Raw genomic sequence first — 57,671 nt, 5'->3', positions numbered from 1 at the left:
CGTTGCATCAGAACGCTTGACGCATGTTATATTGGGTGGGCTCATAGGGTTCGGTTCAGTTATATTCTGTCATTTTGCTCACCTTGCACAATCACGTTGGGCGAAAAAATAAAATTTAAAACGCAAGCTGAGTTGAGTATTTGCGATTATTGCCTTTAATATCTTCGCTGTATTTTAGCAAGTTTCTTCTGTATTATTTTAAAAATAATCTGCGATACACCCTTACAGGAGGTAAGCATGCGTCGTCTTGTTTCTTCAAATTCTCTCAGTGCTATTTTATTGACTTTATTTATTATTCTTACGTTCTCATCCGTTCTCATCGGCAGAACAAAAAACTCATCTTTAATAAGTAAAGTGAAAAATAAGATTTCATAAATTATATTCTAAAAATAAAAAGGTTTGAAACATGCTGGCTATCGTTGAATCGTATCGTGCAGGTTTACTCACATCGAAATATTGGATACAAAATTTAATTGCCGGATTAATTGTCGGGGTTGTTGCATTACCCTTGGCTATGGCGTTTGCTATTGCTTCTGGTGTTAAACCAGAGCAAGGTCTTTATACCGCAATTATTGCGGCATTAATCGTAGGCATTTTTGGTGGTAGTCGGGTACAAATTGCGGGTCCTACGGGTGCATTCGTTATAATTCTTGCAAATATCACCGCTCAATATGGTATCGATGGTTTGCAGATAGCAACATTATTTGCGGGCTTTATTTTAGTTTTTATGGGCTTCCTCAAATTGGGAGCAGTCATTAAATTTATTCCAGATCCAGTTATTGTCGGGTTTACTGGAGGTATCGGTGTTATTATTTTTGTAGGTGAATGGAACGATTTTTTTGGATTATCTGTACACATCCCTCTTAATGCACCTTTTTATTTAAAGTTATTAGCACTGATTAGAGCATTCCCTAATCTCGATTGGTCAACAGTAGGATTGGCTGGTTTGAGTCTTTTTTTGATACTCATTACCCCCAAATTTTTAAAGCGCGTTCCTGGTCCTTTAATTGCAATGGTTGTAGCTACCGTGTTGCAAACATTGTTCCATTTCAAAAGTGTTGCAACGATTGGCAGTACGTTTGGGGGTATCACGCAAACTTTACCACAGTTTCATTTACCCCAAATCCAATTAGAATATGCCTTTAATTTAATCGGTCCAGCGTTTACTATTGCTTTGCTAGGCGCGATTGAATCCCTTTTGTCTGCAACAGCCGCAGATGGCATGTCAGCCACACGGCATCATTCTAATCAAGAATTGATTGGACAAGGCCTAGCTAATATTTTGTCACCGCTATTTGGTGGATTTGCTGCAACAGGTGCTATTGCACGAACAGCCACAAATATTCGTAATGGTGGCAATAGTCCTATCGCTGCTATTGTTCATTCTATATTTTTAATCTTGGTTATTGTGTTACTTGCGCCTTTTGCATCTAATATCCCACTGTGTACGCTTGCGGCGATTCTTTTTGTTGTTGCATACAATATGAGTGACGTACCTCATTTTATATATATGATAAAGCACGCACCAAGTTATGATCTCCTCGTATTAATTACGACTTTTTTGCTTACTATATTTACCGATTTAGTCGTCGCAGTTAATGTTGGTGTCATTCTTGCAATGTTACTTTTTGTACGTCGCATGGGTCAATTTGTCGCTATTGAGCAGCAGGATCATGAAACACTTAAAAATGAACTATCAGATATTATTTTGCCAAAAAATACCGTTGTATATACTATTCAAGGGCCTTTCTTTTTCGGTGCAGCAGAAAAATTGGAACGGGCTTTTATGATCACCCATTCCGATCCAAAAAATATTATTTTTCGCTTAAAGGATGTACCTTTTATGGATATTACCGGCTTACAAACATTTATTGAAATAATCGAGCAGTTTCACAAACGTCATATTAATGTTTATCTCTGTGAAGCTAAATCTAATGTTAAAAATAAGTTAATGAATATAGGCGTGATGCATTTGATAAAAGGAGAGCGCATTTTTCCTACATTAAAAGATACAATTAAGAAGTTACAAAATTAATGAATTGGATAAATTGGCCAAAGGCACTCAATTCGGGAGCTGAGACCTTTATTTCCATACCAAAATTTCCGGTGATTTACGAACCACTACAGGCGTTTCTCCAGCCGGAATACCTACAATAATTGGTGCAATTGCTGTGACGTCAGAGGGAATATTCAGTTTTGTTTTCCACTCTGGAGTATTCAGTGCTGAAACAGCAAGACCAATGACACAAGTACCAAGTCCTTGAGCACATGCAGTCAGCATTAAGTTTTCAGCTGCTAACCAACAATCAGCCGCTACAAAAGGACCTTGATATTTGCTGTAAATGATAATGAGGGTGCTTGCATTATAAAATGCATGAAATTCAGGATTATTAACCAGTTCTTGCAGATTTTTCATTTGTATTTTGGAAAAATGATGGGCTTCAGTATGAATCAGCGCTTTCACAGTGTCTGACAAGCGATTTAATGTATCCTGATCTTGAATAATCACAAAGGACCACGGTTCTTCATGCATCGCCGTAGGTGCTTGAACTGCAGCATCAAGCAATGAATGAATGAGCGAGGGATCCAGTTTTTGCGGTTTATAATTACGTACGGCGCGACGTTTATAAATTGCTTCAATTTCACTCATTAGGGCCTTTTCTTCCTTAATCTTTTTTGAAGTAGCCATAATTTTCTCCATATAAAACGTGGGGCTTGTGCTGTTTTTTCTAACATCAATAATTCCATTTATGGTTCTTAAATTCTGGTTCATCTTCTTACTTTGTCAAGTTTTTGTCCTCTTTTGAACATAGAACAGAACATTGTGAGTATTTCATGAGTAATCTCTTATCAAACAAATTATTTGATTGTATTATAAATGATTATTTTGTTTATTAATAAGATTGAGAATGGCTTTTAAAGAGTTAATGGAAATTGAACGATTAAAACTGGATAAAATCAAAGAACCGAAACAACGTAGTGAACTTTTTAGAACAATTCAAGAAAAATATATCAACGAAGTTCATAGTCTCGTAGAACAGTTAAATGAAAGCCAAGATGCTCAACTTAGCGAAGTATTAAAGCAAATCAAAGAAACGGACCGGCTCTATCTTGAAATAAAAGGAATTCAAATTACGGCTCATGTCTTATTCAGTCGTCATGGGAAATGCAGTAGTTGGGAACAAAAAAAATTTGGTTTAAGCCCAAATGCTGCTCTCTCTGAAGAGGCTGAAAGAAACATGGAACGAACCAGTCACTCTACTGGTGATTTGTTATTTTATTCTCCAAGTGAGCGCCCCCCCTCAATCGCTGTTTCACCAATGAATCGAGCACTGCAAACAGCTGGATGGGTGATTCCCAGGGAAATTAAAAATGCAACAATTGCTGTTCTGCCTTTTTTGGCGGAAAACAGTAATGCACCTTCGGGTTATGATGTTCGTTCTATGTCAGATATGCGTAAGCTATCTGATCAGATTTCCTTTTGGACATCTCCTATTAAAAAGCTTCTTTTAAAATTGTCCTTATGGATTTATAGTGATCAAGACTTCGCTTTGCTTTATAAAAAGAGAAAGAAGGCTGCTGAAAAAATACAGGAGCATGGTAATAAGATTCTTCTTGAGGAATGTGATGATGTGTACCAAAATTTGGATTACACTGGTGACAAAATAGAAGATACTCAAAATTTTATTGAACATGTAGAGCAGCGAGATTGTTGGTTGTTTGGACATGGAAAAAATTTCAAAGCCTTTTTTCAAACAGTTTTAGGGATTACGCTAGATTTTGATTATGGTGAGACACGCCGTGTTTATAAGATAAAAGATGAGGGCCATAGATCCTCATTATTTGTTCCTCCATATGTGATGATCATTGATCAAAAAACGGGAAAAATAAAAGGAAAATGTACGGGTGTAATTGGCACTTTGCTGCAAAAAGAATATGTCCCTCTATCTAAGGAAGAGACATGTCCTGATGTATCAACGGCGATAACCGGCCTAGGAAAGTCAGTTGTAACGCAAAAATCCCTGAAAGAATGTGCTTTTAACGATTCAACAAATCGTGGGGAGCAACCCGATTCAAAAATACAGCATCAGGAGAGTCAGTCCTTGATAGTGAAAAAGTTCTGATATTGTCGCTTATGGCTTAAGAGTACATTTCTCATCAGATTTATGTAATTATAAAATAATGAAAAAGTCTTTATGAGACACAGCTGAATAAAGGTGGATTTTGGATACCATGTATGATGCGATTATCTTTGATTTTGATGGGGTTATTTTAGACAGCGAACCTATTCATTATGAAGCATGTTGTCATGTACTTAAGCCATTAGGAATAAGCATAAGTTATTCTGACTATACAGAAAAATACTTGGGCTTGTCCGACAAGGATATGTTCCCTAAGCTATTGGACAATGAGGGCTTTAGTAGTTCTGTTGCGGAAACTAAACGTTTGATTCAGCAAAAAACTGAAGCGTACATCAATATTATTAATACTCGCGATCCTTTGCCCCTGATTGTAGATTTTGAGCAATTTATTTTTAAAATTGCTCCCAAAGTAAATAAAATTGCCATTTGTAGTGGATCCAGTCGTGGCGAAATAACTGCCGTACTTTCTAGAGTAAGGCAGGGCAAATTGCGTGCTTATTTTGATGCAATTGTTACAACTGAAGACGTACAGAGTGGGAAGCCATCTCCTGAAGGCTATTTATTAACTGCCAAACTTCTAAATGTTACTCCGGGACGTTGTCTAGTTATCGAGGATACCCTGCATGGGATAAAGGCAGCAAAAGCCGCCGGCATGCAGGTCATTGGGTTGACTACAACCTATGACCGACATCAATTTTTAATTGCAGATCAAGCCATTACAGGTTATAGACAATTATTAGGCAGAGTGTGGTAAGGCATTTTTTGAATCACTCTATTAGTCTATTGATTTGTCAACCAATCTTCGTAGGTTAGAGCAAAACGAAAATGATCACACCATATACCATTAATTTTTAAGTATCTTGGGGAGAACCCTTCCTTAAGAAAACCATTTTTGGTAACTAAATGGATGGATGCAGTATTCGTTGGCTGAATGTTTGCTTCAATTCGGTGCAGTTTTAGTCCTAAGAAAATTTCTTTTAAAACCAGTTTTAATGCGTGACTCATTAAGCCTTGGCCTGCATAAGTTACTGATGCAAAATATCCCATATAGGCGCTTTGGAATACGCCTCGAATAATTTCATTAATGTTGAATACGCCGATAATGTGATCATTCTGATTCAATGCCAAAAAACATCGTTGTTCTTCTTGCTGGAATTTTTGTATGTAGGCTTGAAATTCCTCATGAGTCTGGGGTGTGGTAACAAAAGGGTGGTGAAAGTCTCGGCTTTTCTGCATGGTTAAGAGAAAATTAGCTTCATCATGTTGATTTAATTGGCGTAGATATATCCTATTTTTAGTGTGCATTGGGCTCGGTATTTTGGGAAATATGAAATTTTATCACAGTTCCCATCCAGGGTTTACCCATTAACAACATGGCGGGCTTTTTGCCGGGGACTAAGGGCAATACCTAATTTGAATCACTCTTTTTTTTGGGTTAAGATTGCGCGATATAAATCAGGCTGAAGTTGCCCCGGGTATATTTCTTTGTTTGTCCTATCGCTACCAAATGTTTAAAACACAGGAGCTAAATCAAACAAGTGGCAGATGTTCCTGTATCTGAATTTTGTTTTATCAGTCAACATAAAGCTCATTTGATAAAAGCACTGTGAATTGGTATTGATGCAGATCCTATTTATCAGGCTCATGATTATTTTGGGGTTCAAACAACAAACTTAAAGAAAATGAATTAAGGTAATATGAACAGATTATGCTTGGGGATTGTGCTATTTTTTTTCTTAATCGGGAATACAATGAGTATGGCTATGGACATAGTAACTGTGGAACAACCGGAATACCGTCAGGTTCTAAAGAGTAAGGCCCAAGAAGTTCAGTTTCCTTTAAGTCAGGCAGATAAAGACTTAATCGTTGCCATGAAAAGTAAATTGTATGAGCTAGGTGGGGTTGGTTTGGCGGCTCCCCAGGTTAATTTTCCAAGACGAATCATTGCAGTTTACATTTCTGAAGAAGCGACTTTATTAAGGGATAATGTTAAAAAATTCTATCCTATGCATGTGATGATTAATCCAAACTATGAACCCGTTTCAGGTTCTGTAATGCAGCAAGATTTTGAAGGATGTTACTCTGTTTCCGGCAAATCCGGGAAGGTCCCGCGATATGAGCAAATCACAGTAAGCTATTATGATGAGTCAGGCCAGTTTCATCAGCACATTGAAGAAGGATTTTATGCTCGGGTTTTGCAGCATGAAATTGATCATTTAAACGGCCTTTTAATTCTCGATCGTCTTACTCCAGATTGCATCCAAGGCTCTCTGGAAGAAATGATGGCTTTACGGCGCGAATCCTTGCCCCCAGAAAAAAGAGCTATGTTTGATCAGGCTATGGCTCGCAAAGCAAAAAAATAGATTTGAATTTAAAAGATTAAATTATATTGCATTGTTAGTATGCTCAGCGTTAGCTTTCAATAATTCAGCTAAATTTTGGGCGGCAAGTTGGGCTTTTGCTTGTTCGTATCCGGCTTCGGTAATTTCCTTGTATTTTTTAAAATCCAAAATACCGAACTGATCTACTTTTAAAGTAATACCATAATCTGCCATGGCCATCATTTTCGCAGTATTTTGATGGGAGCTGATGGTTAATAATCGCAACACCAACTCACCTAAATTAATGGGCAATATAGATTCTTTTCCCATGAATTTGTTGTAAAGCAACTTCCAACCTGAAAGAGAATAAGGTATTGGAGTTAATTTGAAGAGGCTACTATTATTATTCACATTCGAAGCAATAATTTTACTACTATGAGAATACTGCCTCATGACATCAGTAGGTATGTTATTCAATACTCCGCCATCAATAAGCAGTCTGTCATTAAATGATACCGGTGGGTAGATAAAGGGTAGGGATATACTGGAGCGAATTGATTCCCATAATCGTCCTCTATCATGAATATATAAATTTTTGCTGATTAAGTCTGTTGAGACACAAAAGTAGTTCAGCCACAAATCTTCGATTTGGCTGTCCTCACCATAGAGTTCGATAAGGCTGTCTGTGGCTCTTCTGCCTGTAGCAATTGCAATATATGGGAAGGTAAAATCAATTTTCGCTCCTTTGATTAAATATTCTCCAACAAATTTTAATAGCTCGCTCGAAGAATATCCCATCGCCAAAACAGCAGCAAGCATTGCTCCCATACTTGTTCCTGCAATATAGTCCACCGGTATTCCTCGCTCTTCTAACAGGCGATAAACACCTATATGCGCAAGACCTCGTGCGCCACCACCGCTGAGTACTAAGGAAATGGTATTGTCAGTAAAGATTCGCATCATGCGAGATATGCCTTCATCTGTATTGCTTCGGACATGAAAATGGCTGTTAACGGCGCGCCTTTCAAGCCAGTTTTTAGTATTTCGAGGTGGGGTTGCCGTTTGATGCATAAGTACTAATACATTTCTTTTAATAAAATTATGTTGCATATTTAATAGGTAATGTTCTACTTCAGATATGTCAGAATCATGTTCTTCTGCAAGTGCTAAATAGGCGAGCGAATCTGCTTGGCGGGCGCAAAATTTAGTCCAGTTGGTTATCGTCTCGTCAGCTAGATAAAAAATGAAAGAGTACTCTTTTTCGATTTGGTTAATCCATAAAATTCCCTCATTACTCATATTCCCATTGTCATCCAGGAGGCCTTGTCTGTTGTCCAGGCAACGGCTGGTTAATAAAAGAATTTTTTCCCCATAAGAGAAACGAAAAATCATTTCTTGCAATTGAAATTCAAGATCTTTTATCGGTCTTATTGGAATTAAAGCGATGGATTTATTACGTGAAGAGGCAGCTTGAATTCCCTGTAGTGAGTCGGTTAATCGTTTAATTGTGAATTGAGTTATTTTATTGAGTAGTTCCGGATATGATCTGCATAATTTTAAAAAATTCTTCTTCGATAATTTTAAGATGATACTGTCGCGCAATGTATAGACATTAGCGGAGCGGGGCAAATCAGATAAAAGCGCCATTTCACCAATGATTGCCCCCTCATGTAATTCGCCCTGAAATGTCACATTCCCTTGGGTATCTGTTACCTGATAGTACAAGCGGCCTTTGATCAGAATGTATAGATCATTCATGTTTTCCCCTTTTTGAATTAAAAGGGAATCAGCAGTTCGAGATTCTATCTCCAAAACACGTGAAAGTTTTGAAAGACATGCCTCGCTCATGGAACAAAATGGTTCATGCTGCTTAATAAATTCAAAAATTTCTTTGGGTGTGAATAGAGGTTTATTCATATATTATTATTAATTGGTGACTTTAATTATCCTTAATTATAGACAGTGTTTTTCATTAAGGTTGTCTTGTAAGAATAAAGCCTTTAAATAATAATTTTTAATTAAAGTCTTTAGTTTTGCCAGGGAAAAGGGACAAGGGGTCCGTGTCACATAATCATCGTAAGTTTGCTGTTGATGAACGAATTGGCATTGATTTGCCTATTGCAGCTCTGACGCTCTGCCTGCTTGAGTCTTATTTGCCGATTACACTTTAAGGAAAACCATTATTTTCCAAAGGTGAACTTGACAAAATTAAATTTTACTTCCTAAAATGCAAGTGGCTAAATTATATTTTGCCTATAGCATATTTAACTAACTCTAAAAGGAATTAAGTAAATGAATAAATTACAATTAACAGGCGTTGCTTTAGCAATTGGTGCTGCTTCTATGTTCGCTATTGCTCCTGCTTTTGCAGCAGATGAAGCTACTACTGGTATGGTAAAATGCCAAGGTGGTAACGCTTGTAAAGGACAAGGCGCTTGCAAAACTGCAGACAATGCTTGTAAAGGCCAAAACGCTTGTAAAGGCAAGGGAATGGCTGAAATGACTAAAGAAGACTGCCAAAAAGCTGGCGGTACTGTTGTTCAATAATTTCAATTGAAATTCTCATTACTCCAGGCATGCATTGCATGCCTGGTTTCATTTTATTCTCGGATTTAATACATGGATAGCCCAAAATATAAAGTGACTCCAAGAATGCCTTTTTTAGGATTTGGACTGGGATTACGACCCGATTATTATGAAGAAATCTTGGCGCAAAAACCTGATTTAGATTGGTTTGAGATACTCACTGAAAATTATATGGTACCGGGCGGAAAGCCTCTTTATTATCTTGACCAAATACGAGCCCATTATCCAATAGTAATGCATGGTGTTTCACTTTCATTGGGAAGTACTGATCCGCTGGATAATAACTATTTAAAGCAGTTAAAGGAACTCGTGACTCGAGTCGAACCAGTATGGGTTTCTGATCATTTATGCTGGACAGGCGTTAACGGAATTAATGCACATGATTTGTTGCCTGTTCCCTATACACGTGAAGCGGTACATCACATTGTATCGCGAATACAGCAAGTGCAAGATTTTTTAGGTCGCCCCATTTTAATTGAAAACGTATCCAGTTATCTTACTTACAAACAATCTGAGATGTCAGAATGGGAATTTATCCTGGAAATTGTAAAGCAAGCGGATTGTTATATCCTATTAGACGTAAATAACATTTATGTTAGTTCCGTAAATCATCAGTTTAATCCAATGGATTATATTTTTGCCATGCCTCCCGAGCGTGTTGCCCAAATCCATTTAGCTGGCCATTCGAATCACGGTGATTACATTATCGATACGCATGATGCACCAGTAATTCAACCTGTCTGGGATCTTTATGCTGCGACATTACAGCGCCTTGGGCCGATATCATCAATGATTGAACGGGATGATAATATGCCTCCTTTTGCAGAGTTGCTAGCCGAAATCAATCATGCGAGACGGATTGCAGAATCAATTTTGGTTGAAGAGGTGCTTGCATGAATGAGCTTTTTCACTTAGAAAATCAATTTCAAAAATTTCTATTATCAGGTCAGGCAGACATTTATGATTCCATTGTCCAAACTGAATTGGTTTCGGTAGATACTCGCTTAGGTATTTATCGTGATGCGTACAAACTTCGACTTATTGAGAGTTTAAGTATTAATTTTCCTGCATTGTATGCTTATTTAGGGACTGAGGAATTTAACAAGCTATCAACTTATTATATTGATGCCCATCCTTCCTCTTATCGTTCAATTCGCTGGTATGGTGATTTATTATCCGATTTTATTAAGCACAATTACTCACAATATCCTTATTTAGCAGAACTTGCTGATTTTGAATGGAAAATGAACTGGGCTTTTGATGCTGCTGATGAACAGGTTGTACGGGTTGAGGATATGGCTGCTATACCTCCTGAAGCGTGGGCAAATTTACAATTTGTGCTTCATCCATCAGTACAAAGAATCAATTATTTATGGAACATAATTCCTCTTTGGCAGGCTTTAATTCATGATCGGGAGCTGCCTGAATTGCAACAAACTCCAGAGTTCACAGCTTGGGTCATATGGCGCGCACCAGAATATAAGATACAATTTTACAGCTTATCTCAAGAAGAGGCTTGGGCTTTGGATAGCTTATCGCAAGGACTATCTTTCGGTGCTCTTTGTGAAGGACTATGTCAATGGATACAACCCGAAGAAGTAGGTATGACGGCCGCTTCTTACCTAAAAGGCTGGATTCAAAATGGTATGATATCTCAATTACTCATTGTTGATTAGCTACTTAGTTCAAAACAGTTAGTTTCTATTGCGAGTTATTCTCTCTCGTAGCATAATATGTGAACATCTTGTATTCCATTGATGTTAAATCGGGGGGAGAAAAAATCAATGTCTATGAGTAAAACTATAATTAGCAAGGAACAATCCACAGCTAATCCCAGCCCCGAAGATAATCTCAATATAGAGTTGCAAGAAAGGATCATTGATAACCCTGCCAAAGGTAATTGTGGTTATTATGCCTTCGCAATAGGCTTAATTAATATTATTCAGCAGGAAGGAACTGGAATAACTTTTGATAAGTGGGTGCAATTGGATCCCTCTATAAAAGATTATTATGATGCCATTTGCAAATTTGATTTTGATAAACCTGATAACAAGTTACTTGAAGTATTGCAAAGAGCTTTAAGATTAATTACTTATAATTTGCAGATCGAAGAATTACGTTGGGCATGTACATCAGCGCAAAAAAAAGACGAATACAGAGCATTAGTAGCAATAAGTACTTATAGAAAATTTGCTGAAATGTATCATGGAACATATTTGGATCCTCGTTTCAACCAATTTGTTTCATCCCCGGCTATTAAAAATGCGCTCAAAAAAATTGATCATTCACGCATTGTAGCGGAGCATGAATCATTAGTGTTGGCACCCTTATTTATATCATTAATTTATGGAGAAGAGGTCGCTCCAGAAACTATTACTCTATCGACTGAACCCAAATTTAACTCTCCCATAATTCTGGCATTACAAAACATTACGCAAGATTCTGTATGGGCAACTCATTTAGAACTGGATTATTTAGCTAATGCATTTGAGGTAAATCTGCATACGCTCGAAAATGGTAGGCAGCGATATGAGTACCAAGACTGGCCTTCCCAACATACAATCACGCTAAATAATCAAAATAATATGCATTGGACTACAAAAGTAACAATGGCTAAATCCCGAAAAGCTTCACCTCAACCTGGCCATTCTTCGGGAGTTGCATCTCTTGATTTAGGCAGCAAAAAAATAAAAGCTTGGGACTCAGATCCTCATGCCAAAAAGCAAACCGAGAAAGAAGAAGATACCGTAACATTAACAATTCAGGATGAACATTCGCAGAAAAAGAAAGTAGCTACTCAAAAGAAAACTGAGCTTGTAAGAGTGGATGTTGAAACCAAACATTATAAAAAACCGGGTAATCACCAAGGGTTTCCCAGCAAACATGCTCTTTTAAGTCAACGTGAAGAGATATCTTTGGAGTTGATTACCTCAAAAGCCGAGCAAAGAGAATTGAATAAATTAATTCGTATAGTCAATAGAGCGGTGGTGGAGTATTGTTCTTACAGCGATGGAATTCTTTTTTCAATTTTTCATAGACACGGAGAATCCGGTAGGAGAAGGGCACGAAAATTTAATGGAGAGTTTTCTAAGTTTAACGATGAGATTTCTAAGGTTAATGGTGAGTTTTCATCCGTTACCGCTCTTACTGAAGCCAAGGAAATGTTAATTGATTATTTAAAGGATGGTAAAAACGGTAGAACTCACCCGCATTCATTCAGGACTATGTTATTGCAGGGATTATTAACAAAAGAATTAAATAAGCACTTAGATTTAAAATATGTTTCTAACAATTACTCCGACCTCTTGGCCGAATTTCAAAAACTATTAATTCCTGATGGGGGTTATCAATATATTAAATAGGCTAATTTAATTCATCGCAACACTCATTAAAATTGTAACCTGGATATAAGAACTCCAGGTTACGTTTCTATTTTTCCATAGTTCGTTTTCGACTCAGTAAAGTAATAATAGGCGGTAGTAAAGAAATGAAAATGATGCTGTAAATTACGATCGAGAAATTTTCTTTTATTAATGGAATTGATCCTAGAAAATAGCCCAAGCTCAACAGACTGAGGATCCATATTAAGGCACTAACCAAATTGTATAGTGAAAAATGAAGAGTGCGCATCGAGCCTATACCTGCAACAAAAGGAGCAAAAGTACGTATGATAGGAAGAAAACGTGCAAAAATTATCGTTTTACCACCGTGCTTTTCATAAAATGCATGAGTTTCTTGTAAGTGTTTTTTATTGAGCAACCAGGAGCTATCAGCGAAAAAAATACGTGGCCCGAGTAAACGGCCAATCATAAAATTGATTTGATTTCCTAAAACTGAGGCAAAAAAGAGCAGAAAAAATAAAATCGAAATATTTAATGGGTTTCCAGCTTGAGCTGCCATACTCCCTGCAGCAAAAAGCAAGGAATCTCCAGGTAAAAAAGGTGTCACTACAAGCCCTGTTTCACAGAAAATTACTGCAAATAAAAGCAAATAGGTCCAAAATCCATATGTTGTAACAATGGTATTTAAATATACATCAATGTGAATTATGTAATCAAAAATAGAGTTTAAATGCATTTTATGTTGAAATTGGATTAAATAAAGTAAATATTCTTACACACTTATTTCTTAATTAATATAAATTTTATAGCTACAGCGTAGCTGCTGTTACTATTCTTTATAAAATAAACCATTACAAGGAGTATGATGAACACTTTATTTCATCTTGCGTTTCCTGTGCATGACCTCGCTTTGGCAAAACAGTTTTATCATTATCAGTTGGGTTTTTCATTAGGACGTGAGTCGGAGCATGCATTGATTTTAGAATTTGGTAACCATCAAATTGTAGCACATAAAATTGATACCATTCTTCCTCCACAAGAAGGCATCTATCCAAGACATTTTGGCTTAATTTTTCTTGAACGACATGAGTTTGATGCTTTTTTGGAACAACTTAAGAAGGAGCACATTCCCTTTGAAATTCCATTGAAAACACGATTTAAAGATACTCGAATTGAACATCAATCTTTTTTCTTGAAAGATCCCAGCAATAATTTATTGGAATTTAAATATTATCAATTCGGTTCAGCTATTTTTGGTGAAAAAGATTATAAAAAAATTGGCGAGTCATCATTTTCAGAAATGAATTAAGAAGAATGATAATTGAAGCCAGGGTGAAGCATACTGCAGAACCCGGGATTAATAATGCCTGGAAATCCCGGGTGCTGCGGCTATTTATTAAGAGGTGTCATCTGAAGGGTAAAACCCGATGAACATTAAACTTCAGCTAAGTTTCCTTTAGTTTCTAACCAGACTTTTCTATCGCTTGCCCGTTTTTTATTTAGCATCATGTCCATAATTGCCTCAGCTCCGACCTCATCATCCATGGTCAATTGAACCAATCGTCTGGTATTAGGATCCATAGTCGTTTCACGAAGTTGTATGGGATTCATTTCACCCAAACCTTTAAACCGTTGAACGTTGGGTTTCGCTCGAGTAGTTTGTGCCAAATGGTTGAGGATGCGATTTTTTTCTTCATCATCCAGTGCATAATAAACATCTTTACCTGCATCAATTCGATACAGTGGTGGCATAGCAACAAATACATGCCCAGCTTGAACCAGTGGTTTAAAGTGGCGTAAAAACAAAGCGCAAATCAACGTAGCAATATGGGCACCATCTGAGTCTGCATCTGCGAGAATGCATAACTTACCATAACGAAGCCCGCTTAGGTCCGAAGAGCCGGGGTCTACTCCTATTGCTACGGAAATATCATGAATTTCCTGAGATGCCAAGACTTGTGACGAATCTACTTCCCAGGAATTAAGAATCTTTCCACGCAACGGTAAAATTGCCTGAAAATCTTTATTACGTGCTTGTTTTGCTGAGCCACCCGCGGAATCACCTTCTACTAAAAATAATTCAGCCTGGCTGAGATCAGTAAGCAAACAATCAGCCAATTTACCTGGGAGGGCGGGGCCTTGACTTACTCGTTTGCGTGCTACTTGTTTTGCTTGTCTTAAACGTTTTTGTGCGCGCTCAATTGCCAAAGAAGCAATCGCCTCACCTTGATTTCGGTGTTGATTGAGCCAAAGTGCAAAAGCGTCTTTAATTACATTACTGACAAAAGCAGAAATCTGGCGGGAACTTAAGCGTTCTTTGGTTTGTCCCGCAAATTGTGGTTCTTTCATTTTCACCGATAATACATATTGGCAGGGTTCCCACAGGTCATCAGCGGTAAGTTTTATTCCTCTAGGTAGTAGATTTCTTAGCTCACAAAATTCTGCCATAGCATCAAATAAGCCGGAGCGTAGGCCATTTACATGGGTACCTCCTTGAATTGTTGGAATTAAATTTACATAACTTTCACTAAAACCACTATTTGAGCCATTAGACCAAACTAATGCCCAATCAACAGTTGCTTCATCGCTTTTGAACTCGCCTATAAATGGCTCTTCAGGCAAATAATCTCCATCAGGCAATGATTGATTTAAATAATCAATAAGACCCTGTTCATAACACCAATGCAATTCCTCATTAGTTGCTTTATTTATAAACGTCATAGACAAGCCCGTGCAGAGTACTGCTTTTGCTCTCAGCACATGGGTTAAATGTTTTACGGAGATACGTGTGGTATCAAAATATTTTGGATTGGGCCAAAAGCGGATAATTGTACCGGTGTCTCTTTTTTTAGTGAGGCCTGTTTCATTTAATTCGCATAATTTATCGCCATTGGCAAAAGACATTTTGTACACAATCCCATTGCGCTTGATGGTCACATCAAGGCGGTCAGAAAGAGCATTGACCACCGAAACTCCCACTCCATGCAATCCACCTGAAAAGCTGTAATTTTTATCAGAAAATTTGCCTCCGGCATGGAGTCGAGTCATAATCACTTCAACGCCACTTAAGCCTAATTGTGGATGTAAATCCACAGGCATGCCGCGACCATCATCCTCTACTTCAATAGAGCCATCTTCATGAAGCGTGACGCGGATATGGCTTGCAAAGCCCGCAAGTACCTCATCCACACTGTTATCAATCACTTCTTGAGCCAAGTGGTTCGGACGCGTCGTATCGGTATACATGCCAGGGCGACGTTGAACGGGTTCAAGTCCACTTAAGACTTCAATAGCTTGGGCAGTATAGTTTTCTGACATGGGTATTTCTCAAATAAAAGTTAGGTTTATTTTACCATATATTATGATACAGTAGACGAAAGACGAATAGTTCCTTTGTAAATCTATATAAAGATCACCTGTTCTGCAAGCTGGATGTTGTTAGTGACGCTTGGATTGAGGGACCCTTAATCTGGGAAATGAGTAAAGATGATTTTCTGGATCAGGCTTTGACATACTGCCATTAAATTAAGGGAAAAACTGTCGTTCATGCCAAGGCGGGAACCCATTTTTAACAAGGCAGATGGCAATTGAAGAATAGATTCCGCCTTGGCAGGAATGACAAGAATCCTTAACTTAATGGAATTCATGCTTTGACCAGGCCAGGTTAAATAGAAAACATATGCAAAAAAACAGTGCTGAAATTCACCAATTATCTGTAGCCTTTCAACATCACCATAAGACGGTGTCTGCTTTGGATGAAGTCAGCTTTAATTTATATCCTGGTGAAACCCTGGTTTTATTAGGCGAATCAGGTTGTGGCAAATCCCTCACCTCTCTGGCTTTAATGCGCTTGTTACCTAAATCCGGTGTTTATGGTATTGACAGTTTAATCCATGTGGATGGACAAGATATTTTGGATTTACCAGAGCAAATGATGCGACAATTGAGAGGTCGCAAATTGGCCATGATTTTTCAAGAGCCAATGACTGCACTGAATCCAGTAATGACAATAGGAGAGCAGTTAACAGAAGCCTTGGCAAAATGTAACTCGTTTACTGCCCAAGAATTGCAAGACGCATTATTATCCTTGCTTTATGAGGTGGAAATGCCTCAGCCAGAAATTAAAATCCATCAATATCCGCATCAATTGTCCGGTGGACAGAAACAGCGGGTGGTTATTGCCATGGCGCTGGCTTGTAAACCTGATATTTTAATTGCCGATGAACCAACAACCGCTCTGGATGTTACAATCCAGGCCCAAATCCTTACTTTATTAAAAAAAGTACAAAGAATTCATCAAATGAGTTTATTGCTCATTACTCATGATCTAGGAGTAGTGAGAGCCATGGCATCACGCGTCTGTGTAATGTATGCAGGACAAGTGGTAGCGCAATCCTCTGTAGAAGATTTTTTTTCGCGAGTAAAACAACATCCATATGTACAGCAGTTATTGGCATCTATACCTTCTTTGGCAAAACGTGAGGAGCGCTTATCAGTAATTCGTGGATTAGTGCCTGCTTTAGATGAAATGCCTTCGGGTTGTCGTTTCCATCCTCGTTGTATTTACGCATTTGAACGTTGCTCAATAGAGGAGCCGCGATTGCAAGAACAAGATGGCCAATTGGTACGATGTCATCTATACCCTGGCATCGAAGAATTACCGCCTTTGCAAAAAAACAAAATAGTTTGGGATGTTGCGGTTACGGAGGCAAAAACAATACTCACGGTGAATGATTTATCCGTTGGTTTTATCCAGAAAAAAGGACTATTCAGTCGCCATAGAGTTTTATTAAAAGCAGTAGATGGACTGTCATTTCGTTTATTGCAAGGAAAAACATTGGCTTTAGTGGGTGAATCAGGATGTGGTAAAACCACGGCTAGTCGTGCCTTATTACGATTATTACCCATTTGTGGCGGTGAAGTACACTATAAAGAACAGGATGTATTGGCATTAAAAGGGCGCTCATTAAGAGAATACCGAAAAAAAGTACAAATTATTTTCCAGGATCCTTTTTCTTCTATGAATCCGCGCATGACAGTAGGTGAAATAATCGCTGAGGGAATGCATGCCCAAGGAATGAAGCGCTCGGTAATTAGTGCTCGGCAAAAAGAGCTATTGAATCAGGTTAATTTGCCCAGCAGTAGCTTGCAGCGTTATCCACATCAATTTTCCGGTGGGCAAAGACAAAGAATTTGTATCGCTCGCGCTTTAGCTACAGGTCCAGATATCTTGATTTGTGATGAACCAACCAGTGCTTTGGATGTTTCTGTGCAAGCACAAATCCTCAATTTATTAAAAGAGTTACAACAAGAAACAGGCATTTCTTATTTATTTATTACCCATAATATGGGGGTGGTTTCTTATATCGCTGATGAAGTGTTAGTCATGAAGAATGGAGTCGGTGTCGAGTTTGGGAGTTGTGAATCCCTTTTTAAATGTCCTCAAGAAGCGTATACACAACAGCTTTTGAATGCTGTTTTGGATGTTTTTTAATCACCTATCTAAGTCAGTAATGTTCTTCTTTCATATTTTATTGATTAAAAATGTGATATATTTGCGCACTATATGGATAATAAAGTCTTAGTATTTATTATTTGGGGGACATGGTTGCATGAGAATCACTCTGGGCGAATATATCTTTGATAATATCGAGAATTTTACTGCTTATTTAGAAACCACATATGAACAAGATAAGTTGATTTCTGGCGAAGTCAATTTATCTTTAGGGTGTGATGCATTGACCCAAGAAGATTTTAATCAGTTGGTTGATTTTCTTTTAAAACCAGAGCGTACAAAACGTTACAAATTTGAAATTACTCCCCCTAAGTATCAAGTATCCTTTGATAATGCATATCTTATCAATAAACGACAAAAGTTTTCTTTCGAATTCCAACAACAAGTAACAGAGCTCTCTAACTCAGCAATTCTTGTTCATCCTCATGCGACTAGAATACGAAAAGCTAAAAAGAATTGGGTTGAGGGTATAAAAAGTCCTAGCATGGGGCTACAGCTTCAATATCAAATGCCAACGCAGCATGAAGCTCCGCATCAACAAATTAAAGCAACCCAGCGAAAGCGCAAAAACAATGAGCAACCATATCAACACCCGGAGCAAGGAACTCCTTTGACGCAAATTCCTGAGTATGTTGAAGAAAATGCGCGCAATATTGTTGGTTCTTACCGCCAATTCCGTCTCTTGAAAAAAGATTCTAAAAGCAGGGAGGTTTATAGGGAAGAGTTTAAAAATTTATGGAGTGAAAATACCTCAGCGGAACAACGCCAAGCGGCCTTTATTTTGTTCTTGTCTGTCGCGACAGAAGATAATCCACCAAAACTGAAGAGGATAATAAGCTTACTCCAGGCGATTCCTTTAGGTGACCTTAATTATCAAGGTCTGGCGCAAGTGTTAATTCATACAGGAGCTGATGGTGTTTTACTTTTATTGCAACAGATGAAGGTATTACATGATAAGGAATTTTTTAAAGACTTTGATAAGTTATTTCTGGATAAACCTGAAAACTATCTTGCGTTAATGTCTCGCCAAGGTTTGGCAAATCTTCAAAAGTTGAGTGAACTAAGCAACGAACAAAAAATATGGTGGGTTAAATTAGTTTCTCAACATAAAGCAACAGGTGCTCGCCCTGAGTTTAATGATTTATTTGAAGCTTATGATTATTTTTTAAAGGAGCTGGAGAATAAGAGTCTGAAGTTACCTTTCTCCTGTACTTTAGAACATATCGGTCTCATGAAGCCCACACTAGATCGCTTACTGTTCATCATAAATAACAGCAGTGATCCTGAGGAGCAACTTACTTATTTAGATAGGTTAGATCTTGATGGGGCCTATCATGCCAGTCGTTATAACAATTATAAGCTGGTATCAAGGCAAATGAATTTAAGACCTAATGCAGATGAAGAGGTTCCTGATTATTCAACCCCTGAAACGCCGAAGGATGTAAGTGTCTGGTTAAGCCGTTTCGACCTTCCATATGAGGAAGTTGTCACTCGTTTTTATCGTTTTATTGGTGTGCAGGAGTGGGCCTTTAGTCTGGATGTATATCAAAAGATTGAACGAGAAATTAGTAACAATAAAAATCTGAGCGTTCAGAATAAAGTATTATTGCTTAGTATCGCTGCATTGACGACTACGGGACAGCAGGCATGTACTAAATCAAAAGATCCTTATACCCGCTTTAAAAGTTTGCTTGACAAATTTACGGCAATAGCCAATCACTTTAATGAGGACATGAGTGCTCAATTATTAACTGTACTTACTGTTGTTTTAGGGGAACTAGGGAATTACAGTTGGGAGTTAATGCCTGCCGCTGATGAGCTGAATAGGCTTATTGATATTCTATCACTCACACTAAAAACCGAAGAGCCACTATTAGAACAAGCACAGCATGATTTTCATGAAGCAAGTGTCCTTGCTTTAAAACTTATGAAGAAATATGGTGACGCCGCCTCATCTGTTATTAATAATTATGAACGACGCTTGGGTATAGAACAGACACATACCGCCGCCATCCAAAAGTTTTCTTTTTCTGCGCTGCTTGAGCATTTAGCTGCTCCTTCTAAATTAGATACATTTTTATCTGGACTTTTTCACGATCAACCCGAGCGTTTGTCTCAGTTTGTCGTACTCCTCTCTTTATTAAGTGATGACGTACCGAAAATGACACGAGATGGTGAAGACGATAGTGAGTTTGAAGCAAAAATAAAAACATTGGCAAAAGCCCTGCATGCTATGCAGGCTGAGCATAGAAGCCAGTTATTAGCAATTCTCACTGATATCAATATAGAAGTGTCTTATCGCTTGCCATCTCTTGAGCAGCTGATAAAAGTCGTTAATTCAGTGACCGAGGCAGAAGAGAAATTAAATAGGTTGCCTCATGTTGAACATCAAAATGCGGATGTTCTTGCAATTGTTCGTAGTGAATTGCCTGAGGTAAAAATAGGGGACGATGCAGTTAGCGAACAAGTAATTAACCTTTTTAGCATGATGGAACAAATTTATGAGGATTGGCAACTACAATCAAAATTTGAAGCTTTTCCAGAAAAGCTAACAGGATATTTGGAGTCCTGGATAGGTTCTCATCAAATTGTACTGTGGTATTTGAGACAACGGCCCATTAATGCTCGAAGAGTTTTCGAGGTTTTGGCTGACGAAGAGCAAGAAGCAAAGAATGTGTTAAACAGTAGGTGGTTTTTTTGGACTTTATCTGGATTTCCAGAAGAAAGAAAACAAATGGATGAGGTTTTGGGCAATGAATTTTTTACGCAGAAATCCTTTGTTGCAGTACTGAGATCTAGAATTGAAACCGCTTGCCAATTCAGTTTAAGAGCCGCTATCAATGCATTACAAACATCAAATAGAGATTTTGACCGATTTCTATTAAAGCAAATTAAAGAATTAGACACTGATCTCCCTATTGATGAAGCCCTGTTGAAATTGGAGCAACAATTAAACGCAGTGAATGAATTAATTAATTCATTAATTCGCATTAAAAACCAAAATAATGTTGAGTTTCACCGTTCTATTTCATTATTAACAGATTTGATTAAGTCCACAGTACTTGGAACAAATTCTGAAACAGTGGTTCAGATGAGAAATTTACTGGATGTATTAAGCCAAGGAAAAACGTCTTCAGTTGCATCTTCCTTAGCAATTTTATGCAAGATATTAAAAGGAACACCGGATTACTCCTCAGAGCAGCTACAAAAAGCATTGAACGAAGTTACATATCTAACAAAATACCGGGAAATACTTGGGGAAGAGGCTTATGAAGTCCTGTTGCGCTGTTCATTCAGTCATAATCTAACTCAGAAAACATTATTTCCATTAAAAAGTATGATGGAATTAAAACCCTTGGTAGGCGTGGATGATCAGCATGCTGAGGACTTGTTTGATGCTCTAATCAATGGAATAAAAAAAGCAGGTTCAAATCTTGATGAGAAGTTGCTAAAAAAGGTTATTAATAAAACCCTATCGATTATTCAGTCGAAAGCAGAAGTGGGTTCACTGGTACCGTTGCTTACTTTATTGGTGAAAGCATGCACTAAATGTGATAAGGATGAGTTGAATCGTTATTACAACTTAGTCTGTACGTTAGAAAGCACAGCGGATTCTGATTTAAATAATTGGGCAAAAATATTAATTGTGCTTGGTGACCATGCAACTGATGCAAATATTCATCGTTTGCTGGATGTTCAAGCAGGTCTTGAATTAAATCCACTGAATCTACCGGAGCTTGCACAACTATTTGATTATCCACCTTATCCAGAAATGGAATCGTTTATCAATGTGTTAAATGGAGATGTTAAAGATCTTAAGGCTTATGTTGATGAATTTGACAGGGATCCTAAATCTGGACGTGCGCCACAAAAAAATGCATTCGGCATTATTTTAAAAGATAGTGAACAAGTTCTTGATGAGCAATTTGATGCTTCTAATGTTGCACAAGTTATTGCTGATATTAGAAATATTGTTGAAGGAACCGCATTAACTCGTCAAGAACAATATGATTTAGCGCAACAAATTATCTATATCAATGCAATAGGAAGGGACAAACCTTTTACTTTGGCTGTAGGAAATGACCCAACAACGTACCAAATTAAAACATACCAGGATTTGACTAAAGTCAGTCGCGCGGAGTTACGTGAATTATCAGATACACTGATTTCTAAAATAAGAACAGCGCATCTGGATGCTCATGAGAAACTAAAAGCTCAGTTGAGATTGCTTGCCGTGTTACGTGAGCAGTATTCTCGAGCTACAGGAAAATTTGTTGATACCACACAGCTTATTGCCATTTTAATGGCATTAAAAAACCAACGAAGCAATATGCTGGTGGAACTGGATGAAGAGAGCAATTGTAGTGCTAATGCACTACTTGCTGTAATGCAGTGGGTTGAAGCAGATGGTGGGGCTATTGATGTGTGTGCCGTCAACCGAGACATGATGGTCCAGAATTATAAACATGATGAAGATTTTTTTGCTTCTCTAGGAATCGCTTCCAGCTGCGTTGAGGGAAATTCTCTTAAAGGAACGTATCAGGTTGGTGGGATAAATTATTCTACTATAGGTGATATGGCTTCATATCGCTATCGGGCCAGAATCGAAAATGAAGACATGACAGGTTATAAGAATGGTCATCCTGTAGCGAGTAATTTGATCCTTTATGGATCTGATTTCTCGGAATTAGATGAAAAGACTTTATTTAATCTTGCTCTTAAGCGTGAGGGGGATGATGAGGATAGTTCATATACCTGGGTTTATCCTTTAATCAATGAATTTATTAATCAGAGACAATTTAAAATTCTCGACAAAGGCTGGAGCGAAGATCGGGATATAATCCAGTTAAAAGAGTTTCTTGACAGACATGCGCCTACAGGTCGGCATAAAGTGCAGTTAAACTCATTACCTGATAAAAAATTTAGTTTATGGATCAATGCAGCGATAGAAGCACAACGTTTTGTTGCAGGGGAAGATTTTATTATTCCACCCTCTAAAACAGCACGGCATGTTGCTATTCCCTTAAATCAAAAAGTTGCTCAAGGTGATTTAACTTTTATGACGCATCAATTTCTGCATGCTCGGTTGCAAAAGAAATACCCTGATTGGGAGTTCGTTATTGAGCCTGAAATGTGTTGTATTGATTCTGTATCAACTAAGGATTTCATTGATCACTATAAAAAACAGGGACGTGTTATTAGCATCTCGAATACTCTCAGTCGAAAAGAGAGGTTAGTGGAACAATGTAATAAGTTCGACATGGATATTGCGTGCAAAATACCATCTTATCAAAAAAATAAACGTGTGGAACTGACTACACGAGTTATCGCAAATAAAGCAGCTTATGTCCGCGCTGTAAGAGAAGCCATTAATCAAGCACAAGAAGGACAACCTGTTGTCCTATTCGCGAAAGATGTTAATGAAGTAAAAGTTCTTCAAGAATATCTAAAAAAACAGTTCAGTAAAAGCAATATTGCCGCATTTACGGGCACTGAATCTGTGGCAGAACGCAAAAAATGGATTAACAATCAGTCTGGAAAAAAAAATACAATAACGATTACTACTACAGCATTTGCGCAAAGTGCGGATTTTACAACACAACATCCGAAGGGATTTTTAGCGATTCAAACTTATTTGGATGCCCGGGCTGCACAGCGAGTTACAGGCTGCACTGGTGGGAAGGGTAGGCCAGCTAAATACGTTGCTATCTATGAATCAAAAGGGGCCTATATTTTACAATCCGGGTTTTATCAGACCCAAAGTAGGCGGAAGGAAATACTTGCTTTTTTGGCCGAACTGCAAAGTCAACAAAAGGAAGAAGCCGCTGTCACGCGTCATTACGTGCAAAGGGTATCCAATATACAACAAGTTGTGTTCGAACAATTTCAAGAGTGGAAAGAGTTTTTACATCTTGTTTGTCCAAAACACGAATGGAAAACACTGGATGCAGCGTTGTCAATACAAAGAGAGGATTTGACTCGTTCTTTAAGTGAATGTTCGGACGAATGCTTTGAGTATACTGATCCTCAGAAGTATCCTGATCCCTACATACGTCGTATTGCAAATAAGAACTTACAGACGATTGCATTAGATAAAGCAATAGCAGCTTATGAAGTCGCTGTATGCTCTATTTGGGAGCAACATCGAGCACTTCTTAAAGAGAAAGCTGAGTACTTCGTAGTAGAGGGCTCAGTTAATGCATTACGTTGTCATTATCTGGATGAGGTATCTTTAAACGAGCAATTAAAATTTAATCGATTGGCTGCCCGTAGAAGCAAGAAAGAAAAACTTGCTGAGAAGAAAAAAACATGTCGTTATGTCGAATCCGGATTAGAAGTAAATGGCGCGATGCTACGATTTGCTGACGGTGATGTAGAAAGTTATCGTGAAGCTTTTGCTAAAAGCCAAGTGAGATTATTTGCTAAGGACATTAGCCTCATTATAGAAAATAATCCTCATTTAAAGAAAATTGTGCGATCCATATTGGTTCAACAAGTTATGGATGCAAAAAACTTAGATAATCTCGTTGATCTTTTACTTGATTATGCCAATAAAGATTTACCTGAAGATCGATTCGCTGAAAAATACACCATGCAACCGGTAATCCAAGAGTTGTTGCGGGTTTATAAAGAAGCCGGTCTTGAAGAGACCAGCGGGATAAACGAATTAAAAGCAGTTTATTTTGATAGAGTGATCGCAGAGCTTGTAGATGAATTGGAAACGAGCTTATCCTGGGCTAAAGAGGAACATCGCGGCCTAGGTTATTTGCTCGAACGAACAGCTGTTACTAACGCTGCTAGAGACATATTGAATGCTGCGTATGTATTAGCAGATGCAGACAAACTAAAAGGAGCTGATAGACTTCCAGCACAACAAAGTGCTATTAGGAATTTATATCGAGTATTGGCAGAGCATGAAGCGCAACTTGAAGGTTTATGGATATTCTCTTTGGGACACAAGAACACGCGTACTTTAATTAAAGAAACTATGGCTACCCTTGATGGATTAACGGCTATTGGTTCAAATAAAGATAAACTGGATGCTGATTTCATACATGATTGTAAAGAGGAGTCTCTTTGTACCGCAACGAAAAGAAAATTGAATTCTGCGATTCAAGCCATGGAAGAGAAAGAAGTCGATTTACAGAAAAATAGAGAATGGAAGGCAATTAAGAATACATTAAATGCAATACGAGCCGAGAGCAATTCTATCTATGCTTTTCGTGAAATGTACGAAGTTCTCTCGCATAAAATGGAAGAACTTGCAGGAAAAAATTCAAAATTACAAGGACCTGTAGCTCGACTTCGTGGCGAGGTGCGACTTCTTTGTGAGTCATTAGGCCAGGAACATAAAGAATTACTTAATACAAGTAAATATCTAAAGTGTAAGGCTGAAAATCTCAAGGAAAAACTTAATGGATTAAACGGATTTAAGGTCAGAGATGTTACGCTCAAGGAGGGAAATAATGGCTATAGCCAATATTTTGATTTAGTTATTGAAGGCACTGGTTCTCATTCATTATTGCAACATTTTACGCATTATAATTCATGCACCCAGAATTTAATGAATCAAAGATCTGCTTTGAATGAAAGCTTAAAGCAAGCCAAAGAAAAAATGGACACTTTAGATCAATTGATAAAAGAAGAAGTACCGCTACTTAAATTGGAAGAAAACAAGAAGGCAAATGCAGCAAAATTTCCTGAACAATTTCAGGAGCAGGTTAATGAAATTCTTGGCTTAAAAGAACTCATAGATGCTCAAGCACCTGAACATTTAGATTCATTTCCTGAGTCAGTTCGCAAGCATTTTCATGACCGAGAATTGATGAAATCATTTGATTTTCCAAATTTAGAGACAGAAGAAATTGAAAAAATTCAAGATATAATATTAAAAATCGATTTTAGGGATTTACAGGAGCGAATCATTGAGGGCACGAAGCCCAAAAATTTATGGGGAAATATTTCGTCCTACATGTCAAGCTACGTATTTACCCCCGAAAATATGGAAGATTGGCGTCTGGAATTTAATGACTTAATTAAAAGACCTACGAGAAATTTAAATAAAGCGTTTCGTCCAGATATTCAAAAAAAGCAGAATATATTAGCTGGCCAACTTGAGCTATTACGTCAACAAATAGCAGAGCAAGCCGAATCGTTGCAACAACAAGTTGCATTCCTCAATGAGAAAATTGATGAAGAAGAGCAAAAAGAAGGGATTTATGCCATGCGAATTACCAGTATTGCTGAGCTTTCTAAATTTGAAAAAGAGCTAATGAGGGTCAAATCGCAACAAAAAGCAAATCCATCCCTCGATGAGACTTTAAAATCTGATAGGCCATCACGTGTATCTATTGATATCCATGAAACAGACATTGAATCCGTAGCACTCGTGATGTAATCATCTGTAGCGCTGGGTAACAGCGCTACCCATTTATAAAGATGTTCAAACCATGCATTAAGTATCATCAATCTTCCAAAACAAACCCCTTTTTGTTTAAATATTGAACTATAATCAAATTTAGACGATGTTGAATTTGGAATGGCAATGTTATCTCCTGATGTAGTAAAAGTTATTGATACTATTAGTGAAAAAATTGAAACAAGCAATTTTGAGTCATTAACTTTTGAAGATGTAAAAAATGCCTGTTTTATGGTGATGGGACAAATGGAGCATATAAAAACCAGTAACCAATTTCCTGCCATAGATTATTCTAAAGAAAAAGAACTAATCGCTTATAAGCGTATCGTGATGCTCTTAGTACAATGGCAAGCTCGATTTATAGAAATGAAGAAAGGTAATGTGTTGGGAAATTATATTGCTGATTTAAATTTCTTACGTGATATGGTCCATTCAATCCCTGACGTATTAGGCGATGTTTATAAAGAAAAAATTGAAAAAATTAATTTTTACATTTCCAGCATACTTGTCCATGTTAACACACTGAAAGCTAAATTGCTTGAAGCGAATTGTTTTGATGTTGCACTTATGGCGCACACCCAATGTGCTTATGAAGTCACTTTTTTATATTCCAAATTACTCGAATTACACTATGCAGAGAAAATGCGTTATTCGGTTGTCATTAAAGGTTATTTTGAAGCAATTCAGGAGACGTTTGATTTTTATTTAAAAGAAATAACCTATTTTCGTGATCTCGAGATTACCAACGCAAAATGTTTGAGCTACTGCGTAATGAATTATCTCCCTAAAAATGTACGGCATTGAACGAAGTACATTGCTTGCATCACTCGGCTCATCTCTATTGTTAAATTGAAAATAACCGATTAAATGCTCATCATCAGAACGCACTGAATAAAAAATACTATACTTTAAGAAAATATGAGCAATAAATGGGTAGTGAGTTATGGGAATTCTTCATATATCACCAGATGAGCATTTAAAACGAGTAATGGGTAATCCCAGTGATGCAATCTTAAAACAACGTGAGTTATCTGAAGCAACCTATCCCCTTTTGGTTTCCTATTTAGAATGGCTCAGAAGGCTTAATTCGATCCAAAATAAAAATGATGTAATTCATCAAAATGAACAATTTTTTAGTGAGTTTATTCATTTGTGCGAGCACAATTTGCTCTTCTTTCTAACGGTTACTGGTCAGTTTGATGTCATTCGATCGCTTTTTGAAGATAAAAATTTATTAGCAAATGAAATTGCATTGCTTGAAGAAATAGAAAAAGAGCAAGCTCAGGCTGCAGCCGCAAATATACAGGATTTTGTGTTTGTTCCCAGAAAAAAGGAGTCATCAATCCAACAGCCTGAGGTACCTATATCGTTAGCTCCGCCGGCGTCTGAATGGGAAAAATCGCTTTATGGTTTAACTAATATGGATTTATTTCGCTATTATGAAGATGAAATGAAACGGATTACTCATATCTACCATGTAAAGCAAATAAAACAAATTGATACAGCTTATGATCAACATCTTAATCTAATGCGAGAGACATTAAATGTAATTAATCAAGACGAGAATATTAGCGAAGAAACAAAACAAAAAGCGATATCACTTTATAAAAAATTAGTAGTAATAAAAGAGGAAATGGAGGCGCAATGTCTTGAGATAACTCCAGTTGATGAAGAAGCACCATTAGAAATACAAGTCCTTGAAAAACAGCATCAAATCAAAGAAGGAAAATTTAAAGAAGCGCAAGGAGCTCTTGAACAATTTTTTGAAGAAGTTCGTCATGAGTCTCCACAATTACAAAAGATTTATGAAGAACATCAAACCATTACCATGAATTTTCAAAAGGAAAGTCAAGCGATTCAAAGCGAATGGAAACAGGCGATGGAAGAGCTATCTGTGCATTATGAGACTGCACGTGTACATGCTTTAGAGGATGTAGACAGTAGCTTGAGTTTAATCATAGATGAATTAAGAAAATGTCCTGTTAAAGAATTGAACGAAGAGCAAATTTACAAACTGGATATGGTCTTAATGCAATTAGAAAAATATAAAGAAGAATTGAAAACAGTTAAGAATTATGATTCCACTCAGGTTTTATTAAATAAATGTAATAAAGAATTAGAAAATATAGTGAGTATTGTTGAACCAATATTAGCAGAGGATGCAAAAAAACGTTTTGAGATTAATATACACTTAATGAAAAAGTTCACTTTAGCTCCAAAATCCTCCTCTCAAGTCTTGGAATCACTCAATGTGGATTCCCAAATATCTCCTCCAACACCTACGGTTGCATTTGAAGAGCAAGACCTTGACCTGAAATCAAGTACCTTTACTGTTGAACCTATGAGTGAAGAACAGCATGATTCTAAAATACTTAATGAAAATATCTCAACTCCTTTTCTGTCTACAGAGCGAGACGTTGACCTAAAATCTAGTCGCTCTGCTGTTGAGGTGATGAATGGGTATTCTCAGGATATTCTTGATGATAAACCTCATAGTGTTTCTTTGCCTGATGAGCAAAATATTGATGCGGAGCCAAGTGCGTCTGTTATTGAACTTGCGAGTCTTAAAAAAGATGAGTCTGAAATTGCTCCTAGTGAAGAGCCTCGAAATTCAGTACATGTTCAACGATATCGATTTTTTATGAGTACTATGAGGGACGGAACGGAGCTCATTGAGTTTGATCCGGAAAAACAACGTAATTATGAATCAATGATCGAAGAGCTATCCGCTGTTTTAAGTGAATTGAATGAAGAGGCCGAACCAGAAATCGCAGAAAAAATAAAAAAAATCGAAACGCTTATTGAAGATGCAAAATCAATTGGCTTTGATAAAGCAAGCCCATCCCATATTCAAAAAATTTGTGAGGCATGCAATTTAGGCATTGATTATGAGCCATTAAATCAAGTAAAAGATAACCTCGCCTCTATGATTCAGTTCAAAAATAGCCCACAAAGTGGTATGGGAATGTAAATGATTTTTGTATCATAATTGAAATTTTATATCACAGCATGCCTCTTTTTTGCTATAATATGTCCAATTTTTTATAAAAGGGAGAGGAATATGACGCCACAAGAAGAAGCATTATGGCAAGCTGTGACTAAAAAAGAATATGAGCAAGTTAAAACATTGATTAATGATCATCCTGAGTTAATCAATGCAGTAAATACCAATGGAAGAAGTCTTCTGATGCGAGTCGTTCTTCTCTTAACACCTCCGTTAGATTTGATTGAGTTTATTGCGCAACACCCTGATCTTAGCTTTGAAAACTCTAAGGCCACTAAAACGACTATGAGTGTTATTTTATCCACAGGTCGTCCAGAAATTTTAGCAATATTTGCAAAAGATCCACACATTATTTTTGATGGTGAGAATTTAGCTTATGCAACTGCCAAGAAGCTCGTAGAAGGTGCGGCTCAAGAGAAGGTTGAAAAATACACAAAAATGCTAACAATCATTCGTGACGCGACCATACGCCATGCAATTACAACAGATAATCCTTCTTTATTGGAGCGATTAGAAAAAGCAGGGGATAACTTGGCTCAACCATTAAGCGATGGCAAACTTCCCGTGCGTCTTATCACTAAAGATTGTCCTGCTCCTCTTGCTACATCATGGTTTCAATCTCAAATTGGGAAAAACCAAATAAGCATTGCAAGTAAGGTCGATTCGTTCTTTTCTAATGCACGTAAAATGCAAGACGCTCAGAAAGAGATGGAGGAAGTTAATCGACGTATGTTAGAGAGTGATATCAAATTACTTGGTAAAACTTATAACAGTATGGAACAAGTAGCTTCTGCTCTTAGCCTTACTAACTAAATCAATTGGTTCATCTGGGTGAATGCGAAGCTGTAGCCCAGGTTCTAATCTTCTTTAAGCTGATTTATCTTGTAACCCATTAATAAATCCTTTAATTTGGGTTATTAAAAACTCCAAGGGTGATGGGATAAGTGTGGTATCAACGCGATGCTGAAGGTTTAACCCTTCGTTTATATGTTCAGCCAGGTGCCAAAAAAACAGAGATTGTCGGTCTTCATGAAGGGGAGCTTAAGATTCGCTTAAATACTCCACCTATTGAAGGTCGCGCTAATAAAGCACTTTTGAAGTATATTGCTGAGATATTTAAAGTACCAATAAGGCAAATTACCTTGCAACGAGGAGATAAATCCAGGCATAAAGTACTGACCATTATTGGTTCTATGGTAAATCCAGATGATTTACTTTGAATCCTGACGCGAATTTTGCGATAGTACAAATGAACCAATAACCAAATCGCTAATCTTATGAAAATTGAACAATTCCCCATCACGTTTAATACTTCTGGTCGAGGTACGCAGGATATTACTACTGTTGTAAAGACGCTGCTATCGAAAACCACGATACGACAAGGCTTATGCCATTTGTTCCTCAAACATACCAGTGCCTCTTTGATGCTTTGTGAAAACTATGATCCTCAAGTTCGTAAGGATTTGGAACATTTTCTACTTCGGTTAATTCCCGATGGGGATCCACTTTTTAAACATGTGCTCGAAGGTCAGGATGATATGCCTGCACATATTCGTACTGTATTAACTCAAAACAGTTTAACTATTCCCATGCAAAATGGACAATTAGCTTTAGGTACTTGGCAAGGGATTTATCTCTATGAGCATCGTTATCAAGAGCAAGAACGGCACCTGCTTATTACTGTTATAGGAGACTAATCGAGTTTTTGCTATACTATTACTCTTTTTTTTGAATGGAACAAAATATGTCTTCTCTACCTCAATGCCCTAAATGTAATTCAGAATATACTTATGAAGATGGTAATCAATTAATTTGTCCGGAATGTTCCTATGAATGGTCAAAAGATGGAGCTGAAGAACAGCTTCACGACGATCAACGCGTGATTAAAGATGCGAATGGCCAGATTCTCCAAGATGGGGATACGGTTACTGTAATTAAAGATCTAAAAATTAAAGGATCGTCTCAAGTAGTAAAAGTTGGTACCAAAGTAAAAAATATTCGTTTGGTTGAAGGGGATCATGATATTGATTGTAAAATTGATGGAATTGGTGCCATGAAATTGAAATCTCAATTTGTTAAAAAGGGATAGAATAAGAGATGGAAAGGATGCCTAAACCACTGCACATTACTTTTTTATTTTATGAAGGAATGACTGCCCTCGACGCAATTGGGCCCTATGAGGTACTGAGTCGTTTGCCAGAAGTTATCGTGCAGCGGGTTGCCTTAAATAAGGGACAGGTTCGTACTTGTTCCGGACTTACCCTAATTGCTGAGCATGCATTAACTGAAATTTCACAAACTGATGTTGTGTTGGTTCCAGGGGCTGGTAATGCAACTGCATTACGTGAATGTCCTGAAACGCTTACATGGATTAAAACAATTCATGAACATACTTTATGGACTACTTCTGTCTGTACTGGAAGTTTGATTCTGGGAGCAGCTGGAATTTTATCCGGGGTTAAAGCAACGACTCATTGGGCAGTAATGCATCGATTAGCAAATTGGGGGGCCATACCGACGCCTAACCGATTTGTTACCGATGGTAAAATTATTACTGCGGCCGGGGTTTCAGCTGGTATTGATATGGCCTTATATCTTGCCGCAAAACTTACCAATGAACATGTGGCGCAAAGTTTACAACTTGGTTTGGAATATGATCCTGAACCACCCTTTGATTCAGGATCACCCGATAAAGCACCACAGATATTAGTTCAAGCGCTTCGTGAACGATTGAAAAACAGGTTTGAACCCGAGTAGTCAGGGTAGTACATAGATTACTAAAGCAATTAATCCGGCAAGGGCAATAATTGGATGAACAAGTACTCCCATTTTGGGAAGTTGTTTTCCTTTCTTAGCCAGCGCAACCATACTAAATCCACCTAATGCAGCAACGATTAAAAGGATTAAGCTTACGGCTAGAAGTGTCGATTTACCTGTGGCAAATGCAAGCATATGAACGATAATAATCAGCAACCCCAATGCTGCAAAAACGGCATGAAGATTTCTCACCGTTATATTAATCGGCCTGTCTTGTAGTATTGCTGTCAAAAGAAAGAGACCACAAGCTACTGCGGCAAGAAATAAAAGAATAGCAAGTATTAACATATAACCTCCTGTACTGATTTGTTTAATCACATTGTAACCTGGGTGCAGCGAAGAGGAACCCGGGATCTGGTAGAAATATCTGGGTTCCGCTTCGCCGCACCCAGGTTGTAAAGACTATTGAAATTTATTCAGGTGTCACATAATTTTCTTTTGAATTGGGAAGATTAAGGAGTTCGTTTTCCAGCTGCTCTCCCAAGGTATCTTTTTTCATAGAAGGAGAAAAATTAATCATTGGGGCAGGATTTTTCAATGCCTCAGTCAAGCTAATAAATTTATATCCATTTTTTTGATACATTTCCAGAATATCCCCTAATACATAGCTATTAAGAAGGTTTGCATGAATTAATAATATTTGCTTGGCATTTTCGCCCTTAGCGTTTTTCTCAGCTCTTAATGTTTGCTTCCATATATAAGCCAAATAACGTGGTTTTAATTTTTGAATATAATTTACTCGTGAACGATATGGAACTTTGTAAAGCATTTCATTAAAGTCAAAATCTTTACTATCAATGGTTACGGGGGCAATGGTGTAGTTATGTTTGTTTAAATAATCATATACTTCTTGCTTTTTGCCTTTATTTCCTTCCGCTAGATAGGGATAACGAAAATATTTGGGTTGAGTCATTATTGGCGTAAGAATTTTATCGGCACGATCAACATCTGCAATATATTTTTCAGCACTGATCTGATTGAGATTATAATGTGAGTAAGTATGATTGCCTAACATAAAGCCTGCCTGACGAAATTGCTCAAGGAAATCCCATTGGCCTTTTTCTATCGCTCCTGCAATCACAAAACCAGTGACTGGAACTTTATATTTTTGAAATGTTTGTACAATTTGGGTAAAGCGTTCGGTTGATCGTTGTCGATTTCCTGGAGTATCCATTCTTGAGGCAACTAGAGGCAAATCATCCATCGTAATTGCAATTTCTTTTTCAGCAGCCAAACAGACTGAAGAAAATAATGTAATAAAGAGAAAGAGTAATTTAAGCATCGATGATCCTTATCAAAATTTAATACCATGGATGGTAACATAATTCGATGAATACGTTAAAAAAAGATTAGCTAGCTATAGAGCTCTCAGTCATTCCGAGTCTAAGGCTTCGTCACTTTTTATGTGCCGTTTTTCGAGTCATTAATGAGCAAGTTGTGATTTATAGTCTCATTTCAGGGTAGGCGATAATCTATCCAACACATTAGTTTATTGATAGGTTCATTATGAGCTCTTAAAAATTCCGGCATTTATATACATTCAGTGCATACTCCTTATGCCTAAATGGATGCATATGAGTTGGTATTTTTTGGCATTGATCAAAATATTGTTTCAAGCAACTCTGGCGATCATAGCGATCAATGTACAATATTTCTTTTAAGGTCTTATCTGCAATTTTTTTATTGATGTTAACATTCCATAAAGCATATTGGTTTTGAGCAGTGCCACAACCTAAAGTATAAATAATCGGCTTGTTTTGAAGGAAAAAGAGCATCCGGGCTGTAAACCAGCCTGAAGTAAAGACCGTATCGGGTAACTCTGGATGGCTCGCATTAAATTTCTGGATTAAATGATAGAAAATCAGTTTTTTTGATTTGATAAAATTAAATTTGGAGGTGTTATCTATTAGAATGCAGAGGCTAATTATCGCATAAAGTGTGAGTAATAAAATGGCAAATTTTCGATAATGAAATGTTATAAGCCAATATCCCAATAAAATCGCACTGCTAATTAGGTAAGGTGTTAGCCAGAACTCTCTAATCTCAGCTTGGCTTGCTGTATATAAGTAAAAACACAGAAAAGTAATACAAATGGTCCGGCACAATGTCACAATTGATGCGCTTTTTTCATCCAGATTTTGGTTGCGTACTAAAAATGGAGGAAGAAGCATAATATTTAGTGCAGGGACGAATGAGGTAAAAAATGTTTTAACAGTATGATAAAAAGGGTTTACTCCAGGATGAAGTTTATGAGTGGTTAACTGATAGATAAATGATTGCCAATGATTTTGATAATTCCAAAAAATCACTGGACTGAAAATAATAATGGCAAGAATTGCAGCAAAATAAAAATGTTTTGATTTAAAAATTGAACGATAGGTACTAAAGATTAAAAAAATAAGCAGGGAAAAGATTAAAACAATGCCGCTATATTTGGATAACATCATCAATCCGGCACTAATACCAATTAAGTAGAGCTCTCTTATTCTATTGGTTTTAATAAATTTTATAGTGTAATATAGGGTTAATGACCAAAATAAAGCAAGGGGCGTATCATAGGTCGTTTGTTTTAAAATATCTAAGGTGACCAGTGGAGAAAATAGCCACGCTAACATCGCCATACAGCTTGCTTCGCGAGATAAAAAAAATCGAGCACTTTTGTAAATAATCCCGCTCGTGAACGCAATGCAGGTGATGCCTATAAAACTCAAGGCAAATAGGTTATTTCCGAATAATGAAGTTGCAAACCTAATAAAATAGGCAATCATGGGGGAGCCATCATAATAGGATAACGCCAGGTGTCGACTCCAATCCCAATAATAGTACGTATCAAGAGATAATATGTTAATCGGTGCTAACAAGAGTAAAGTGGTAAAATAAAGAGTTAAAAGCAGGTTAACGCTTCGCGAGCTAAAAAAATCCCATGAACTAATCCTGTTATTTGCTCGTTTCTCTGATGGATATCCATTTCCTGGTTCAATATCCATGGGTGAATTTTTTTTTGTCGATTCATTCTCATAACAATGGTTATCTTTAATTACTAGGGACATATTTTTCTGCCCATATATGTCGGGAATAAGTATAGTAATTTAAAAGAGATATTAAGCCGATTCCCATAGCCATTATTATATTTTCACGTAAGGGTCCGGGACCAAAACAAAGAACTCCCAGACGTAACCAATAACTTTGTAGGTTAATTATAAATACTGAATAAATAGTAAAAAGCAACAGCCGCTTTATTTTTAATGTCCAGGATAATTTATTCTTGACGCTAAATGTAATTTTGCTATTCAAAAAGAAATTATTAATAATCGCTGTACATACTGCAATTTGTGAGGCATCAAAAGGCGAGAATTGAAAATATTCACGCAATACATTGTAGGTAATAAATTGCACAAAAATACCCAGGGAGCCAACAAGACACATTTTTAAATAACGTTTGATTTCATGATAGCGTAAAGTAAAAACGACTCGCAGTGAATCGACAATGCTGTTTTTAGGTAGTTTACTGTATCCTTGATTACGATCGATAAAATCAATGGGATACTCACGAATTTTTGCTTTATTTTTATGTAAAAGCCACAACAACTGCATTTTATATGCATAGTGATTTGTAAGAAATTGATCAGGTAGGATTTTTATCAGTTGCTGCCGACGAGTAGCACGAAAACCACTGGTAAAATCCTTGTATTTGGGGGTGAGTACTGCTCTGGCAATGTAATTACCTAAAATAGAAAATAATTTGCGATGTAATTCCCAATTATTCGGAATACTCCCGCCATCTACATAGCGACTTCCCAGCACACAATCACAAGTTTGCAACATATCCAAGATTGGACGAATATATTTGGGCTGGTGAGATAGATCCGCATCAAACTCAAAAACAATATCCGCATTCAGAGCAAATAATGCATAGTTCATGGCTTGTAGATAAGCGGAGCCAAGTCCAGATTTAGTGGGCTCATTTTGTAAATGTAATTTTGGATAATTGTTCTGTAATGAAGCAACGATTTGTTTGGTGTTATCAGTAGAGGCGCTATCAAAAATTAAAATATGCACATCATACTGCTCAATTTGTTCTACTGACGCAAATACTTGTTCTATTGTTGATTGAATGACTAACGCTTCGTTATGCGTTGGAATAATAATAACCACTTTCTCTTTTTCTAAAGAATTTTCTTCAATGGAATCAGAGGATTTATTTGCATCAAAAGTCAACTTTATATCTCGAGATTTGGATATTTGGGTAGTGAGTTTATCAATTAGTTTTTAGAAAAAAAAGAGGGTGGGTTTGTACTTAAATCATTCTTTTAATTTTGATTTTGATCATGATCTTTATTTTTAACTATTTTTTTGCAGAAAATTAACACTATTGTTTTAATCTGTTTTAAATAACCCATAGTACAATTGAGCAATTCTCAACAATTCATCTCAAAGAGTTCTTTTATGGGCAAATCAAAAATTGGTCTCATAAAGCATACTTTCTTTAATAATTCATTTAAAAAAAACAATCTTTCCTTCAAAGAAGATGAGTTTCATTTAGAACGACTAAAAGATGAATTTTTATCGTTACATCAAATAATTATATCGAATGAATCTTGTTGTACAGAAGAGAATGTAGCAGTGCATTATTTATACTTCTTATGTGATTTTCTGATTTCATATTATCAACTCGATTTTGTTGATTCTGATTTGAAAAAATTAAAACAACTTCGTAAAAAAATAGAAGCATTTTATAAAACAGACCCCGGACAAGAACAGCAAAAATCAATTGATAATTTTCCTGAGTTCATGGTTGAGGGATTACAAACAAGCATTCTCGATTATCTGTCATCATTTATTAGTATTTCCAAATTACGCCAAAATGTCGGTGCTCTAAACACTAGGCGTTCTCAATTTACTCACAGCCGTAGTCTAGCAATTTATATCATTATTTATCTTCAGAAGAGTTCTGTTTCCGAATTGATTCAAAAAGTTAATACAGTACTTGGCAATCAATATAGTTTTATTGATGGCATTAATTTTCTGAATAACTCACGCAAATCCATTACTGATCTAGGTATTTTGCTCTATACGTTCCGTTTTATAATTAATTTAATCTTAATGCTCAAACATATTCTCCAGTCTGCAATAAGTGAAGAATTATCGACAAAAAAAGTACTAAAACAAGAAATGGAAAAACGTGGTTTTATAATGGTTAGTGACTTGGTTTGGGCTGTAGCAGGTTTGTTAACTACATATAATAATTTTTTTGATATTGCTGGCTCTGCTGTTCCACTAATCACTGTTACTTGCCTTACTTTCGACACACTATTGTTTTTAGCGCAGTGGCTTTTTGAAGCCAGCCATTATCATGATCTTGTGCAGGAATTACAGGCACAATTAAATGATGCAACACTCTTCGAACAAGCAATCATTCAGCGTCAGATTGATGTATTAAATGATGAATGGGAAGCCCAATGCACCTATTTTGCAATTAACATAGTAGGAGCAAACATAATCGCCACCTGCTTTGCAATCAGTATGTTATGTACCGGCCCACTTGCTTTAGCCGGGATTGCATTATTTAGTATGCTTGGTAATGCATTGTATAACACCTCGGAAGAGTATAAAAAATACCAAAAATCCTCTATTGCGGTACGACGAGAATTGGCAAATGGTAAAATTCTGGACGACGATCATCATCGCCAACTCTTAAAACAACTCGACGATGAATGCAGCAAAAATTACCTCGAATTTTGGAACAACTTGGCATTTAATGTGGGGGGAATCGCATTCCTTATTACTGCGGCTGTGGCTTCTTGGCCAGTAGCTTTGGGTGTAACGCTAATCTATGTGGGGTATCGATTAAATGATACCTATCAAAAACAACTTAATCCCAAGGAGGAAGCTCCTCAAGATGTTTATCGTCTTTTAGATCTTGATTCGGAGCAATCAGAGGGAGTTTGTTTACAGTTTGCCTATAATTAATTCGACTCCTTCAGTTTCTTATCATGCATTTCCTGACTAATTTTAGATAGCTTCTTTGCTTAACTTCTTATTAATAAATATATAGACAAATTTATTAATAATTTACACTAATAATTAATAATTACTTAATGTGAGTAAATTATAATCACATGGTGCTGGGGGTAAATCAATAAGAGTATCTTATATGAAAGATGGCAAAAAAAAACCAAAGCTAAAAAGAAACCGGGTAGCCAGAATCGAAGCGTTTTCTCCTGATCTAGATTATGAAAGAGAAAAATTCTTAAGGGAGGAAGGTAAAGCATTAGCCGACACGGTAAAAACTCAGGAAAAAATCTATCGCTGTGTGGCAATCAATGAAAATGCAAAAGCTTTATTAAAGAAACACAATGACATCAACGCTCATTTGCAGGAACAAATTCAGGCGATAGAAAAACGTTTAGAAGATCCTATGCCTAGAAGCGCGCGCATTCTCTTCCTTGAAAATCATAATAAACTGATGAAGGAAGCCATTGCAAAAATAGGCCAGATTGAAACAGAACTCACTGCCATTGAAAAGGATTTATACCCTACATTTGACCCCAAAAAACAAGCTGTCATTTTTTCGAGAAATAAAAATGCCGTTGCCCAACTTTATGCCAGATTAAAACAACATACTTTCAATATCCAATTTAAATTGGAGCGAATTGATCCCATATTACGTGACTCAATCCAGTCCGATCTGGAGCTGTTAAAAAAACTTCTTGGTGAAATCGAGTTAATCACACAGAAAACAAGTGATATCTATGAACGTTTAAAAGGAGGACGAATTCCACCCGATTTATATGCCACGATGGCCAATGAAGTATATGAGATTCATAAGAAAAAATTTGATTTCGAACAAGTCTGTAAATTAATTGAAGACAAATTGGAAATATCAAAACTGGATGCTGAGATTAAGCAAAAGCTCGAGGAGCTTAAGACCGTTCATGAGGGGTTGTCTGCTGTAAAAGGTATTATTAATACAGCCTATTACAATACGAAAAGAGGAGCGGATGATTTAGCAACAAAATTAAAATCGGCTAATTTTAGTTTTAATGCAACTGACTATGCGGCAAAACTACTTACGTCCTCAATGGAATGGGATGATGATCTGACTGCCAGAGAGGCAATTATAAAAGAGCGACAAAATTTACTTGCCCAACTAACCGAGAAAAAAGAATATATTGCTCAAGTTATCAGTCTCATTGTAACTCATCAGCAAGCCATTAAAGATTTAATTGCAAAAGATTTAGATTTTTGTGCCAAAAGAGCTAGCCTCTACGAGGCATTTACACATGCGCCTCACGATTTTTACCAAAGGTATGATAATTATCAAAAAGCACTTGAATATGACTTTAAGAGTGGTTTGGATAATCAGCGGGCACAATGGTATTTACATAGGCTCTTAACTTATACTTTGGGGTTCTCAACCGATGTTCCTGATAACTGCGCTATTGTTCGCCATGTTCGATATGCAAGCAGCAACATCAAGAAATTAAAAGTGCAATTTGAAAAAGATTTTCCCTTGGTAGCAATTGAAAAGGAATTTTTTAATTACAATGGTAAATCTTATTTTATCTCTGATTCCATTAGAAAAAATTTAGAGAATTATACTTCAGCACGAGCAAAAATAAGTGATGCGTTTAAGGATGAAAATAAGTCGAGCGAGTATGTTGATTTTCATTATGAATTACAACTTCTAAGGGAAAGCAAAACTGAAATTGAGCAGTATATTGTTGCTTATGAAGAAGGTCGAAAAAAGAATAGATTGGATCTTTTGGATGCAAAAAGTCAACTTTCAAAATCACTTGTTCAATTCAATTTGCAGAATGATTCATTAGAATATCAGGGAGAAATATATTCCTTGGATATTCCAACTAAAAATTTGGTTGAGCAGTATAATCTCGCTCATGAACTATTAACCGAGGCATTGAGTGATAAGCAGTTTGCAGTAGACCCCATTTCATATAAAGATAAGAAAGAACAGTTTGCCGCGTTACAAAAAATTCAAAAGTCTATTATTGCTTATCTCGAAGAGCAAAGGAAAAACAGGCTGGAGTTTTTAGATTTCAAAGAAAAGTCTTCAAACTATACGCCATTGGTCTTAAATAAAATTACCTTACAGGAAAACGCTCTATCTTTTCAAGGAACTAATTATATTCTGGATCATTCTACCCAACAAATGGTTGAGAGGTATAATTACTGTTATGAAAGTTTAGCTAAGGTTTTTAACGAGTTTTCCTCGGAGTCAAAACCTTTAAAGATAAGTACAGAATTCTTACAGAAGATAAGAGAACGGTTTACTCAACTAGAAGAAAACCAAAAATATATCATTGCTTATCTTGAGGAGCAAAGAACAAACAGATTGGAATTTCTAGAGCACAAAGAAAAGTTTTTAAGTTTCACCCCGTTTAGCTTACAAGGAAAAAATCTATCTTTTCAAGGAGTTAGTTACACTCTGGATAAGTCTACGGAACCAATGGTTAAGGGGTATAATTCCGTCTATACAATATTAGCCAAGGTTTTTAGTGAAGAGTGTTCTTTAGACTCAAAACCTTTAACTACAGAGTCTTTAAAGAGAATTAAAGAACAGTTCATTCAATTAGAAAAAAATCAAAAGATTACTATTGCTTTTCTTGAGGAGCAACGAAAAAACAGGATAGAACTTTTTTTAAATTTCAAAGAACAGTTTTCGAATCTTACTCCGTTTACTGTGGAAGAAAACAGTCTATCTTTTCAAGGCGCTAATTATGCTCTGGATGTTTCTACGGCACAAATGGTTAAGGGGTATAATTTCGACTATAAAATATTAGCCGAGGTTCTAAGTGATGAGATTTCTTCGGAGTCAAAACCTTTAACTGAAGAATCCTTACAGAATATAAAAAAACGGCTTACTCAATTAGAAGAAAATAAAAAGCAAATTACCCGTTTTGTTGAAAAACAAAGAGAGCTAGATGATTTAATAAAAAGGTTTGCAGCCTATTCCTCACTTACTATAACTGGTGAAGGGAATTCACTGGTGTATAAAGAGAAAACTTATCCTCTGAATGCTGCGACTGCAAAGCAAATTCAAGAATATAATGAAGCTTATGAAGAACTGAAGCAGGCTTTTAAGAGTGAAAATAGTACTCTGGACATAGAGTCTATAAAAAAATTATTTAATAAGTTACAACAAAGGGTAAAACCTTTTGACCAAATTGAGGAATTTGGCAAATTAACGAAGTTGCTTGAACAACAGAGTGAGCTTGTGAGTAAGAGAAAAATAATAGTACAGCAAATTATAGATAATATTGACCTTGAATTTAGAAACTTGGGGGATGTTGCAAAGGGTTCAGAAGAGGAGATAATGAGTATTATTTTGGCAAGTTTATTGCAAGTGTTCGCACGTCATCAAGCAGAAGTGAAGAAATTAGCGACAAATATTGGTATCGCTAGAAATGATTTATGCTTGGATAACCTTAATGATTCAAAAGAACAATTAAAGAGATTTGCATCTGCTAATCACGATAAAGCAGGCGATTTAGTTAACGATCTCCGTGAAGAGTTTAATGAAAACCTCCCTAAATTTTCTTCAAATAAGCGTCTCAACCAATTTATGGAGTGGATAGATAAACACATTCTTGCTCCTCTGTATGAGGCATATTATAAAGAAGAAAAACCGTATAAACCCGGATTTTTTGCTTCATCAATAGAAAGAAACCTTTTTGAATTTCGCAAGAATCTTTTTCCTGATTTGGAGAAATTCCAAAATGAGTTAAGCGAAGCTGCTGCAGCTGCTTCAGCTGCATGATAGGCATACTCTTCCGGATCATATTTTCTAACATCTTTTGCAATTGTGAGCTATCATTCAAACACTGCTAATAAAATAAGGAAATGATTATGTCACAAAATTCTATGGGTCAATTCTGTTGGAATGAATTAGCTACTGCGGATGTGAACCAAGCGAAAGAGTTTTATAGCAAAGTATTAGGGTGGCAATTTAAAGAAATACATTCTGGTGAAATGACATACACTCTGATTCAAGCCAACGATAAAGAATTTGCGGGTATCTGGCAAATTCCTGCTAATCAACAAAACGAAATTCCACCTCATTGGATGGCTTATATTTCGGTGAGTAATGTTGCAGATACTTTAGCAAAAGCCAAACAAAATGGAGCTCAAGAAATTAAAGGAGTGACTCCTGCTGGAGATATGGGCCTTTTTGCGATTATTAAAGATCCTACCGGAGCTCATATTGCATTCTGGGAACCAAAGTAAACGTTTTTAACTGCGCAAAAGCCTGGGTTTCGCTGCGCCGCACCCAGGCTTTTATATCGCTTTTACTCTTTAAATCGAGACAAGTTTTCTTTCCTGCTTTAATATTGAGTCCAATCTTGCTCGAGTGAGTTATTCGTAGGCAATAGTTCATAAGTTTTGAAGATATCTCCGTCTTGAGATAAAAGAATGGCTATAGGCCTGGTTTTTTCAAAATGGGCAAAGACAATCATCATCATGACGGTGATGGGGACGGAGAGAAACATTCCTAATATTCCCCATATTGCACCCCAAACTGCTAATGCAATTAAGATAACTAATGGGCTTAAATTCAATGAATTACTTAAAAAACGTGGTTCAACCAAATTTCCTACAATAAATTGTATGGTTCCCAGACCCAGGGTGATTTCAGTGAAAGGAATCCAACTGGCAAATTGAACAAGGGCCAAAGTGGCTGGAAATGCAATCGCAATAATGGCACCAATATTGGGAATAAAATTGAGGAAAAAGATAAGCAGTGCCCAAAATTCTGCAAAATCCAATTTCACCCATTTCATGATTATCCAACTGGAAAGAGCGGTAATAATGCTCAAAATGGATTTAATTCCCAGATAAGTCTGCGTGTTGTTTGCGATATGGCTAATGATATTGTTAACCAAGAGACGACTTTCCAAAGAGGGAAAAAGCGCGTCAATTTTTTTTAGAAAAAAATGTTGTTCGACAAATAAAAAGGCAACATACAATAAAATGAGCACTGTCGAACTGGTAAGCGTTGTGAATACCCCATAAACGCTTGTAAAAATCGTTTGAAAATTGAGACTTTTGATCATGCTATTCATACTCGCTAATATTTGAATATGAAATTTTTGATCAATGTTGCTAAAAATTGCTAATAAGTTTTCTTGATAGCGATTGGATGCAGCGATGACATTCGTGACATTATTGGTAATGATATTTATAAAAATTAAAAGAGACACTCCAAGTATTACAAAGGCACAAATCATACTGAGCCAATTAGGTATTGCTGGTATTCGTTGTATGATGTTACTTATCGTATTAAGAAGATACCAAATGAAAACCGCAATTACAAAAGGAATCAATACATGGCTTCCTATCACCAGGAAGTAACCAACTATCCATATGATTATTAATCCGGATGTAACGAGAATGGTGCGGCTCATAGGCTAACTCCTAAGTAATGAGTTGGCTGAGCTGATCTTCCTTGGAGCATAATACTTCCTTCTTAATTTTTTGATTTATATCAGCAATATTAGCATTGATTGATTGGTAGAAGAATTGAAAAACAAAAAGGCTAGGCTTTATTTTTTTGGAAATGAATTTGGAGTTTATTTGTGAGTACGCTATATGGAATATAACCTGGGATGTGTTCTCCCAGGTTATAAGAAATTCCCTATTTTAGTATCCTGGGATACAGCTGCAAGGAAGATCTTCAGGACTTTGAAATACTTCTTCGGTGAGGTCACTTTTTGCCTTCTCGAAAGCGAAACTCATCTTCGGGTTCAAGGCAAGAGCGTTTTTCTCTATTGTAAAATATGAATCAATCCCAAAATATTCTTCCAGAAACGCGTTCAAGTACGCTTTGAGCTTATTGAATGCTCCAGTGTGTGCCGTTAAGGTAGGTTCCCAACTATAGATCGCTGAGCGACATTCCTCGGCCATTTCTTTAACTCGATTCTTATACGCTATAATTCGTATTCCCTTATCAAGATCTATGTCAAATTTATCTAGTGTTGACTGTAATTGAGCTTTGAGCTGTTGGACCGCATTGAGAACATCTTTAGGAAGGTTTTTTTTGCCTTCTTTTGCTTCAAATTCTAAATGATTAATTAACTTTTGAACTGAAGTATAAATTCCGGGCTTGTTTGTAACTAACTCTCCAATCTCCGCCGCTGTATCTTTAAAAAACTTCGTAAACGCCATTTTATTTCAACCTCGCTCTCATTATAAAAATTCAAGCTTTCTCTAAAAAGTAGAGAAGGCAAGCGCATCTTAGCACAACTAGATCATAAAATAATAGCGAAGATCAAAATTAGATCACGTTGGTTTTAATTTCGTCTATTTAAAGTATTAATCGATTGTCTTTTTGCTCGATTACTGTTCAGAAAGCATAAGGATAAACAAATAAAATTCCATATTGTTGTAATGCTTCTTTGTAGCGATTAAATTCATCCATGGTTGTAATAAACGAATCAACAACAATTTTGAAGCCTTGCTCTGCGAGGGGCTTCAAGACATTTGTGAGCTAGCCATCATCAAGTCGGTTTTGCAATTCTTGGCAAAGAGTTGAGTTCCCTGAGGATGAAGTGCCACAAATAATAATAATCATTTTTTACCATGGAATGGAAAGAAACACTGCGTTTTAATTTGTGCTCAAATAATGCTAAAGTTCGTGCATTATTTGATAAACAGAGTGATCTTAATGCTAAAAGAATTTTTGCGAAAGGGGATTAATTTTCAAAGGGTTCAAGAGACTTTAAATGCAGGAACAGAATTGGTAGAGCAGGCGCATGCAGAGGGAATTCATTCTGCTCCTGATGTAGAGCAACAAATGAAAAAAAAGGTTCAGGATATTATTTCTGAGTACAAAGAAATTCATAAAGCATCTTCATTATGGGCGGTCAAGCAAACAAAGTTAATGCAGGAGTTAAGGCAAGGTATGGTCGTAGAACACTCTCAATCAGATGAGGCTGAAACTGCGCATCACTTGAGTTTTTGAAAAAAATAGAGCGTATCATCATATGTAAGGAGGAAAATATGTCAACTAATAGCTCAATTCGACCTGAAGATATATTACCCGATGGAGTTGATAACACATCCATCAATGGCAAAATAGTAAGAAAAGGCACAATTGCCGCATTTTTAGCGAATGTAGCGATTCTTGAAAAACAAAACAGTACAGAAATGCAAAAACAAGAAGCAATCAAGACAATGAAAGAGTTAGCCCCATCAGTAATTGCAATAGGTTTGCATCAGCATGTAGTTTTTAAAAATAAAGAAATTGAGCAAATTCTTATCGATGCTGAATAATAAGTATTAATCGATAAAATGTACAATTTGAGGAGGTCCTATATTCGAGTAATATCGCCTATACTATGTATTGAATTTGCTCATTTATCATTAATCTTATGAATTCACCAAACTATCAGAGCCTTGCTTGGGCCCATCAGCTCGTTCAGGATTGGTTTATCCAAAAAGTAGGTAAGCCTACTGAACCACAGGAGCAAGGATGGCCATTTATTTTGGCAGGCAATGATACCCTCATTTCTTCGCCAACAGGCTCAGGAAAAACCCTTGCTGCATTTTTAGCATGCCTGGATAGTTTAGTGCGTAAAGCCATATCGGGAAATTTACAGGATATGACTGAAGTCTTGTATGTTTCACCACTAAAAGCACTCGGAAATGATGTGCAAAAAAACTTACTCGTACCATTGCAGGAAATTACAGAATTAGCCAAAGAGCGTGGCATATACTTGTCCGAAATTCGCGTCGCCGTGAGAACAGGAGACACACCTGCCAATGAGCGACAAAAAATGCTCAAGCACCCACCACATATTCTAATCACCACACCTGAGTCTTTTTATATTTTATTAACTGCTGAGAAAAGCCGTATTAATTTGGCAAGTGTTCATACAGTAATAGTTGATGAAATTCATGCTCTGGCAAACAACAAACGGGGTACACACCTGGCTTTATCTCTGGAACGTTTGGAAGCACTCACTCTAAAACCATGTATTCGCATTGGATTATCTGCTACTCAAAAACCTTTGGAAAAAGTAGCACATTTTTTAACAGGTGCTAAGAAAACCAGAGTGAAATTGGTCAATATAGGACATGAGCGCCAATTGGATTTGCAGGTTGTGGTGCCAGACAGTGAATTATCGGCTGTTGCATCCAATGAAATGTGGGATGAAATGTACGAAAAAATTGCTGCTTATACCCGAGAGCATCGTTCTACTTTGGTATTTGTCAACACCCGAAAATTGGCGGAACGGGTTGCCCATCATTTAGAGCAACGTTTAGGGGGGCATAAAGTTTTAGCTCATCATGGCAGTTTATCGCGAAAAATAAGGCTTGAAGCAGAAACAAAATTAAAAAATGGAGAATTACAAGTACTAGTTGCTACAGCCTCTTTGGAGTTAGGTATTGATATTGGCAGTATTGATCTGGTTTGCCAAATTGGCTCGCCACGCGCTATTGCCACCGCATTACAACGTATAGGAAGGGCAGGTCACTGGCATGCCGCGATTTCCAAAGGCCGTATTTTTGCAACTACCCGCGATGAGTTATTGGAGTGTGCCGCACTGGTCTATGCAATACGCCAGGGGGATTTGGATCAGTTAATTGTTCCCCAAGAGCCGCTCGATATTTTGGCACAACAAATTGTAGCTGCATGTGCTACTCAGGATTGGGAAGAGAAATCGCTCTTTAACTCCTTTAAAAACGCTTATCCTTATCATCATTTAACATGGGACAAGTTTGATGAAATTCTTACGATGTTATCTGAAGGAATCGCTGGTTCGCGAGGACGCTACGGTGCCTATATTCATAGAGATCAGGTAAATCATGTGATCAAAGCACGGCGAGGCAGCCGCCTTGCAGCAATTACCAGTGGAGGTGCTATTCCAGACAATGGATTATTTACCGTTATTGCGATGCCTGATAATGCCATGGTAGGGACTTTGGATGAAGATTTTGCGGTAGAAAGCAATCGCGGTGACATTTTTTTACTAGGGACTAACTCCTGGAAAATACTTCGCATTGAAAATGGACGCGTACTTGTGGAAGATGCACATGGTGCTCCACCTAACGTACCTTTTTGGCTAGGAGAAGCACCGGCACGCAGTATTGAGTTATCCCTTCAGGTTTCGCAGATGCGCGAAAAAATAAGTGAATTGTTGCCAGAAAAAAGTCCGCAACTTGTTGATATAAAAAACCATCCTGAAATTAAGGCCGCGATTGAATGGTTAATAAATCATTGTGGGCTGGATGGTTCGGCCGCAGAGCAGTTGCTGGAATATGTTCGTTTAGGTCGACAAATTTTGGGGGCCGTCCCGACACAAAAAACAGTGATTGCAGAGCGTTTCTTTGATGAAAGTGGCGGGATGCAACTGATTATTCATGCACCTTTTGGCGCACGTATCAATAAAGCCTGGGGATTGGCTCTTCGCAAGAAATTTTGTCGATCTTTTAATTTTGAATTACAAGCTGCGGCAACCGATAATGGACTAAATATTTCTTTGGCAGAACAACATAGTTTTCCTTTATCTGATGTGTTTCACTTTTTGCATACCAATACGTTAAAAGAGGTTGTGACGCAAGCAGTATTGCAATCCCCTTTGTTAGGTGTGCGATTTCGCGCAGTAGCTTCACGTTCCTTATCATTATTGCGTTTTCGTGGTGGTAAAAAAATTCCTCCAAACATCCAGCGTATGTTGGCAGATGATTTATTGGCTGCTGTTTTTCCAGACGCGGCGGCATGCCAGGATAATTTGGGGGGGCGAGATGTCATCTTGCCCGAGCATCCACTCATAGAAGAGACCATGAAAGATATTCTGATGGAAGCTCTAGACATTGAAGGATTTGCGCAGGTGATCCAGGCTATTGAGTCCAAGAGTATTACCTGTATTGCAGTAGATACTCCAGTTCCTTCGGTATTTTCCCATGAAATTTTAAATGCTAACCCTTATGCATTTTTAGATGATGCTCCTTTAGAGGAGCGACGCTCGCGTGCAGTCGAGATGCGCCGTGTACTCCCCGAAGCACTTTTGGAGGAGGTGGGTAAACTGGATCCTAAAGCAATTGCAGAGGTACAAGAGCAAGCGTGGCCAGATATTCGTTCTGCAGATGAATTACATGATGTTTTGCAAACGGTGATTGTTTTTCCTGAAATAATGCAATTGTCTGAATGTCAATCTACTTTGCCTGCATGGAAAGGTTATTTTATTGAGTTACAGCAGGAGGGAAGAGCCGCATTAGCTTCAGTTGCAGGCAAAAATTATTATGTGCCAGCTGAAAAAAAGAAGACTTTTCATTGCATTTTCCCGCAAGCAACATTCGCTAACGAAATTGCGGATATTGAGGATGAACCAAGCTCACAAGATGAGAGCATACTGAACGCATTACGTGGTTGGCTTTTGCATACAGGTCCAATCACCCAAAAGATATTCTGTGACTGTTTGCAGCTTTCCTCTTTGGATGTGGAACATGCTTTATTAAAACTGGAGGCTAGCGGGTATGTATTGCGTGGGAATTTTCGTGCAGAGTATGTCGGTGAAATCGAGTGGTGTGAGCGTCGTTTACTGGCACGTATTCATCGTTATACTACCGAATCCTTGCGCAAACAGATCAAACCCGTTACCCGGGCGCAATTTATGGCCTGGTTACTTAAATGGCAACATGTGGCAAAAGGAAATCAGCTGCACGGTGAGAGTGGGCTTCTCGAGGTTATTAGACAACTGCAGGGTTTTGAACTTGCTGCAAATGCATGGGAATCCAAGATCTTTCCTGCACGCGTACATGACTATGAACTGGTGATGCTCGATAAACTGTGTATGAGTGGGCTTGTAGGTTGGGGACGTGTATCGTCCCATCCTTCCGTCGTGATTAGTGAAGAAGAAACAAAAAAATCAAAGCGATTAGCCCCGACTCGAAATGCACCGATTACATTTTTTGTCCGCGAAGAAGCCGATTGGATTCCACCTCATGAACTTGTGGATGATATCGAAGAAGTGGATAGTTTAAGTCATCCTGCTCGCAATATTTATCAATTCCTACAAAAATACGGCGCCTCATTCTATGCAGACATTGTTCGTGGCACGGGGAATTTAAAAATTGAAGTAGAAAATGGTTTATGGGAATTGGTTGCTGCGGGTATGGTCTCAGCGGATAGTTTTGATAACGTGCGTACCCTGATTAGTACAAAACGTAAATACAGCAGTCGACATCGTCGCAGACCATTGTTTCCTCTGAGTACAGGACGTTGGTCTTTGTTGCATGTTCATGCACAAGCTGATTATGAAAAACGTGTAGAAGCGGCATGTTGGATGCTGTTGAAACGCTATGGGGTCGTATTCCGTGATTTGCTCGTACGTGAGAAGAATATTCCTCGTTGGCGCGATTTATTGATTTTTTTGCGACGCCTTGAATTACGTGGTGAGGTACGAGGGGGGCGTTTTGTTGAAGGATTTTTAGGCGAACAATTTGCATTACCTTACGCTGTGGATTCCTTACGGGCTATGCGAAATGTGGAACTTGATGCGGTACCACAAACTATTTCATCTGTAGACCCTCTGAATTTAGTAGGCATTGTGTTGCCAGGTGAGCGTATTTCTGCAGCGATAAAATCAGAGATAAGGTTAATTGCGGGGCAAGTTTCTTCATAAGAGCAGATGTAGCCTATCTGAAAATCCGTTCGCCTTAATTAATATTGAATTAGCTTATTTTTTTCATACTCGTTGATTTTTGTTCAATTTCGTCTTGAGCTGATTTTAAATCATTTACTCTTTCTTTAAACATGTCCATCGTTTTTGCCAAACGACCACCAGAAGATAACTCTTCATTTTTACTTTGATAGTCTGAAATTAAAGTATTTAATTCATTAATTTTTTCTTTTAGCTCGCTAGCAGATAATGTATTTACTAAACCTGCTTTAAATGAATTGATATTAGCCTCAAAAGTAGCGGCTAACTCTGCTCGTCTTTCAGTTAAATCTGAGCCACTTAATTTATCTTTAAGCTTAAATAATGAAGTTTTAATCCCTGCCTTTTGATAGGATTTTAGTTGTTGATTAATGGAATCAATATTTTCATTAATAATCTTATTCATCTCTATATGAATTTGTGTCGCAGGGGTTTCATACAGTGCTTTTGGATAAGCTGAAAAATAAACGGGTGTTGATTGAAGATGATGAAGCGATGTAGATGGATCAGTGAAAGTAACTACTTTTGCTTGACTAATATCAACATTATTTCGTGATAAATGTTCTAGAAATCTGTAAACATTAAATAAAGATGGATGATAGTGCCCGCTATGGGTTGTTATTGTTTTTAGTACGCCTCCTTTAATTTCTATTTCTCCAGCTGCAACAACAGGTGCTCCTGCATTCATGGATGAATGAGCAACTCGATCAGCCATCCCATGATGATTAAATATTGATAGTTCACCGTTTGTATTCAATGTAAATGCAGCAAAACCTTTTTTATCATGAGATATCATGTTAGATGTATCAACGTCTCGACCATGGCATTTAAATTTGCCATTCCTAATGTGTACTCTTTTTTCAGCACGTTCTTCAGGAGTTAGGAATTTTGTCTGCTTATGGGAATCAAGTTGTTTTGACCTGTTATTAACGTCTAGAAGCTCATTAGATTCAATTGCTTCCTTGATTTCTTTTACATCTGCTTGACCATGCTCCGCTGTTTTTTGTGGAATTACTACTCCAGGATCAAACGGTAGAGTGGGGGATTTACCTGGAATATATTCTGGGTTTTTATCTTTATATTGTTCCCTTTTTGCCATTAATTGGATTAGCTGCTCATTTATTTTATTAGTGTCTGTGATATCAAATGCGAAAATAAGAAATTTTAATGCAGCTTTTTTTTCTTCTCGCTCAAAGTTATCCTCAGTCGAATAAACAGACCAAGCGAAGTCTATTCGCTCTGCTAAAGTTCCTTTTATATCTAAATAAATTGCACCATTTTTAAGATCATTGACTGATAATACCATAATTATTTCATATAAATACGAATCATATAATTGTATTATAGTATTTCAATTTGATTTTTTTTTGTTATTTTTGGATCAATAAATACTCTGACATACCCAATCACCTCATTGTAAAAGGAACCCTATAAATTTACTGGATGGTAAAAACTGCAAAAAGCAAAAGATATGATCGAGCATCTAATCACAAAGCTTTAAAAGTTAATCTCACTGCTGCGTAAGAATTCCACGCCATGTTCCAAGAGTTCCAGTTTGATTTTTTTAAAAGCCTCTTTATTTAGGGGAAGGGTTGCATCTTCAATCAAATAGCATTTGAATCCTTCTTGGAGTGCATCCTTTATTGAGAAATACACACAAATATCGGCACATAAACCACAAAAATAGAGTTCTTTGGCTCCTTGAGCATGAAGATAACCCGCTAAGCCAATATTTTTTTTGTGGCCGGTATCATAAAAGGCGCTATAACTATCGATTTCAGGATCCATCGCCTTACGAAAAATAGCGGCTACAGGCCTTGTTTCAAGTAGTGGATAAAATTCTGCACCCCAGGTTCCCTGAATACAATGGTCTGGCCATAATATTTGTTCTATTTCATGCAGCATCATTTTTTCAAAAGGCTTTTTTCCGGGATGATTGGATGCAAAACTTTTATGTTTTTGTGGATGCCAATCCTGAGTAGCAACAATCAACTTAAATTTGGGAGTAATTTGATTAATGACGGGGACAATGGAATCTCCATGAGGTACCGCTAAGGATCCCCCTGGCATAAAATCATTTTGTACATCGATAATAATTAATGTTTTCATCAGATAGGATTTGTTTTTATATCATGAATTAAAGCGTTGCGTTTTGTCTTAAGCTGGTTGCTTAATCCAACCTGATAGATATTGGGCTTATCAAGCCGCTTATATTCATCAGGTAGTTGGCTTAAACGCATTCTACTAAATTCTGCAATTTCGTTCAGTGTTTTCGATGGGATTAATTGTTTGCCATTTTCCATGACTTTTTGCAGCAATGGTTCTTGCTGATCTGGAGTGATAGGCAATAATTTTTCAGATGCAAACGGAGCATAAACCCCATCCAAATTTTCCTCATCCATAAGCCCGATAACATCGGCGCCAAAAAAGGTATTTTGCTGTAACAATCTGAACACTTGTTTTTTATAAGGCAGTGTGATTTTACTTGTTGACTCAGAAAGTTTAAGTCTCGGTTTTCCCTCGGCAAAAGCCAGTTTATATACTCCATCTAAAGCCGCATCAGGGGCGCCAATGACTAAATTGGTTCCAACACCAAAAATGTCGATAGGCGCTTTTTGATCACGCAGCATTTGTATTCTGATTTCATCTAATTGATTGGAGGCAACAATTTTCACATAATGCAAACCGGCGTCATCGAGCATTTGACGAGATTTTTTTGCCAACTCGCCTAAATCCCCACTATCTAGGCGGATTGCTTGCAATCGATGGCCGCGTTGTTCCATCTCTTTACCTATGCGAATAGCATTGGGTACTCCACTTTCCAGGGTACTGTAGGTATCTACGAGGAGGGTACAGTTATCAGGCCATATTTCAGCAAAATCACGAAAAGCCGTTAATTCATTGTCATAACTTTGGATGAATGAATGAGCCATCGTTCCCGAAATAGGGATATCATAATCTCGTCCGGCACATACATTGCTTGTTGCATCAAATCCCCCGACAATCGCTGCACGGCTGGCATAATATCCTCCGGGGCCTTGGGCTCTGCGCAGCCCAAAATCTACAAGAGTACAATCGCCCGCAACATGTCGGATTCGGCTTGCTTTTGTGGCAATAAGAGTCTGAAAATTAAGTAAGTTTAACAGGATTGTTTCAATCAATTGTGCCTCAATCATATTGGCTTCAATGGTGACTACAGGACAAGTAGGGAACACCAAATCACCTTCTGAGGGAGCATAAACTGTTCCATTGAAACGAAAGCTTTTCAAATACTCAAGAAACTTTGGATGCATTCCTTTATTCCGTAAGAAATCGATATCTTGTTCACTGAAATGATAGTTTTCCAATATTTCCAATAAATCTGCCAAGCCGGCGAAGATCGCATATCCTGAGTCGAAAGGAAGTTTTCTGAAAAAATAATCAAAAATAGCGGTATTATTTTTGTGCCCTTTTAAAAAATAAACTTGAGCCATGGTCAGTTGATATAGATCGGTATAACTTCCGGTAAAATCAAACATTTTGAATCAGTATCCTTCTTGCCGCAATAAAGTCTATGTAATAGGAGAAGGTGATTATATTGTTGATGGAGAGTAATTACCAATTTGTCGCAATAAGTTTATGGAATTATTGACGAAACTCAGGAATAAGCTGAATTGTTTTGAAGTTTCTCTTTTTAATTAAATAAGAAAAAACTCTGTAGTAAAAACGCCATATTGCTATAGATCTAAAATAAATATTTTGTTATAAATTTAATTAAAATGTCAATAATTTGAAGCAATTGTTGGTTTGGCACAGCTTTTTTCAACACTTTTTAAGTATTTTCTTAATCATTACTCAATAAAAGACATGGAGTCAAAGAATGAAAGTCTGCGAGTTAAAAATACGGATTGGCGAACTTCAAAGTAATATTGAATTATTAAAATTTCCCAAAGAAATCATTGAATTCGTTTCAAGACGAACAGAGATGTTTGCGTTACTCGAGGACGAGAGTGATGTTAACCCTGACATAATGCTTCCTGTAAAAGAACTCATTAATCACTTTTGGCACTGGGCTGTTTGTAATGTACCTTATGACGAATGGAACAATGGTGCTCAGGTTAGGCCTTGGCTTTTATTTCAACAGTCATTGGTGAAAGCAAATGTGTTAGAAGCTGACTTTCATCATCCTATTTTGTATGAAGAGTTAAAAAATCATTTTGATCATTTGGCTGGGAATCGCTTGATGATAACTGAGCTTATGCCTTTATTTATTCGTGCGAGTCGGATGTTAGGTTATGAAGAGCGCAGAGAAAATGGTTATCCTCTCGTCAGATTAAATGCAGGGACAACTTCAGAAAAACCACAAGTGATAGTAAAAATGAAAGATGTACTGTTTTTGCTAAGAGCACTTTTTTATTTAATTTATAGATATTGCACCCTGGAGCAACTGAATTTAATTCCATTTCTGATTTATTTTCGCTCCCATACGACAGATGAAGAGCGGCGCTCTGAGTTGGCAATTTTTAATTGGTTAACCCAAAATACAAATGAATGCATCAGATTTTTCAATACACATGATCAATACATTGATTTCCGCTCAATTAAGTTTATTGATGCTTTGCAGCGGGTAACTCATTTAATTCCTCGCCTACGTGTGGATTTTCTAAGTGCTACGAACCAAAGTCGTTGGATTTATCCCTTTATTCAACTCGTCAGGCTTGATCAAGGCGATACAGAAGATCAGCTAATAGAAAAGACATTTCATTTATTAGAACTTGATTTTGCAACTCGAAAGGATAAATCCCTTGCCGCGGGTTTAAGTTTTGCTTCCGCAGTAAACAGGCAAGCACGGATACTAAACAGCCAGGAAGCAAAGATAGTTTATTCAGCAATCTGTTTATTTTGTTTGGAAGAATATAAAAAAAATCGTGAAGAGGATTCTCGTGACAAGCATTCTTTATGGTCGATTTCCGGAGAGACAAAATGTCAGGCAGCAGAAAAACAAAAATTAGCGGCTCTTGGAAAACCCGTCAAGTTTGGTTTTTTTGAGACCTTGGCTATAAATCAAGGACGTTTGAAAAAAGTAGTTAATTTTCTTGATGCGAATCAAGCTTTAGATTTGGAAGATTATACTTCTTACTTATCTAACTAACTTCCATGTTGAGTTAATACGATTGTTTTATATAAAAATTATTCCATTTCAAATTTGCTTTTCCATATTGCGTAACATATATTTAGTATTAGCTTAGGTATCTTAAAATCAATTTTAAGTGATTAAGAAAAGGAGTTCGTATGCGTGTCATCAATAAATTTTCCCTAGCAACTATGTTAGGTATTTTAGCCGTGTCACCCAGTATCTACTCTGCAGATACACCTGATATTTCTGGCTCATATAAATGCTCGTACCATGATCCTTTTACAACTCCCAATGACGGTACTGAAACCGTAGTGTTCAAAAAAAATGGTGATGTTTATAAAATTTCAGGAATTCCAACAGGAAGTGTATTTCCGTATTATATTGGTAAAGGCATATTTAATAAAAATGTCAATAATGCGATTGGCTACATATTTTGGCAACCCAAATCTCCATCTGTAACAACGATTCAAATTTTCACAGTTAAGCCTGATGGTTCTCTGGATGGTGTTTTTGCAGAAAGCAACAAGGATAAAGGTGGTACTGAAACGTGTACTAAATCAGTCCAATAGTAGATTTATTCGCATATAGGTGAGAAAAGGAATTTATTATGAACACTGTAATTAAAAGTATGTATTTAGTTGCCGCATTATCCGTACCCACTCTAACTGCTTATGCAGATGACACGAGTACAACTACTCCCAGTACTTCAACTCCTGCTTCGAAAAGTAGTGATACGTCAACAAATAAGGCTGGCTCTTCTGCTTTTTTAGGGGATTATCAATGCCAACGTGTTGACTCTGCGAATAATACGGTTGCTTATCCTCTTACAGTATCCAAAACTGGCGATACTTATACTTTGGAATGGGATAACAGTAATGGAGATCCTGTTCTTTACGGTACTGGCGTTATGCACCCAAATCAAACAAATGTAGTTGCATCCTCTTTTTGGGATCCAAGAAAACCAGACGTAATTGGTATTCAAATGATAGAAATTAAGCCCGATGGTTCATTACAATCCAATTGGGTTTTACAATCAGACAATCAACTTGGATCAGAGACTTGTACTAAAAGTAAATAATTAAAATAATCCAAGAGTATAGGGCGTATTGACATTTGGGGGCGCGAGTCAAAAATCGGGATAATTTAGTGCAAATTTTAACTTGAGTGAGGCGAATAGCCAGCTCTATTTAACGAACTCAAGCTGAAATTTGCGCAAATTAGCTTGGTTTTTGATCGTGACACCAATTGTCAACACGCCCTAAAGGGTTACATTAAGTGTAGCCCTTTTCAATAATTAGTTTCACAATGAACCCGTTCATAACCTATTTCTCATTTTGTAAAAAATTATGGCAAGGGGCTCTTTGAGAAAGTAACGCGATAGATATTTATTTTTTGTCCAGCATGCGCTTTGTACTGCAGGGGAGCTAAATACATCTAGCCCCAATTTTTGAGCGACAAGAATGGCTCTGGGGGCATGAAAAGGTTCAGTTACTAAAATAATGGATTGTAATTGCTTTTCTTGTAATAGCTTTTTAGAAAAAAGAAGATTTTCATAAGTGGAAGTTGAGGCGGATTCAAGCAGGATGTCTTCTTTAGGTACACCTAAAGATAATGCAATTTTTTTCATAGTTCGCGCTTCATTTGCACCATCTTCTGTATCTGTACCACCTGAGAAAAGAAGCTTTGGAGCAAAGTTAGCCCTGTATAAATCAACTGCATGTTTTACTCGAGCCACGAGGCAAAGATTGTAAGAATTATGGCGATAGGCTTTTGCTCCAAGTACTAAAATAACATCGGCGTGTTTTTTCTCATCTTTTTCGGCATTTTTTATAACATACACAGCCACAAAAGAATAAAGAATAATCGCTGTGATCAAAATAAAAATACCTGCTCGCCTGAAAAATTTCATGATGTTCTCTAAATGATTGGAGTTATTTTTATGCGAAAGAAAATTTTATCAGATCATCTTCTGAACGCTGAACAAAATGAACATGCTGGACACGAAAATTTTATAGCACAATTCTGTAAATGGGCCAATTTTGGCCCATTTCTAAGAAAATGAGTAACTTTCCACGTCATCCCGAACCCGAGCGCAGCGAGGGTGAGGGATCTCCAGTCAGGTGGAACAATTTTTAAAGAATCGATTGATACAAATCATTCCACTCTGGGTTCAATGCATTAATCAAATCATGCTTCTTTTTTCGTGACCAACCCTTGATTTGTTTTTCTCGTTCAATGGCTACAATGATACTCCTACACGCTTCATAGTATACCAATCGATCCACGTTGTATTTTTTGGTGAATCCAGCAACTAGCTTATTTTTGTGCTCATAGACACGACGAATCAAATCATTGGTAATGCCAGTATATAAAACATTATTGTGTTTGTTAGCCAGAAGGTAAATGTATGATTCCTTATGCATATAGATTTCCTGTTCAGTTGGACTATCTGTTGTCTTATCTTCCTGTGCTGAATCCGAACCTCTGGTATCAAGTGCTGGTTTTGATAGTACACAATCCAAGAACGGACTCTGTTTTCATATTGGGCATGTGCCTTTACTTCCGAGGGAAAAGAGGCGGTGACCTGCTTTTGACAACAGGAGCAGAACTTCATTTCCGCACGATGCTCTGTCACCTCAACCTGCACGATTGGTAAATCAAAAACTTGTCGTTTGATTATACCTTGGGCTGCTTGCTTTGCCAGAGACCGACCACAATCGGGGCATTCT

General features: G+C 37.2%; 45 protein-coding genes (1 of these 45 running past the window's edge). 28 read left to right on the top strand and 17 right to left on the bottom strand.

Annotation, left to right across the window (positions count from 1 at the left end):
- Together BW930_RS07260 and BW930_RS07255 are read left to right on the top strand one after the other, a co-directional pair.
- A protein-coding gene (locus BW930_RS07260; RefSeq protein WP_058468493.1) for an FUSC family protein crosses the window boundary here: on the top strand, positions 1-112 show its final stretch. It extends 926 nt beyond the left edge of the window; only the last 112 of its 1,038 coding nucleotides appear in the window; its start codon lies beyond the left edge, outside the window; its stop codon occupies positions 110-112.
- A 294-nt stretch (positions 113-406) separates the two neighbouring features.
- The gene (locus tag BW930_RS07255) at positions 407-2,035 is read left to right on the top strand and encodes a SulP family inorganic anion transporter (RefSeq protein WP_058468492.1); all 1,629 of its coding nucleotides are present in this window, start codon (positions 407-409) and stop codon (positions 2,033-2,035) included.
- A 48-nt stretch (positions 2,036-2,083) separates the two neighbouring features.
- On the opposite strand, the gene BW930_RS07250 is transcribed toward BW930_RS07255, so the two are convergent.
- Entirely contained in the window at positions 2,084-2,689 is a 606-nt protein-coding gene (locus tag BW930_RS07250; protein ID WP_058468491.1) for a nitroreductase family protein, read from the bottom strand.
- Positions 2,690-2,909: 220 nt separating this feature from the next.
- On the opposite strand from BW930_RS07250, the gene BW930_RS07245 reads away from it, so the two are divergent.
- Both BW930_RS07245 and BW930_RS07240 read left to right on the top strand, forming a co-directional pair.
- On the top strand, positions 2,910-4,124 hold the full coding sequence (locus tag BW930_RS07245; protein WP_058468490.1) for a histidine phosphatase family protein: 1,215 nt from the start codon (positions 2,910-2,912) through the stop codon (positions 4,122-4,124).
- A 109-nt stretch (positions 4,125-4,233) separates the two neighbouring features.
- Complete coding sequence (locus tag BW930_RS07240) at positions 4,234-4,896, top strand: HAD family hydrolase (protein WP_058468489.1); 663 nt, start codon at positions 4,234-4,236, stop codon at positions 4,894-4,896.
- 26 nt (positions 4,897-4,922) lie between these two features.
- Here the strand turns inward: BW930_RS07240 and BW930_RS07235 are convergent, their stop codons facing one another.
- Complete coding sequence (locus BW930_RS07235; protein ID WP_058468488.1) at positions 4,923-5,447, bottom strand: GNAT family N-acetyltransferase; 525 nt, start codon at positions 5,445-5,447, stop codon at positions 4,923-4,925.
- A 452-nt stretch (positions 5,448-5,899) separates the two neighbouring features.
- Here BW930_RS07235 and def point away from each other — a divergent pair, with 452 nt between their 5' ends.
- Positions 5,900-6,505: a peptide deformylase gene (gene def, locus BW930_RS07230; protein WP_058468543.1), complete on the top strand. Its 606-nt coding sequence runs from the start codon at positions 5,900-5,902 to the stop codon at positions 6,503-6,505.
- Positions 6,506-6,526: 21 nt separating this feature from the next.
- Here the strand turns inward: def and BW930_RS07225 are convergent, their stop codons facing one another.
- Positions 6,527-8,380: a patatin-like phospholipase family protein gene (locus tag BW930_RS07225; RefSeq protein WP_058468487.1), complete on the bottom strand. Its 1,854-nt coding sequence runs from the start codon at positions 8,378-8,380 to the stop codon at positions 6,527-6,529.
- Positions 8,381-8,755: 375 nt separating this feature from the next.
- Here BW930_RS07225 and bufA2 point away from each other — a divergent pair, with 375 nt between their 5' ends.
- From bufA2 to BW930_RS07205, 4 genes are all read left to right on the top strand, one after another.
- Positions 8,756-9,010, top strand: coding sequence for a BufA2 family periplasmic bufferin-type metallophore (gene bufA2 / locus BW930_RS07220; RefSeq protein WP_058468486.1), 255 nt, complete (start codon positions 8,756-8,758; stop codon positions 9,008-9,010).
- 72 nt (positions 9,011-9,082) lie between these two features.
- Positions 9,083-9,946: an MNIO family bufferin maturase gene (bufB, locus tag BW930_RS07215; protein ID WP_058468485.1), complete on the top strand. Its 864-nt coding sequence runs from the start codon at positions 9,083-9,085 to the stop codon at positions 9,944-9,946.
- On the top strand, positions 9,943-10,725 hold the full coding sequence (locus BW930_RS07210; protein WP_058468484.1) for an HvfC/BufC N-terminal domain-containing protein: 783 nt from the start codon (positions 9,943-9,945) through the stop codon (positions 10,723-10,725). The genes bufB and BW930_RS07210 overlap by 4 nt, the downstream gene beginning before the upstream one ends.
- Before the next feature lie 108 nt (positions 10,726-10,833).
- Complete coding sequence (locus BW930_RS07205; RefSeq protein ID WP_058468483.1) at positions 10,834-12,411, top strand: hypothetical protein; 1,578 nt, start codon at positions 10,834-10,836, stop codon at positions 12,409-12,411.
- A 67-nt stretch (positions 12,412-12,478) separates the two neighbouring features.
- On the opposite strand, the gene BW930_RS07200 is transcribed toward BW930_RS07205, so the two are convergent.
- On the bottom strand, positions 12,479-13,126 hold the full coding sequence (locus tag BW930_RS07200) for a DedA family protein (RefSeq protein ID WP_058468482.1): 648 nt from the start codon (positions 13,124-13,126) through the stop codon (positions 12,479-12,481).
- A gap of 129 nt (positions 13,127-13,255) precedes the next feature.
- On the opposite strand from BW930_RS07200, the gene BW930_RS07195 reads away from it, so the two are divergent.
- Entirely contained in the window at positions 13,256-13,699 is a 444-nt protein-coding gene (locus BW930_RS07195) for a VOC family protein (protein WP_058468481.1), read from the top strand.
- 125 nt (positions 13,700-13,824) lie between these two features.
- On the opposite strand, the gene parE is transcribed toward BW930_RS07195, so the two are convergent.
- Positions 13,825-15,708 carry a DNA topoisomerase IV subunit B gene (gene parE / locus BW930_RS07190; protein ID WP_058468480.1) on the bottom strand — a complete coding sequence of 628 codons (1,884 nt, stop codon included), beginning with the start codon at positions 15,706-15,708 and terminating at the stop codon, positions 13,825-13,827.
- 361 nt (positions 15,709-16,069) lie between these two features.
- Between parE and BW930_RS07185 the strand changes: the two genes are divergently transcribed.
- The 9 genes from BW930_RS07185 (at position 16,070) to BW930_RS07145 (ending at position 32,085) form a co-directional block, all read left to right on the top strand.
- On the top strand, positions 16,070-17,884 hold the full coding sequence (locus tag BW930_RS07185) for an ABC transporter ATP-binding protein (RefSeq protein WP_058468479.1): 1,815 nt from the start codon (positions 16,070-16,072) through the stop codon (positions 17,882-17,884).
- Positions 17,885-18,002: 118 nt separating this feature from the next.
- Entirely contained in the window at positions 18,003-26,303 is an 8,301-nt protein-coding gene (locus BW930_RS07180) for a hypothetical protein (protein ID WP_058468478.1), read from the top strand.
- A 141-nt stretch (positions 26,304-26,444) separates the two neighbouring features.
- Positions 26,445-27,128: a hypothetical protein gene (locus tag BW930_RS07175; RefSeq protein ID WP_238587877.1), complete on the top strand. Its 684-nt coding sequence runs from the start codon at positions 26,445-26,447 to the stop codon at positions 27,126-27,128.
- A 139-nt stretch (positions 27,129-27,267) separates the two neighbouring features.
- On the top strand, positions 27,268-29,295 hold the full coding sequence (locus BW930_RS07170; RefSeq protein WP_058468476.1) for a hypothetical protein: 2,028 nt from the start codon (positions 27,268-27,270) through the stop codon (positions 29,293-29,295).
- Between the two features lie 90 nt (positions 29,296-29,385).
- Positions 29,386-30,141 (top strand): hypothetical protein, encoded by a 756-nt coding sequence (locus tag BW930_RS07165; protein WP_058468475.1) that lies wholly within the window; start codon positions 29,386-29,388, stop codon positions 30,139-30,141.
- Between the two features lie 131 nt (positions 30,142-30,272).
- The gene (locus tag BW930_RS07160; RefSeq protein ID WP_058468474.1) at positions 30,273-30,548 is read left to right on the top strand and encodes a DUF167 domain-containing protein; all 276 of its coding nucleotides are present in this window, start codon (positions 30,273-30,275) and stop codon (positions 30,546-30,548) included.
- A 57-nt stretch (positions 30,549-30,605) separates the two neighbouring features.
- Positions 30,606-31,025, top strand: coding sequence for a secondary thiamine-phosphate synthase enzyme YjbQ (locus BW930_RS07155; protein WP_058468473.1), 420 nt, complete (start codon positions 30,606-30,608; stop codon positions 31,023-31,025).
- A 47-nt stretch (positions 31,026-31,072) separates the two neighbouring features.
- Positions 31,073-31,417 (top strand): zinc ribbon domain-containing protein YjdM, encoded by a 345-nt coding sequence (locus BW930_RS07150; RefSeq protein ID WP_058468472.1) that lies wholly within the window; start codon positions 31,073-31,075, stop codon positions 31,415-31,417.
- A 17-nt stretch (positions 31,418-31,434) separates the two neighbouring features.
- Complete coding sequence (locus tag BW930_RS07145; RefSeq protein ID WP_082647075.1) at positions 31,435-32,085, top strand: DJ-1/PfpI family protein; 651 nt, start codon at positions 31,435-31,437, stop codon at positions 32,083-32,085.
- Here the strand turns inward: BW930_RS07145 and BW930_RS07140 are convergent, their stop codons facing one another.
- From BW930_RS07140 to BW930_RS07125, 4 genes are all read right to left on the bottom strand, one after another.
- The gene (locus tag BW930_RS07140; protein WP_058468471.1) at positions 32,086-32,433 is read right to left on the bottom strand and encodes a hypothetical protein; all 348 of its coding nucleotides are present in this window, start codon (positions 32,431-32,433) and stop codon (positions 32,086-32,088) included. It lies immediately after the preceding gene.
- A 124-nt stretch (positions 32,434-32,557) separates the two neighbouring features.
- The gene (locus BW930_RS07135; protein WP_058468470.1) at positions 32,558-33,427 is read right to left on the bottom strand and encodes a polysaccharide deacetylase family protein; all 870 of its coding nucleotides are present in this window, start codon (positions 33,425-33,427) and stop codon (positions 32,558-32,560) included.
- Between the two features lie 232 nt (positions 33,428-33,659).
- Positions 33,660-35,195 (bottom strand): glycosyltransferase family 39 protein, encoded by a 1,536-nt coding sequence (locus BW930_RS07130; RefSeq protein WP_238587876.1) that lies wholly within the window; start codon positions 35,193-35,195, stop codon positions 33,660-33,662.
- Positions 35,179-36,363, bottom strand: a complete 1,185-nt coding sequence (locus BW930_RS07125; protein ID WP_058468469.1) for a glycosyltransferase family 2 protein — start codon at positions 36,361-36,363, stop codon at positions 35,179-35,181. Before BW930_RS07125 ends, BW930_RS07130 begins: the two co-directional genes overlap by 17 nt.
- A 228-nt stretch (positions 36,364-36,591) precedes the next feature.
- Between BW930_RS07125 and BW930_RS07120 the strand changes: the two genes are divergently transcribed.
- The 3 genes from BW930_RS07120 to BW930_RS07110 all read left to right on the top strand — a co-directional run bounded on the left by BW930_RS07120 (position 36,592) and on the right by BW930_RS07110 (position 42,390).
- Positions 36,592-38,115 (top strand): hypothetical protein, encoded by a 1,524-nt coding sequence (locus BW930_RS07120; protein ID WP_058468468.1) that lies wholly within the window; start codon positions 36,592-36,594, stop codon positions 38,113-38,115.
- A gap of 184 nt (positions 38,116-38,299) precedes the next feature.
- Positions 38,300-41,923: a hypothetical protein gene (locus tag BW930_RS07115; RefSeq protein WP_058468467.1), complete on the top strand. Its 3,624-nt coding sequence runs from the start codon at positions 38,300-38,302 to the stop codon at positions 41,921-41,923.
- Between the two features lie 89 nt (positions 41,924-42,012).
- The gene (locus tag BW930_RS07110) at positions 42,013-42,390 is read left to right on the top strand and encodes a VOC family protein (protein ID WP_058468466.1); all 378 of its coding nucleotides are present in this window, start codon (positions 42,013-42,015) and stop codon (positions 42,388-42,390) included.
- Positions 42,391-42,488: 98 nt separating this feature from the next.
- On the opposite strand, the gene BW930_RS07105 is transcribed toward BW930_RS07110, so the two are convergent.
- Together BW930_RS07105 and BW930_RS07100 are read right to left on the bottom strand one after the other, a co-directional pair.
- Positions 42,489-43,568, bottom strand: coding sequence for an AI-2E family transporter (locus BW930_RS07105; protein ID WP_058468465.1), 1,080 nt, complete (start codon positions 43,566-43,568; stop codon positions 42,489-42,491).
- Between the two features lie 235 nt (positions 43,569-43,803).
- Complete coding sequence (locus BW930_RS07100; protein WP_058468464.1) at positions 43,804-44,328, bottom strand: hypothetical protein; 525 nt, start codon at positions 44,326-44,328, stop codon at positions 43,804-43,806.
- Between the two features lie 499 nt (positions 44,329-44,827).
- On the opposite strand from BW930_RS07100, the gene BW930_RS07095 reads away from it, so the two are divergent.
- The 3 genes from BW930_RS07095 (at position 44,828) to BW930_RS07085 (ending at position 49,790) form a co-directional block, all read left to right on the top strand.
- Positions 44,828-45,124, top strand: a complete 297-nt coding sequence (locus tag BW930_RS07095; RefSeq protein ID WP_058468463.1) for a hypothetical protein — start codon at positions 44,828-44,830, stop codon at positions 45,122-45,124.
- A 38-nt stretch (positions 45,125-45,162) separates the two neighbouring features.
- Positions 45,163-45,435 (top strand): hypothetical protein, encoded by a 273-nt coding sequence (locus BW930_RS07090; protein ID WP_058468462.1) that lies wholly within the window; start codon positions 45,163-45,165, stop codon positions 45,433-45,435.
- A 98-nt stretch (positions 45,436-45,533) separates the two neighbouring features.
- Positions 45,534-49,790: a DEAD/DEAH box helicase gene (locus BW930_RS07085; protein ID WP_058468461.1), complete on the top strand. Its 4,257-nt coding sequence runs from the start codon at positions 45,534-45,536 to the stop codon at positions 49,788-49,790.
- Positions 49,791-49,839: 49 nt separating this feature from the next.
- On the opposite strand, the gene BW930_RS07080 is transcribed toward BW930_RS07085, so the two are convergent.
- The 3 genes from BW930_RS07080 to BW930_RS07070 all read right to left on the bottom strand — a co-directional run bounded on the left by BW930_RS07080 (position 49,840) and on the right by BW930_RS07070 (position 53,344).
- Positions 49,840-51,132, bottom strand: coding sequence for a hypothetical protein (locus BW930_RS07080; protein ID WP_058468460.1), 1,293 nt, complete (start codon positions 51,130-51,132; stop codon positions 49,840-49,842).
- A gap of 191 nt (positions 51,133-51,323) precedes the next feature.
- Positions 51,324-51,935: a bifunctional nicotinamidase/pyrazinamidase gene (gene pncA, locus BW930_RS07075; protein WP_058468459.1), complete on the bottom strand. Its 612-nt coding sequence runs from the start codon at positions 51,933-51,935 to the stop codon at positions 51,324-51,326.
- Positions 51,935-53,344 carry a nicotinate phosphoribosyltransferase gene (locus BW930_RS07070; RefSeq protein WP_058468458.1) on the bottom strand — a complete coding sequence of 470 codons (1,410 nt, stop codon included), beginning with the start codon at positions 53,342-53,344 and terminating at the stop codon, positions 51,935-51,937. Before BW930_RS07070 ends, pncA begins: the two co-directional genes overlap by 1 nt.
- Positions 53,345-53,685: 341 nt before the next feature.
- Between BW930_RS07070 and BW930_RS07065 the strand changes: the two genes are divergently transcribed.
- From BW930_RS07065 to BW930_RS07055, 3 genes are all read left to right on the top strand, one after another.
- Positions 53,686-54,957 carry a hypothetical protein gene (locus BW930_RS07065; RefSeq protein WP_058468457.1) on the top strand — a complete coding sequence of 424 codons (1,272 nt, stop codon included), beginning with the start codon at positions 53,686-53,688 and terminating at the stop codon, positions 54,955-54,957.
- Between the two features lie 140 nt (positions 54,958-55,097).
- The gene (locus tag BW930_RS07060) at positions 55,098-55,511 is read left to right on the top strand and encodes a hypothetical protein (protein ID WP_058468456.1); all 414 of its coding nucleotides are present in this window, start codon (positions 55,098-55,100) and stop codon (positions 55,509-55,511) included.
- Positions 55,512-55,549: 38 nt separating this feature from the next.
- Entirely contained in the window at positions 55,550-56,020 is a 471-nt protein-coding gene (locus BW930_RS07055) for a hypothetical protein (protein WP_058468455.1), read from the top strand.
- A gap of 237 nt (positions 56,021-56,257) precedes the next feature.
- On the opposite strand, the gene BW930_RS07050 is transcribed toward BW930_RS07055, so the two are convergent.
- The 3 genes from BW930_RS07050 to BW930_RS17510 all read right to left on the bottom strand — a co-directional run.
- On the bottom strand, positions 56,258-56,851 hold the full coding sequence (locus BW930_RS07050; RefSeq protein ID WP_058468454.1) for a YdcF family protein: 594 nt from the start codon (positions 56,849-56,851) through the stop codon (positions 56,258-56,260).
- Positions 56,852-57,074: 223 nt separating this feature from the next.
- Positions 57,075-57,365, bottom strand: coding sequence for a GIY-YIG nuclease family protein (locus BW930_RS07045; protein WP_076547502.1), 291 nt, complete (start codon positions 57,363-57,365; stop codon positions 57,075-57,077).
- Positions 57,287-57,671: IS66 family transposase zinc-finger binding domain-containing protein (locus BW930_RS17510; protein WP_175607550.1), on the bottom strand; the 385-nt coding region annotated here is incomplete at its 5' end. The genes BW930_RS07045 and BW930_RS17510, both read right to left, overlap by 79 nt.

Origin of the sequence: Fluoribacter gormanii (genome assembly GCF_900156395.1) — a bacterium.
GTDB classification, from domain to species: Bacteria; Pseudomonadota; Gammaproteobacteria; order Legionellales; family Legionellaceae; genus Legionella; species Legionella gormanii.
This window is presented reverse-complemented; position numbering and strand designations above follow the sequence as displayed.

What these genes read in the sequence shown, in the direction of transcription:
- BW930_RS07045 (WP_076547502.1), bottom strand. Translation starts at nt 57,365, where the DNA reads ATGCATAAGGAATCATACATTTACCTTCTGGCTAACAAACACAATAAT.
- BW930_RS07140 (WP_058468471.1), bottom strand. Translation starts at nt 32,433, where the DNA reads ATGTTAATACTTGCTATTCTTTTATTTCTTGCCGCAGTAGCTTGTGGT.
- BW930_RS07110 (WP_058468466.1), top strand. Translation starts at nt 42,013, where the DNA reads ATGTCACAAAATTCTATGGGTCAATTCTGTTGGAATGAATTAGCTACT.
- BW930_RS07135 (WP_058468470.1), bottom strand. Translation starts at nt 33,427, where the DNA reads ATGCTTAAATTACTCTTTCTCTTTATTACATTATTTTCTTCAGTCTGT.
- bufA2 (WP_058468486.1), top strand. Translation starts at nt 8,756, where the DNA reads ATGAATAAATTACAATTAACAGGCGTTGCTTTAGCAATTGGTGCTGCT.
- BW930_RS07195 (WP_058468481.1), top strand. Translation starts at nt 13,256, where the DNA reads ATGAACACTTTATTTCATCTTGCGTTTCCTGTGCATGACCTCGCTTTG.
- BW930_RS07175 (WP_238587877.1), top strand. Translation starts at nt 26,445, where the DNA reads ATGGCAATGTTATCTCCTGATGTAGTAAAAGTTATTGATACTATTAGT.
- BW930_RS07095 (WP_058468463.1), top strand. Translation starts at nt 44,828, where the DNA reads ATGCTAAAAGAATTTTTGCGAAAGGGGATTAATTTTCAAAGGGTTCAA.
- parE (WP_058468480.1), bottom strand. Translation starts at nt 15,708, where the DNA reads ATGTCAGAAAACTATACTGCCCAAGCTATTGAAGTCTTAAGTGGACTT.
- BW930_RS07240 (WP_058468489.1), top strand. Translation starts at nt 4,234, where the DNA reads ATGTATGATGCGATTATCTTTGATTTTGATGGGGTTATTTTAGACAGC.
- BW930_RS07100 (WP_058468464.1), bottom strand. Translation starts at nt 44,328, where the DNA reads ATGGCGTTTACGAAGTTTTTTAAAGATACAGCGGCGGAGATTGGAGAG.
- BW930_RS07060 (WP_058468456.1), top strand. Translation starts at nt 55,098, where the DNA reads ATGCGTGTCATCAATAAATTTTCCCTAGCAACTATGTTAGGTATTTTA.
- BW930_RS07225 (WP_058468487.1), bottom strand. Translation starts at nt 8,380, where the DNA reads ATGAATAAACCTCTATTCACACCCAAAGAAATTTTTGAATTTATTAAG.
- BW930_RS07185 (WP_058468479.1), top strand. Translation starts at nt 16,070, where the DNA reads ATGCAAAAAAACAGTGCTGAAATTCACCAATTATCTGTAGCCTTTCAA.
- BW930_RS07120 (WP_058468468.1), top strand. Translation starts at nt 36,592, where the DNA reads ATGGGCAAATCAAAAATTGGTCTCATAAAGCATACTTTCTTTAATAAT.
- BW930_RS07070 (WP_058468458.1), bottom strand. Translation starts at nt 53,344, where the DNA reads ATGTTTGATTTTACCGGAAGTTATACCGATCTATATCAACTGACCATG.
- BW930_RS07180 (WP_058468478.1), top strand. Translation starts at nt 18,003, where the DNA reads ATGAGAATCACTCTGGGCGAATATATCTTTGATAATATCGAGAATTTT.
- BW930_RS07065 (WP_058468457.1), top strand. Translation starts at nt 53,686, where the DNA reads ATGAAAGTCTGCGAGTTAAAAATACGGATTGGCGAACTTCAAAGTAAT.
- BW930_RS07200 (WP_058468482.1), bottom strand. Translation starts at nt 13,126, where the DNA reads ATGCATTTAAACTCTATTTTTGATTACATAATTCACATTGATGTATAT.
- BW930_RS07105 (WP_058468465.1), bottom strand. Translation starts at nt 43,568, where the DNA reads ATGAGCCGCACCATTCTCGTTACATCCGGATTAATAATCATATGGATA.
- BW930_RS07080 (WP_058468460.1), bottom strand. Translation starts at nt 51,132, where the DNA reads ATGGTATTATCAGTCAATGATCTTAAAAATGGTGCAATTTATTTAGAT.
- BW930_RS07085 (WP_058468461.1), top strand. Translation starts at nt 45,534, where the DNA reads ATGAATTCACCAAACTATCAGAGCCTTGCTTGGGCCCATCAGCTCGTT.
- bufB (WP_058468485.1), top strand. Translation starts at nt 9,083, where the DNA reads ATGGATAGCCCAAAATATAAAGTGACTCCAAGAATGCCTTTTTTAGGA.
- BW930_RS07115 (WP_058468467.1), top strand. Translation starts at nt 38,300, where the DNA reads ATGAAAGATGGCAAAAAAAAACCAAAGCTAAAAAGAAACCGGGTAGCC.
- BW930_RS07235 (WP_058468488.1), bottom strand. Translation starts at nt 5,447, where the DNA reads ATGCACACTAAAAATAGGATATATCTACGCCAATTAAATCAACATGAT.
- BW930_RS07155 (WP_058468473.1), top strand. Translation starts at nt 30,606, where the DNA reads ATGAAAATTGAACAATTCCCCATCACGTTTAATACTTCTGGTCGAGGT.
- BW930_RS07250 (WP_058468491.1), bottom strand. Translation starts at nt 2,689, where the DNA reads ATGGCTACTTCAAAAAAGATTAAGGAAGAAAAGGCCCTAATGAGTGAA.
- BW930_RS07170 (WP_058468476.1), top strand. Translation starts at nt 27,268, where the DNA reads ATGGGAATTCTTCATATATCACCAGATGAGCATTTAAAACGAGTAATG.
- BW930_RS07165 (WP_058468475.1), top strand. Translation starts at nt 29,386, where the DNA reads ATGACGCCACAAGAAGAAGCATTATGGCAAGCTGTGACTAAAAAAGAA.
- BW930_RS07055 (WP_058468455.1), top strand. Translation starts at nt 55,550, where the DNA reads ATGAACACTGTAATTAAAAGTATGTATTTAGTTGCCGCATTATCCGTA.
- BW930_RS07130 (WP_238587876.1), bottom strand. Translation starts at nt 35,195, where the DNA reads ATGTCCCTAGTAATTAAAGATAACCATTGTTATGAGAATGAATCGACA.
- BW930_RS07255 (WP_058468492.1), top strand. Translation starts at nt 407, where the DNA reads ATGCTGGCTATCGTTGAATCGTATCGTGCAGGTTTACTCACATCGAAA.
- def (WP_058468543.1), top strand. Translation starts at nt 5,900, where the DNA reads ATGGCTATGGACATAGTAACTGTGGAACAACCGGAATACCGTCAGGTT.
- BW930_RS07150 (WP_058468472.1), top strand. Translation starts at nt 31,073, where the DNA reads ATGTCTTCTCTACCTCAATGCCCTAAATGTAATTCAGAATATACTTAT.
- BW930_RS07145 (WP_082647075.1), top strand. Translation starts at nt 31,435, where the DNA reads ATGCCTAAACCACTGCACATTACTTTTTTATTTTATGAAGGAATGACT.
- BW930_RS07245 (WP_058468490.1), top strand. Translation starts at nt 2,910, where the DNA reads ATGGCTTTTAAAGAGTTAATGGAAATTGAACGATTAAAACTGGATAAA.
- pncA (WP_058468459.1), bottom strand. Translation starts at nt 51,935, where the DNA reads ATGAAAACATTAATTATTATCGATGTACAAAATGATTTTATGCCAGGG.
- BW930_RS07205 (WP_058468483.1), top strand. Translation starts at nt 10,834, where the DNA reads ATGTCTATGAGTAAAACTATAATTAGCAAGGAACAATCCACAGCTAAT.
- BW930_RS07090 (WP_058468462.1), top strand. Translation starts at nt 45,163, where the DNA reads ATGTCAACTAATAGCTCAATTCGACCTGAAGATATATTACCCGATGGA.
- BW930_RS07050 (WP_058468454.1), bottom strand. Translation starts at nt 56,851, where the DNA reads ATGAAATTTTTCAGGCGAGCAGGTATTTTTATTTTGATCACAGCGATT.
- BW930_RS07210 (WP_058468484.1), top strand. Translation starts at nt 9,943, where the DNA reads ATGAATGAGCTTTTTCACTTAGAAAATCAATTTCAAAAATTTCTATTA.